The sequence below is a fragment of the Rhodococcus sp. NCIMB 12038 genome (assembly GCF_002165735.1).
In the GTDB taxonomy this organism is placed as follows: domain Bacteria; phylum Actinomycetota; class Actinomycetes; order Mycobacteriales; family Mycobacteriaceae; genus Rhodococcus_F.
The window spans coordinates 288,358-346,028 of sequence record NZ_NHML01000001.1; the positions used below are offsets into that span (position 1 = coordinate 288,358).

The following is a 57,671-nucleotide window of genomic DNA, read 5'->3' on the forward strand; positions in this document are numbered from 1 at the left end:
AGGTGCGGTTTGCCCCTCTCGGCCTGGCACTGCCGTCCGGCACGTCGCGGGCGGTGGGAGCCCTGGCGCTCGCCGAGCCATTCGGTCACGATCGACTGGTGGACCGTGCCGCCAGACTTGCCCTCGCCGTCGACCGGCAAGGTGGGCGATGCCTGTGGTGTGGTCGGCGTTTCGGGCCGTTGATTCCGCCCACCACCGAACATCTGGTGCCGCGGCTCAAGGGTGGGCCCAGCATCGTGGCCAATGAGGCCGCGGCGTGCCGGCGGTGCAACGCGGACCGTGGCCACATCGGTCCGGTCGACTGGCTCGCGCAGTGCCGGCGCCGCCATGGATGGGCACCACAGGCGACCCTGCTCGCGACGCTGCTGAATGCGTTGGACATCGAACTCGAGAACGTGGGTGGTCATCGGCGTGCCAGGCGGTACCTGTCCAGCCAACTACGACGCTGACTCGCCCAGTGTGGTCGGTCGGTCCGTTATCGTCTACGGATGAGCGATGACGTGACTCGGTCTGGTCCAACCCGCGCTCCGACGAGCACCCGGCGGGCGGTGCTCAACACGATGAAGGGTTCGGCAGGAAACCTCGTCGAGTGGTACGACGTGTACATCTACACGGTCTTCGCGACGTATTTCGAGGCGCAATTCTTCGACGAGAACGACTCCAACTCCACGGTGTACATCTATGCGATCTTCGCGGTCACCTTCGTCATGCGACCGGTGGGGTCCTGGTTCTTCGGCCGGTTCGCCGACCGTCGTGGCCGCAAGGCTGCCCTGATGCTCAGCATCACCATCATGTCGTCGTGTTCCTTCCTGGTGGCGGTCATGCCGACACGCGAAACCATCGGGTATTGGGCAGCAGTCATTTTGGTCCTCGCCCGGCTTGTGCAGGGATTCGCCACGGGTGGCGAGTACGGCACCTCGGCGACGTACATGTCCGAAGCAGCGACGGCGAATCGGCGTGGCTTCCTGTCGTCGTTCCAGTACGTGACCCTCGTGGGCGGTCACGTCCTCGCGCAGTTCACGCTCCTGATCGCGCTCAGCGTTCTCGACGTCGACGCGTTGCACGATTGGGGATGGCGGATCGGCTTCTTCATCGGCGGCGTCGCCGCCCTGGTCGTGCTGTGGATTCGGCGTTCGATGGACGAGTCGCTCAGCGAGTCGCATCTGAAGGCCATCCGTGCCGGTGAGGACCGGACGGCGGGTTCGTTGAAGGCGTTGTTCACCCGACACTGGCGTCCGCTGCTGCTGGTGTTCCTCATTACCGCGGGTGGCACGGTCGCGTTCTACACCTACAGTGTCAACGCGCCGGCGATCGTCAAGTCCACCTTCGGCGACGACCGGGCGCTGACGGCAACGTGGATCAACCTGATCGGACTGATCTTGCTGTTGCTGCTGCAGCCGGTCGGCGGCATCATCAGCGACCACGTCGGGCGCAAGCCGCTGCTGATCTTCTTCGGTGTGGGTGGCGTCCTCTACACCTATGTCCTGCTCACCTACCTTCCGAAGACCACCTCGCCGCTGTCGGCGTTCGCGCTGGTCGCGGTCGGCTACATCATCCTCACCGGGTACACCTCGATCAACGCGATCGTGAAGGCGGAGCTGTTCCCCGCCGACATCCGTGCCCTGGGTGTGGGGCTGGGTTACGCGCTCGCGAACTCCGTCTTCGGCGGTACGGCGCCGCTCCTGTATCAGGCGTCCAAGTCGGGCGGCCACGTCGCCTGGTTCATCGTCTACGTGACGGTCGTGATCGGGATCAGCCTGCTGGTCTACATCTTCGGGCTGAAGAACAAGGCGGTCACCGTGCTCGATCGCGAACAGGGGAGCGCGTGGGGCGTGCCCGTGTCTTCGGGTCCACGCTGATTTACGTGGTGTCGTCGTCGGCTACGGGTACGGCGACCCCGCGGCGAGCCCCTGTGCAGCCGCCGCGGCACGCACGGCGTCGATCACCAGTTGCAGCGGCTGTCGGTGCGCTTCCGTCCCGCGATGGGCGATGGAGATCGTCCGCATGACCGGTTCGGTGAGCGCGACGACATCCATGCCCGGCGGGCGCAGTGTCAGTCCGAGATCGGAGACGAGGGTGACCCCCAGACCCGCGGACACCATTGCGAGCGCCGTCGCCTGCTCGCCGACCTCGTGGTTGATCTTCGGTTCGAATCCGCAACGCTGACAGGCGGAGCGCACCGCGCGGCCGAAATGCGACGTGGGTCCCGCGAGGATCCAGGGATGCTCGGCGAGGTCCGCCAGCGCCATGGTTCTGGCGGACACCGTTCCCGGAGGCAGCGCTGCGTGCAGTCGCTCCACGGCGATCACCACTCGGGTCAACTCGGGGTCCCACGGCATCGGGTAGTCGGAGTAGTTGATCACGAACGAGAAGTCCAGCGAGCCGTCCCGGACTGCGACCGCGGTGTCCTCCGGCGCGAGTTCCTTCGTCCGCACCTCGATGCCGGGATGTTCGGCGGCCAGCAACGACAGCGCACTCGGCAGCAGGCCCGACGCGACGGACGCCCACACGCCGACGGTCAATCGGGCGGTGACGCCCTCCTGCGTTTGTTCGAGGGCGGAGGTCGCGCGGTCCACCGACCGCATGATCTCCTCGGCGTGCTCGGCGAGGAGCAGGCCGATCTCGGTGAGCTGTACCCGCCGACCGCGCCGCTCGAATAGCTTTGCGCCGACGTCGCGTTCGAGCTGGGTGAGCTGTTGGGATACCGCGGAGGTGGTGTAGTGCAGGGCCTGCGCGGCGGCTGTCACGGTGCCTCGGCGATGCAACTCCCGAAGCATCCGCAACCGGCGCAGAGACAGCTCCATGCCCCCACCCTATGCATCCGGTCCGAACCGTCAATCGGACCACGCGGTGCGCTGTGTAGAAAGCGTGAACGCAATCATTCAAGATTCTTAACTGGACGCCTGGTCACCGGGGCGCGCACTCTGACGTCATCGGCTGAATGGTCGAAAACGGCGAAGTTTTTCCGAGGACGATTGGGGTAACTCGAGGTGACGACGACGACGGAACCCGGGTTCGGGCGCATCCCCGAGCACCGTGAGTACGACCACCGTGAGAACACTGCGACGCAGCGTCGGGTCGACGTGGCGACCGTGCACAGCGGTGAGCCCCTGCTACGTATGACGTGGACTGATCCGGTCACCGGAGCTCGGGGCTACCTCGTCGTGCACTCGTTGGTGTCCGGCCTGGCCACCGGGGGCACCCGCATGCGGGCAGGCTGCACGATGTCGGAGGTGGAGGACCTGGCCACCGGCATGGCCGCCAAGACCGCGGTTTTCGACCTGCCTGTCGGCGGCGCGAAGGGCGGCATCGACTTCGACCCCAAGGACCCCCGCGCCGTCGGTGTGCTGGAGCGGTTCTGTCAGGCGATGCGCCCGTGGCTGGACGCGCACTGGGTGACCGCGGAGGATCTGGGGGTGCCGCAGCATCTGATCGACGACGTCTTCGCGCGGCTGGGCCTTCAGCAGTCGTACCATGCAGCGATCAGGCGTGCGGACGATCCGCAGAGGACTCTGCGCCGGGTGCACGCCGCGTTGAACGCCCCGGTGCCCGGCGGGTTTCTGCTGGGCGACGTGATCGGCGGCTACGGCGTCGCGCAGGCCTGCATCGGCACGGTGAATGCCTGTGGATGGGCTCCGGCCGACACCACGGTGGCAATCCAGGGGATCGGCACCATGGGGGGCGGCGCGGCCTGGTATCTGCACGAGGCCGGAATGCGCGTGGTTGCTGTCGCCGACGCCGTCGGCACGCTGTACTGTCCCGACGGCCTGGACGTTCCCGCGCTGCTCGACCTGCGGAACGGCTACGGCGAGATCGACCGCTCCCGCGTCCCCTCGCATGTTCAGCGGTTGCCGCGCGCGGCTGTAATCGCCACTGCGGCAGACATCCTCGTCCCGGCCGCGATCTCCTATGCGATCACGGCGGACAACGTCGACCTCGTCGCCGCGAAAGTCGTGATCGAAGCGGCGAATGCCGCGACGACCCCGCAGGCCGAGGCGGTGCTCACCGGCCGGGGGATTCCGGTGGTCCCGGATTTCGTCGCCAATGCCGGAGCAGTCGCCTGGGCCTGGTGGGTACTGCTCGGTCACGTCGGCGCCGACCCGGAGGACTCGTTCCTGCGGTTGCGGACCGAGATGCTGGCCAAGATCGCGTTGCTGCTCGGGCAGTGGATGCTGGACGGCGTGACGCCGCGGCACACCGCGTCGGATCTCGTCGCGGCCAACCGCCGCGCGCCGGCACCGGGCGATCCTCTGGCAGTGCCGCTCACCATCCCGTAAACGGTCCGGCGAACGGCTCCGTTCTCAGGACAGCAGACCGATCAGCAGGCTGCGCAAGGCATCCTCGAAGAGGTCCCGATCCGTGGGCGGAGGGGTGGCGTCCGCGGAGATCGCCCTGGCCACGTGCGGGTAGGCATGGCTGTCGATCGGGGGAAGTGCGGGCTGCGACGCGAGCTCGCTGCGAGCGAACAACGTCGTGACTCCCGTTGCCATCGCAATCGCTTCGAATTTTGCCCGACCGGAGGCCGTGACCGGTTCGAGTACCAGCAGGCAGTGGTCCAGCCACGCCAGGGCTTCGGGGCCGAAGGCGGGCGATTGCTGGGTGACGTCGACGAGCCAGGAGTGACGCCGATACAGCTGCAACTGTCGGCGGGACATCTCGACCATGGCGTCGAGCCACTGATCATGGCCGGCTGGGTACGGGCGGAGCTCGCGCATGACGTGATCGGTCATGAGCGCGAGAAGTTCGTCGCGTGATGCCACGTACCGGTACAGCGACGCTGCGCCCGTATCCAGCGCCGCGGCAACGGCCCGCATGGACAGGCCGGCCAGTCCTTCGTTGTCCGTGAGTGTTATTGCGGCTACGGCGATGTCGTCACGGCTGTGCGTGGGGACCGGACCTCGTCGACGCCGCGGCGTCTCCCCGGCGGAGGCTGTGCGTTTGCGGGGTCGGTGTGGATCGCTCACCTCACAATCCTAAACTGCGAACACTGTTTGCTATTGTTTGTGTACGCACTCAGGGAGGCAGCGATGCAAGAGCGGGTTGAACGAGCGGGCGACGTCGTCCTGCACACAGTTGGTGACGGCCCCGCTCTGGTGGTCGTTCATGGTGGCGGGGTGACGATCGATTCCTACCGCCGACTGGCGCGCAAACTGTCGGACAGGTTCACCGTGCACCTCTACAACCGACGCGGACGCGGAGATGCGCCGCCCCGTTCGGAACCCTACGACGTTCAGGAGGACGTCGACGACCTGCGGACGGTGCTCGAAAACACCGGCGCAACTGACGTTATCGGCCACAGCAGCGGTGGGTTCATCGCCCTGACGGCTGCCCTGCAACTGCCCATCGCGCGTCTCGCGCTCTACGACGCAGCAGTGTCCGTGAACGGTCTCTTCCCCGCGCAGTGGCTGGAAGGCGCCAGAGCAGCGGCCCGGGACGGCGACGTTGCCCGCGCGATGGCGATCACCGGGGCCGGCATCAACACCCAGTCGCGGGCGAGCACCCTGCCACTGGGGGTGCAGATCGCCATGAGCCGACTGTTGTTGCGCACTCCCGTCGGGCGCACCATGGGTGCCTTGTTGCCCATGACGTTGGACGAGTCGCAGGCAATCGCACGCGCCGACGGTCCGGCGAGTCGCTGGGCGGGGGTGACCGCGGAGGTTCTGTTGGTGAGGGGTGCGGACGGACCGCCCTACTACGAACAACTCAACGATGCCCTTGCTGCCGCACTGCCCCACGGCCGTGCAGCAGCGGTCCGCGGGGGCCATGACGGCATCAACCGCGCCTCGGCCCAGCTGATCCGGACGTTCGCGGAATTCTTCGGACCTACGGCGCACGGTCAACGCTGAACATGCGCGCGTCGTGTCGAGAGCGCTACCGCAGTTGGTCGCGGCGGCGTGTCAGGTAGGCGGTCTCGGCGGTGTTGCCCGCCAGGTCGATTGCTTTGTCGTAGGCGGCGCGCGACTCCTGACTGCGGCCGACCCGGCGGAGCAGGTCGGCGCGGGTGGCATGGTAGGCGTGGTAGCCGGCCAACGCGGGTTCGAGACGGTCGACGGTTGCCAGTGCCACCTCCGGGCCGTCGAGTTCGGCGACCGCGACGGCCCGGTTGAGGGCGATGATCGGCGAGGGGTCGATGCGGACGAGTTGGTCGTAGAGGGCGAGGATCTGCGACCAGTCGGTGTCGCGCATGTCGCGGGCGGAGGTGTGGACGGCGTTGATCGCGGCGAGGATCTGGTAGCGACCCGGCACGATCCCGGCGGCGGCAGCGGCGAGGCGCTCGCGGACCAGTCGATGGCCCTCGGTGATCAGCGTCGTGTCCCAGGCTGCGCGGTCCTGCTCGTCGAGGGCGACCAGTTCGCCGCCGGCCGAAACCCGGGCGTTGCGGCGGGATTCGGTGAGCAGCATCAGCGCCAGCAGCCCGGTCACCTCGCCATCGTCGGGGAGTAGGGCTCGGATCAGGCGGGTGAGCCGGATCGCCTCGGCGGTCAGGTCGTGACGGACCGGATCGGTATCGGAGCCGGTGGCCAGGTAGCCCTCGTTGAACACGAGGAACAGGACAGCGAGGACGCCGGACACCCGTGCGGGGAGATCGTCGGCGGACGGTACCAGATAGGGGATACGTGCCGCCTTGATCTTGTCCTTCGCGCGGGTGATCCGCCGCCCCATGGCACTCTCGGTGACCAGGAACGCGCGGGCGATTTCGGGGACGGTCAGACCGCCGACCATGCGTAACGTCAGTGCCGCGCGGGCTTCCATCGCCAGCGCCGGGTGACAGCAGGTGAAGATCAGCCGGAGTCGGTCGTCGTCGATGGCGCCGAGAGGCTCGGGCGGGTCGTCGTGCACCATCTGAGCCTCCTTGTGTTTGTCGTCGCGCTTGTTCTCGCGACGGATCCGGTCGATGGCCTTGTGGTTGGCGGTGGTGGTGAGCCAGGCGCCGGGGTTGGGGGGTACGCCGTCGGCCGGCCACCGCTCCACGGCGGTCGCGAACGCCTCCGCGGCCGCGTCCTCGGCGATGTCGAGGTCGCCGAAACGTCGGGTCAGGGCGGCGACTACCCGGGCCCACTCCTCGTGGTGGGCCCGGGTGATCGCCTCGCGGACCTCGCTCACTGGAATGGCCGCACCTCGATCTTGCGGTCGCAGATCTTCGACGCCTCGGCGGCGAGTTCGAGCGCGACATCCAGGTCGGGGGCCTCCCACACCCAGACGCCGGCAAGGTACTCCTTCGACTCCACGAACGGCCCGTCGCTGAACACCGCCTGCTCGCCCCGGTTGTCGATGACCGTGGCCGTGGTGGTGTCGGCGAGTCCGCCCGCGAAAACCCAGTAGCCGTCGGCGATCAGTCGCTCGTTGAACGCACTGATGTCGGGCTGCCGGTCCGTGCTGCCGGGATTGCTCTTGTCATCGATCACGGAAACCAGATACTGCATCTCAAAGACCCTCTCCTGTGGTGTCGGACTGTGTGGTGTATCGGTTGGGGATTTCACGCCGTTGCGTACTGCGGGCGCCCGGCCGGCCGGTAGACCTGGATCGTCACGCCCTTGGAGTCGACTCGCGACTCGACCAGGTCGAGCGCAAGGTCAGGTCCGGACTCGGGGAACAACCGCGCACCCTGGCCGAGGACCACGGGGACGACGATCAGGGTCATCTCGTCGATCAGATCGTTCTGCAGCAACCACCGGGTCAGGGTGCCGCTGCCGTGTACCTGCAGCTCACCTCCCGGTGTGGCCTTCAGGTCCGCGATGGCGGTGGCGAGGTCGTCGGACAGGACGGTGGTGCCGGACCATTCGGGATCGGCGAGCGTGGTCGATGCCACGTACTTGGGCTGTGTGTTCAATGCCTGCAGAACGGGCTCCCAGCCGGGGACATCCTGCTCCGTCAAGGACCCCCAGGAGCCCGCGAACAGCTCGTAGGTCCGGCGGCCGAGCAGGAACGCGTCGGCACGCTGGTAGGTCTGGTTGATGAACGCGTGGGTGTCGTTGTCACCCTTGCCCCGGGACCATCCGCCGCGGTCGAATCCGTTTCTGCGGTCCTCGTCCGACGCGCCGCCGTTTCCCTGCATCACTCCGTCGAGGGTTACCTGGGTCATGGTGGTGAGCTTCATGGTCGCGGTTCCTTTGCCTCGGCGCCGCCCCTTGTGGGCGGCCTCACCCCTTCTACGAACGCCACCGCCCCGATCGGACACCGCCTCCCGGATTTCTTCGAAGAACTTTTCCGTTCCTCTGCCACGCGGTGCGGCCGGGCCGCTCAGACCAAGGGCGAACCCGACGGCCCGCCAGTGAAGGCGGCAGATTGTCAGGTGGCGACGAAGCCCGATACGGCCATGTCGAACGCGGTGTCCAGAATGGCCAGCGGATCGGATGCGGAGTCCTCGGGGTTCCACTCCTCCAGAGCGGCCTGCATGACCGCGAGTGCGGTGCCGGCGAGGGTCTGTACGTAGAGACTGTCGGCGTCAAGACCGGTCCGCCGGGCGATTCCCTCGGTGACCGAGGCTTTCGTACGGCGGTTTCTGGCGGTGATCCTCGGGAGTAGCCGGGGATGCTGCCGCACCAGAAGTTGACGCTCGCGCCAGGTGTCGTGTCCCAGGAGTCGTTGGATACCCGCACGGAGAGTTTGATGCACCGCCCGCAGGGGTGCCTCCTCTGCCGGCCGGGCGGCGATGCGGTCCGCCAGCGACGCGCCGGGAAGGTCCTCGTCCCAGTCCAGGACGGCTTCGTCCTTGGACTCGAAGTAGTTGAAGAAGGTGCGTCGGGAGACTCCGGTTGCGTTGCAGATGTCGTTCACGGTGACCGAGTCCGGACCCCGCTTTACGTACAGGCGGACTGCCGCACGGTGCAGGGCCTCACGGGTCTGCTGCTTCTTGTGCTCCCTCAATCCGCCGCCGGCGCCGGCGTCCACACTGCTCACGCCCACCATGCTAGTGCCCATGCTCACCACCAATATGCACTAGTGCAAAATTGCACCAGCGCAGAAGAAAAGCTTAGACTCGCTAAGTACTGGCCTGACGAGCGAAGAGGACACGCTGTGACGAGAGCATCCGGCTGCCGTGTGGGCAAGTGCCCCACCTGCCGTCCGCCCTGGCCCCGACGTGTGTGTGACTATCTGAAGGCCACCGATCCGACCTTCGGCCGGCTGCGCGCCGGCTGGCGAATGCTGGTCTCGCTCCCGGCCGGCATGGCAGCGGGCCACGGAATGGCGGTGGCACTAGGACAGCCGGGCCTGCTCGGTCTGATGTTCGGCGGCACGCTGGGCATGCTGGTCGGATTGACTATCTCCGATCCCAAACCCCTGTGGTTGGCGGTCCGCTGCGTCTGGGGTCTGCCGGCCTTCCTGGCCGCAATGCTGCTCGCCTCCGCGCTCCACCCTTATCGCATACTCGCGCTCTGCGTTCTGGCCGTGATGTTGGGACTGCATGTGGCGGGACGCGGCCATCTCGGCGATTTCGGGCACGACATGGGGCTTTTCCTCTTCGCCGGATACCTCGGCGGACTTCTTGCGCCCCTTCCGGTATCAGCGTTCGAGTACCTGGGCCCGATATGCGTGGCGGCGGCCCTTGGTGTGGCCGCGGTACAGGTGCTGCTCTGCCGACCGCGCCCTCGGCACTTCCTGGCACATGTCGAACGCGGCTTCCTGGCCCGTACCCGGTACGTCGTACGGGGCGCCGAACGGCTGATCGTGGCGGGGCACCGAAACACTCGCGCGGCGAGCAGACTGAGCAACCAGATGCTCAGCCTCAATGAAGCGGCCATGCTGGTGGACGGCTACCTCTCCCAGCCGGCCTGCACGCTACCGGCGGGCCGCGCCGAAGACCTGCACCGACTGGTCTTCGACACGGAGCTGGCCGTGCAGGCGCTGGGACATGCGGTCCTGGAACTATGCCGTGGACCGCTGCCAGGCGAGGCGCGCACCCTGCTGGCGGCGGCCCTCGCCGACGTCCGACACGACGGTTGCCACCACGATGTCCCGGCCTCGGTCACGCCTCTGCTGGAGTGGCTCGCCCGGCACGAGAAGCGGTGCCGGATTCCGGCGGACGAGCCGCTCGTGTCCTTGCTCTACCAATTTGTCGCCGCACTCAGCGATCTTCACCGCGCCTGTGAGGCGTGGACCTCCGGCTCCGAGCCCGACGCCGCACCCGAAGCCGACGGCAGCGGCCCCCGCGACGGACGGTGCGCCTTCACCACGCCGATCTCCCTGGTGGCGGGTGATCTCTCCGGCACCACCCTGTTGTCGCACCGGACTCACGCCTCCGGTGGCAGGCACCGGACCCGGCGCGCCTGGCGGCCCAATGCCTCGCTGCGCAGCGCCATCCAGGTCACGGCTGCATTGGTGGTCGCCGTGCCGGTGGGTGACGCGGTCAGCGGTGACCGGTCCTACTGGGCCGCCATCGGCGCGCTGATCATTTTGACCGGTACAAACTCGGTACACGAGCGGATGCGCAAGCTGGCCAAACGCATCGTCGGAACGGTCATCGGCGGCCTCCTGGGAATCGGCTTCGTCGACCTTCTCGGGACAGCGCACCCCGAGGCCACGGTGATTCTGGTCTGCGTGGCTCTGTCGATCGGTGCCTACTCGATCAGCACCTACTACACGATCTGGGTCATCGGCCTGGTCGTCTCGCTTTTTCAGCTCTACGCCTACATTGGGGAATTCCACGATTCGCTGGCAGTCATCCGCTTGGCGGAGAACGTGATCGGTGCGGTCGCCGCCACCGCCGTCGCACTGGTAATCCTGCCCCTGGCTGCGGTCACCCTGCTGCGCCGCGCCCAGTCCGACCACCTGCGCTCACTGGCCACGCTGGTACGCGAGTGCGGTCGGGCGTGGACCGGTCCCGCCGGGGCCGCCGGCACCCGCGAGCATGCCCGAGCGGTGGATCAGGCGGCACATGAACTGCACCGGGTGTCCCAGTCGTTCGTCCGTCTGCCGGGCAGCGTCCATGGGGCGCGCGCCGAGGACGTTCGTATCACCCTGCGGCGTGCCGCCTATTACGCCCGGGAAATCGCGGGCAGTGGCGGGTGGTCGCTAACCTCTTGGCAGCGAGCGCATCTGCTCGACATCACCTCCAACCTGGCCAGATCGATCGACGTTCTCGCCGAGACGGTATCGGGCAATCTCACCGCGTCCACCGCGGTTCCCGACCGGCCCTGGATTCGCAGCGCCGACCGCATCTGGCGGATGGACCGGAAACTGACACCGTGCACGGCCAACGCCGAACTGCGCCGCACCCTTCACTACCTGGGCGACCTGGACGACCTTCTGGCCGGCCTCGCCGCGCGGCTGTCCGTGAACGTCCACGGCACCGACTTCCGCACCGGCACCGCCGCCCACCGCCACGAGCTGCTCATTCTCCGCGCGGAACAGTCGTTGGCCGTGGCGCCCACCTCGCCAAACGAAAACCGAGTCCGATTATGAGCACGCCAACACGAAACCTGATGACGGAGAACGGTGTGTAGCCCGTTTCGTCGGTGGGCGCCCGCGTAGAACGCGAAGTCGATGACAGGTGAGTGGCGCTCGACTGTCACCGCCTCAGGTGAACCAGGCAACTGCGACCGGCGCCGTAAACCCCAGGCGCCGTAGCTGGTCGACGGCATTCTCACCACTTCACCACAGCCGCCGTCGTCGCGGCCCGGCTGCAACCGGGCCGCGATCGAGGGCAGGTGAGCTCAGAAGCGAATCAGGCCTCTGATGTTCTTGTTGTCAAGCATGTCCTTGTAACCTTGTTCCACTTCGTCAAGCGTGTACTCCTGCGTGATCAGCTCGTCGAGCATGAGTTGGCCGCTCTTGTAGAGTTCGATCAACCTCGGGATCTCCTCGAACGGGTTGCAATTGCCGTACACCGCGCCCTGGATGCGCTTCGCATACATGGCGAGGACTGCACCGGAGGTGTGAATGTTCTTCTCGTCGAATGGGCCGACTCCGGTAACTACGACCGTCCCGGCCTTTCGGATCGAGTCGATCGCGTTCGACAGGATCTCTTCGGTGACAACCCCTGCTGTGACGATCGCGCTGTCCGCCCCGACACCGTGTGTGAGGTCCTGGACCGCTTGTTGCGCTTCTTCGGCGCTCGCGAACGTGTGGGTGGCCCCAAATTTCTTCGAGCTTTCCCGCTTGAAGTCGGAGGGGTCAACGACTACTACGTTGAGAGCGTTGCGGATACGAGCCCCCTGGACGGCATTCATGCCGACCCCGCCGGAGCCGAAAATCACGACTGTATCGCCGGGCTCGATGTTTGTGGCGTGCACTGCGGAGCCGTAGCCTGTCGGAACGCCGCAGCCTATGAGTGCCAACGGCCCGAGCGGAACACTCTTGTCCTCAATCTTCACGCACGAGAACTGCGATACGGTCGCAAACTCGGAGAATGTGCCGAGCATGCATACACCGCCGGCGTCCAGGCCGTCGTGGTGAAAACGGTACGTCCCGTCCAGGAGTTGGCCGTCCAGGATGTTGGCCCCGCGATCACACAGGTTGCTCTGCCCCCGGCTACACCAACGACAGTGACCGCACACAGGGAGGAAGGACAGGACGACGTGGTCGCCGGGCACCAAGTGCTGGACGCCCTCGCCCACCATCTCCACAATGCCTGCACCCTCGTGCCCCGTCACGCATGGGGTTCGGACCGGGAACGTGCCGTCCCGAAAGTGCTCGTCTGAGTGACAGAGGCCGGATGCGACCATCCGGATCATCACTTCACCGGCCTTGGGAGGGTCGACGTCGATTTCAGTCACTTGGAGTGATGCACCCGTCTCGAGCAGAAGAGCCGCGCGTGTCTTCATCTGAATTTCTCCGTTTCTGCAGTTGGGTCATGGTTCGGGTAGGTGGATAAGAGTCGGTCAGTTGACCGGAAGTGCAATCGATTTGATGTTGGTGAGCTCGAGAAGACCCTCGATTCCGCCTTCGCGACCGAACCCGGACTGCTTCATTCCGCCGAAGGGTGCTGTCAAGCAGGGGAATGTCCCGTTGATAGCGAAGGCTCCGGACCGGACCCTTCGTGCCACATCCAGTGCCAGGGCTTCGTCCTGAGTGAAGATCGAACCAGCGAGCCCATACTTGGAGGCGTTCGCGAGGTCGACTGCCTCGTCGATACTGTCGAAGGGAATCACACTGAAAACGGGACCGAAGACCTCTTCCTGTGCGACTTCCATGTCATTCTTGACGTTCGTCAACAGTGTGGGCGTCAGGAAATGCCCTTCCGGAAACTCGGGGGGCCGGGTCCCCCCACAGGCGACCTGCGCACCTTCATCGACAGCCCGACTGATATAGCCTTCGGCCCGTTCCCTTGCCCGTTTCGACGCGAGCGGACCCCACACTGTCTCAGGATCGAGCGGGTCACCGATTTTGACATCCGAGAAGAAGGACACCAACCTCTCCACCAGCTCATCGTGAAGAGCGCGAGCCACCAGGATCCTGCTCATTGCTATGCACATCTGGCCGCTCATCATGGTCAATCCACCGGCCAAGACGGGCACGACGTCCTCGAGGTTGGCGTCAGGCGCGATGATCGCGGCCGACTTACCCCCCAGTTCGAGCGTGACCCGAGCCATCCGATCCGAGCACACCTTCATGATCTCAGCGCCGATCTCGGTTCCGCCTGTGAAGTGCACAGCTGCAACGTCTGGGTGAGCGACCAGGTAGCGACTCACGTCGGCCTCACCGGCGAGAATACTCAGCAGGCCGGAAGGCAACTCAGCCTCGGCGGCGGCGTCAGCGAAAAGGTAACCGAGCATGCGGTTCTCCGGTGGCAGCTTCACAATGCAGGGGTTTCCCGCCAGGAGCGCCGGGATGACAACCATGCCCATCTCTACCAGGGGCCCGTTATACGTGAGAATCGCAACGGACGGTCCTATCCCTTCGTGCCGAACCTCCACTTTGCCGAGCGGTGTGTCGCGAACTTCGTTCAGTGACATCGACGCGGTCAACGCCAGGGTGTCCCCCCAACTGGCCTGAGCTGCCGCGGTGAATGCTGCGCCGGTTTGGACAGGGATGCCGGTCTCCATCGCCCAGACCCTCTCCATGTCCAATGACCGGGAGTCGAGGGCTTTGCACAGCCGACCGATGTGTTCGCGTCGCTCGGAAAGCGCCAGTCGATTCCATCCGTCGAACGCCCGATCCGCTGCCTCCACGGCGACTCGGGCATCCTCGATGCCCGGCAACGGAAGCGTACAAATGTGAGAGGCGTCGGTAGGGCTTACGACGTCAGCCATGCCGGTCCCCGCCGGCTCGACCCACTCGCTCCCGATGAACAGCTCGCCGGAGTGTGGAACATGATTTTTGGTAGTCGATTTGACGGTGTGCGTTTGACTCATTGATGCCCCTCTCGTGTGTATCTACGAAGGTCGACTGGGACCAACAACCGGCCTACAGTGCAAGCCAATGTGATGTGACCGACGTAGGGGTTTCCTCTATACGGAATGAACGGGCCTTCTTTGGCGGTGCGAATTGTCCGGTCGCTGGACCGCACGGTCGATATGGTGCAACAGGCCGGGCGTGACCAGAAGTCGTTGACAGTGGGCTGATCTCCGGGGCTGCGTCCGCATCGGAACTGACCAGTGAAATCATTCGCGGTTTCATCGGCAGTTCCTGAATAGGTTCCCGAAGCCGTCATACCTGGCTAGTCTGGAGCGGTTCGACGGTGACCAGGAGGTCTCATGCCCCGCCTGACCAGCGACATGCAAGCATTTGAAGCCCACGCAACTGACGCCGACCTCGACGATCTGCGCGCGCGATTAGCCGCGGCGCGACTACCGGAGGCCGAGACGGTCTATCGCGCCGCGCCGGACCCTCGCCGATGGGAGCAGGGCGTTCCTCTCGCCGACCTCGTCGAGGTCGTGGACTACTGGCGCACCGGATACAACTGGCGGTCGTTCGAGGAGCGCCTCAACCGGATCGGCCAGTTCCGCACGATCATTGACGATCTGGGGATCCACTTCCTGCACCGCCGATCCGCGCGCGCCGATGCCACTCCGCTGATCCTGACGCACGGCTGGCCCGGCAGCATTGCCGAGTTCGTGGATGTGGTGGACGAACTGGCAGATCCGACAGATGCGGACGCGCCGGCGTTCCACGTCGTGGTCCCGTCGCTACCGGGCTTCGGTTACAGCGACAAGCCGGCCACCACCGGATGGGGAACCGAAAAGATCGCGGCCGCATGGGTGGAACTGATGGGACGGCTCGGCTACGGCAAGTTCGTAGCCCACGGCGGCGATTGGGGAGGCAACATCACCACGGTCCTCGGCGGCAGGTTCCCGGCGCACGTCCTCGGCATCCACACACTGTTCGCGGAGGCACCACCCGGGTTGACGACGGACATTCTGACGGCGGTCGAGCGCAGGTGGACCGAGGAAACCCGCGATTTCTGGCGCCACCGCGCTGCGTACGCGAAGCAGCAGGCGACCCGGCCGCAGACCATCGGTTACTCGCTCGTCGACTCACCGGTCGGGCTGCTCGCCTGGATCCTGGACAAGTTCGCCGAGTGGTCGGACACCGAAGGCAGCCCGTTCGAGACCATCTCCAGAGACAGAATTCTCGACGACGTCACCCTGTACTGGCTGACGCGGACCGGCGCATCGTCGGCTCGCATCTACTACGAAAGCCACAACTCGCTGGATCCCGAACTTCGGGTCGACGTCCCGTCGGCAATCACCATGTATCCCCGCGACATCGAGAAGTGCCCGCGCCCCTGGGCGCAGGAGCGATACCGGCAGATCGTCCGATGGAGGTCGCCCGAAACCGGGGGACATTTCCCGTCGCTGGAGGTCCCCGAGTACTTCGTCAAGGACCTGCAGGACGGCCTCGCGGCAGTGCTTGCCGCTGGTCGGTGAGCAGCGGACCGACTTATCGCCGGTACCGGAGGATCTGCGCACTCCGGTACCGACGCATGTTCAAAGCCCTTGGGTCGCTGCCGATAAAATTCGGATCACCGGGCAACGCCGTCCGGCTCCACCAGTGAGACATCGCCGATCTCCTCGGAGGCGAAACCACCCGGGCGCTGCCCGGTGCGATGTCGTCGCAGACTGAGTCGGAAGACGCCGATCAACGCAACGATGATGAAAGCCATCACATAGATCATCGTGCTGCTGACGCCCGGCGCCGCGTTCCGGACACCGTCGACGAGGACCCAGGCCATCGTCACCGCACCGAAACCCGATGCGATCCACAGGATCGGACGGAACTCGCGCTTGCGTACAGTGCCCACTATCGCGGCGAGCATGATCACGATGTACGGCAGCACCCAGAGGAAGATGACCAGCGTCGCTGTCATCGAGTACATGTCGAAGACGTTGCGCCGGGCAATCGAGAACACGAGAATCCACGCCAGGCTGACACCCGCTACGGCGACGATCGCGATATGCGGTACGCCTCTGCGTAAGTCGACCTTCTGCACGGCCGCGGGCAGCAGACCGTCACCGGCGAGGTTCTGCGCCAGCCGCGACGCATAGTTCAAGAATGCGAGCGTCGAACCGAGGGATGCAATCGCCAGAAACAGGTCACTGAACTGCCCGATCCAGATCGGCAGGCGTGAGAACGGTGTGCGTCTGGCCGCGGTCGGTGCCGCTGCTGCCGCGACCATGGGCTTCGTCTCCGTCGGTGCGGCGAACGCGGACACGTTCGTGCCGTTGCCCGGTGGTTCAACCATGCAGACGTTGGCGGACCGCACCGTGGTGACGGTGAACCTGACGGACGACACAGCGAACATTTCGCCGTCGATGGGTTCGACGCCGTTGCACCGCAACGTCTGGGTCTCCGGCAGGGCCGCCGTCGACCTCGAGGGCGACGGGGTGCAGTCCGCCTACATCTACCCGGGGTACGTGCTGGCCTGCCAGATCGACCTCGGTGCCGGCGTCGACGCGTCGGGCGGGGCGTCGATGTCGTGGGCAGATATGGCGGCGGGAACGGTCGGGAACCCGCTGGCGGCGGGTGCCGGTGGTGGCGTCACTCTCGGTCCCGGGCAGGCGGTACCGGTGGACGTTCTCGATCAGGAGTACGCCGACCCGTACGGAGCCGAGTCCCACTGGGGTGGAAACTATTTCGAAGGCCGGTCCGGTTCGGTGAGCTGGGTGGATTCGACCCTCGGTGTCAGTGGTTGCGCCGGCTATGCCCAGGCCCGGGCCTTCGTCAACGTCAACGTCGAGGTCGAGACCGAGAACGTCACCAGTACAGCCACACTCTGGGGTCAGCCCTTCAGTATCGGCTGATCAGGTGAAGGGATCGCGGACCGCGAAGCCGTAGGTGGCCTACGCGGGGCGAGCCGAATCCAGACCGGTCTGTCGTCACCGAGAGAGCCGGCGGGTGGCCGGCGACTCGCCGGTGGCGTCACACCGAGCTTTGCGACCGCGATGGATCAGTCCGACGCTGACGAGCGCCACCAACGCGAGGAGTACGACGTACACGGCGAATCTCCACGCGTTGCCGCGTTCTCCGTCGATCAAGGCCACCATGACGATGGGTGTGAGGCCTCCGATGACCGTGGCGATCTGGTATCCCAACGATGCACCTGAGTACCGCACGTGCGGGGGAAACATTTCCGCGAAGAGCGCGGCCTGTGGGCCGTAGCAGACGCTGATCAAGGCCGAGGCGACGACGACGGACACCCAGATCGGCGCAGTGTTCTGCGGGGTCGCTTGGCTGAAGATCCACCACATCGGCACGGACCACAGTCCGATCGCCACGACCCCGATCGTGTAGACACGAAGTCTGCCGAAGATGTCCGAGGCGAGCGCAGCCACCGGCATGAGAACGACCTGCACACCGGCGCCGACGAGGATGGGTAGCAGGACCTGGGGTGTCGCAATCTCGAGCACCACGTTCGCGTACTGCAGAGACGAGATGATCGTGGCGTAGAAGACGGCGTTCACCACGATGAACGTGCCTGCCGCTTGCAGGATCGTGGCGAAGTTGTTCCTCACAACTTGGAGCACGGGTGAGGTGGACTTCGCTGCGGATGCGAGGGACGTCTCGGCGGCGCGGAATGCCGGAGTTTCCTCGAGGTATCGGTGAATGTAGAGCCCGACTCCGAGCATCACGATGCTGATCCAGAACGGGATCCGCCACGCCCACGTCAGGAAGGCGTCTTCGCCGACAGTCCCGTTCAACACCAGGAAGACCAGATTTCCGGTGAGCACGCCGATCGGCACCCCGATCTGCGCGAAGCTCCCGTAGAAGCCGCGGCGCTTCTCGGGGGCGTACTCGGTGGCGAGGAGCATCGCTCCTCCCCATTGGGCGCCGAGAGACAGTCCTTGCGCGACTCTGAGGACGATCAGGAACGTCGGTGCAAGCCAGAGCAGTTGGGTGTCCGGGGTGAATCCGATGAGAAACGTCGCGACGGCCATCAGGACTATCGCTGTGATCAACACCGGTTTCCGGCCGACCTTGTCGCCGAAGTGTCCGGCAATAACACCACCGAATGGCCGGGCAGCGAACGCGACGGCGAAAGTTGCGAAGGAATTGACTGCGGACATGACCGGGTCGCCGGTATCGAAGAACGTTTTGTTGAAGACGAGCGCGGCAGCGGTGCCGTAGATGAAGAAGTCGTACCACTCGAGCGACGAGGCGAGCGCGGCAGCGACCGAGGCCTTCCGGGCTTGTGCGCGGAGGTTGGGTGGGGCGGCAGTGGCGGTGAAAGTCATTGCCCTACTGTGACGGTCCTCTCACCTGGTGGCGAGATGCGGCGGCGAAGATTGTGAGCATCCACGGGACAATTTGGGGGTGCGTCACAGGTCGGATGGCGCCCTCATTCTCACTTGTGTGGACGCACAGACGAGTTTGTCACTAATCCACTGGTGACGCAGAAGGCCTGTTCCTACAGTTCGTTTCATGGTCAATTCATCGGGGCAACCGCAGAATCTGCCGGGTAGTGCCGCGGACGTCGACTGCGATCTGGGTTGGTCGGTCAGCACAGTTCAGCGCCACTTCAGCGGTCTCGTGGCACCGGCTGTTGCCGATCTACCCCATGGCACACGGGGCTACCCTCGCTCCACACCGTGCTGCGCAAGGAATTGCCTACCCAGGTCGGTCTTGCCGATTACCTCGGAATCGATCGCACCGTCATCACCTATGTGATCGATGCCCTGGTAGATGCCGGTCTCGTCGAGCGAGTACAGGATCCGGCGGACCGTCGTGCCCGCAAGATCGTCCCGGCGGACCTCGGAGCCGCTCACCATGCCGCCCTCGAACGCGATGTGCGCGTCGCCGAAGAGGCGGTTCTCCGCGTACTCGCCGTGGACGAGCGAGTTGTATTCCGTTCGCTACTCGGCAGAGTTGCCCGTGGTTCCCGCGACGACCTGACCTGACAACACTCAACTCACGACACGAATAGGACAGCACATGACAACTCGTTCGAAGGTTCTCGTCATCGTCACCAGCACCGGCGAGTACGAGAAGGTGGGTTACCGAACCGGTCTGTGGCTCGGGGAACTCACGCATTTCTGGGATGTGGCCGAGGAGGCCGGGCTGGAACTGACGATCGCCAGCATTGCGGGCGGACGCGTTCCCATCGACCCGGAGAGTCTGTCCCACGATTTCCTCGACGATCTCGGAACCGGAAACCGGTATGCGGATCGCGATTTCATGAATCTTCTCGACAAGACCGTGTCGGTGGCCGAGGTGGATGCGGCGGACTTCGACGCGATCTACCTGACCGGCGGACACGGTGTGATGTTCGACTTCCCGCAGAGCCGGACACTCGCCGAACTGATCGCACAGTTCTACGAGGCGGGGAAGATCGTGTCCGCGGTGTGCCACGGTCCGACCGGGTTGCTCAATGTCAAGATCGGCGACGACGAATACCTCGTGAAGGACCGCTCGGTGACGGGATTCACGTGGAAGGAGGAGGAACTTGCACAGCGGGGCGACGCGGTGCCGTTCAGTCTGGAAGACGAACTGCGCAGCCGCGGAGCTCGGTTCACCCTCGCACCGAACCCCTTCGACCCGTTCGTCGTCGAGGACGGCCGACTGATCACCGGGCAGAATCCGAGCAGTGCCCGCAAGGTGGGCGAGGCCGTCATCCGGCAACTCGGCTGAGTGAGGCTGCCGGCCGGGAGTCCGGCGCGGCTCCCGGCCGGCGGGCCGCTGATGCGTGGGCAGATGTCAGATTGGCTGCAGCGCCTTCACGACCGCTTCAGCGACTGCGCGGGCACTCCCGGGGTTCTGGCCTGTGATCAGGCGACCGTCTTCGACGACATAGGTTTCGAAGGGTTTGGCGGCCATGCTGTAGTGGGCACCCAACTTCTTCAGCTCGTCTTCCAATCGGAAGGGGACCGCGTCGGCTCGCTGCGCCGCCTCTTCTTCCGGCCATGAGAAGCCGGTGACGTTCTTCCCCTTGACGAGCGGGTCCCCGTTCCCGAGTGGCACATTGAGTAGACCGGCTGGGCCGTGGCAGACGGCGGACACGATGCGGCCGGTGTCGTAGAACGTGGCCGTCACGGCGCCCAATGCATCACCCCGGAAGTCGAACATGACACCGTGCCCACCGGTGAAGTAGATGGCGGCGTAGTCCTCGACATCGATGTCGGTGACCTTCTTCGTATCGTCGAGCAGATTCATGAATTCGCGGTCGCGGTACCGTTTGTCTGTTCCGAGTTCGTCAAGGACGTCGTGGGCGAGGCTTTCGGGGTCGATGGGGACGAATCCTCCTGCTGGGCTAACAATGTCCACCTGATAGCCGTGATCGGTGACGTAGTCGTAGAAATGCGTCAGTTCTCCCAGCCATAACCCGGTGCGGTAGCCGACCTTTTCGTATTGCCCTGCGTTGGTCACGATTACCAGGATTCGATTCGATTTTGACATGTTGTGCGCCTTCTCTCGCGGAGGTCAGAAATGATTGCGGTGGGTGTGGAGGGCCGTGCAACGCGGCTATCCGGAGTACTCGGCCAGAATGGTGTCGGATGCCTTCTCCGACACCATCCACACCGCCGCGGCGATGAAGAAGCCGGGGATTCGGGGAAATACCGATGCGTCGACAACGCGGAGTCCCTCGACACCGCGTACCGAAACCGTCCGTCCAGAACAGCCATGGGGTCGTCGTCGGCCCCGATCTTGCATGAGCAGGATGCGTGATGGCCCCACGCCTGTTGCCGAATGTAGTTGCCTATCTCCTCCCTTGTGCGGACGTTCGGACCGGGTAGAACCTCGTGTGTGACGAATCCGCGTAGTCGGGCGCTCAGGGTGCGTGCGAATTCGACACCGTCGACGACCGCGGCCAGGTCTTCGCCGCCGTCGTCGTCGGTTCCTTCGGCGAAATAGGTGAAACAGATGTCCGGCGGGTACAGAACGCCCGCGCGGTCGGGCGTATGTTTCGGATCTTCGGCCTGCGCGTGGTCGTCTCGATAGTGACGGACGAAGTAGTCCCAGCGCATGTCTTCGTCCTCCGATGCCTGGGCATGGAAGATCGGCGCCTCGTAGTAGACGCAGGAGTGGTCGTCACCAGCCTCGAGCAGGAGCACCCGATGTCCCGCGGCGGCGAGGTTGGCCGCGAGTGGGCCACCACCGGCACCCGACCCGACGATCACGAACTCGTATTCCGACTCGGTAGGACTCATGGATGCTCCCGTCGAATGATTCCACGGCGCGTGCCTCGTGCCACATTATTCGCCGCTCGGATCGCCCTGTCGCCGATTCTTGTCGCAGAGTTACCTCGACAGACCGGTGTAAACGGATGATTTGTGCGAGTTCGCGAACCATGACCCCCCGAGAATCGACAAGCATTCATGTGCAGTGGCACGAAGGACGCACCCCCGTCACGATAGGCAGACTGACCGGGCGGACACAGTGCCCGAATCACAGACTGCCCTGTGAACGATCGACAACGGCCGGGCATCGATGCGGGCCACTACCCGAGCCCAGCACCCTGAGCGCCGGCAGCGGTCCCGGCGCGGGTACGTTGACCGGCGCCAAGCCTCATGCGACCGGGTGCCGCCGTACCGGGCTAGCGTGTGAGGTATCCACAATTCCGAACGGCACACCGGTATGGCGGGTGGTGTCGTACCGGGACGCACATCGTTTTTTGCACTTCGTTAGGGGTGACGCCCGTGGTCGACCGACCGCACTCCGACGCACAGAACCTCACGCGCGAACTCGCACAGCACGTCCAGGACACCGTGCACGAGGTCGCCGCGCTCGCCGCGACCCGGATCTGCGAGCAGGTGCCGAGTTATCGGGACAATGCCGATCCCGGTTTGCGGGAGGACGTCGCCGCTCACTGCCGCGACGTCTTCGACACCTTCGCGCACAGCCTGGCGCAGGACCAATTCCCGTCGCGGGACGACTTCCGGATCACCGGAAACCACGCCCTGCGCCGGGTGACACAGTCGATTCCGCTCGCCGACTTCCTCCAGGCGTTCCGGATCAGCCAGTCGACTCTCTGGGAGAGCGTCCTCGACATCGCCCGGCAACACCCCGACCTTCAGGCCGCGGCGACCGACTCCGTCAAATTCATCATGGGCGTGATCGAAGCGGGCAGCACGATCGCCGCAGAAGGGTACCTGGAGGCGCAGCAGTTCCTGCTCGCGGACGCGGCCAGGGCGGCCCGGGACCTCGTCGACGACCTGCTTGCCGGCAAAACTCCCACCGTGGGTTCCCGGCAGGCGACGCTGCGGACCGCGGGCCTCGAACTCGGCTCGACGATCGTCGTCGCGTCCGGTCTCGCGGTCTCGGACGGAGGAAGCCGACAGGCAATCGTTCGTGCGTTGGGCGTTACGGGCGCAGACCGCACCCGCGGACTGATCGCTTTCCGGCACGGAGAATTCATCGGGATCTTTCCGACCGATGACGGCAGCAGCGACATGGTCACCCAGAGCCTGACTCATGCCTTCGACACCTTGCGCGCACAGCGCATCGAACTGACGATCGGCATCAGCACGGTGCACCGCGGTCTCGATGCCGTGCCTCGGGCCTACTGCGAAGCCGTCACCGCCCGCGAAGCGTTGGCCGATCGCCCGGGCGTCAAGCCGCTGAACGACCTGACGAGTTTCGAATACCTCATCACCAAACGCGACGACACCGCGCGCCGTCTCATCGATCCCGCGGTCCGGCGTTTCGTGGAAGACGACCTTGCTGCCGATCGCGTGTACATCGACACCCTGGAGGCCTACGCAAAGGCCAACCTTAACGCTAAGGCAGCAGCCGAGACACTGTATGTCCACGGCAACACCGCCTACTACCGACTGGACCGAATCGCGGAGCGGACCGGAAAGGATCTTCGACGCTTCGACGACGTCCTGGATCTCCTCGTCGCGGTCAAGTTACTCACCCCACGCGGTCCGTCCGGTCGCGAGTCCTGAACTCTCCGAGATAGTGCAGCTGCCGGTGCGTCGCCATCATGTGGGCGCGGTCTGTTGTCCGGGCACCAATTCGGTTGGTACTACACCACGAAATCGCCGACGGGACGTTCGCATCAGCCCGCTTCTGTGATCCGATCGAGTTCGGCGACGAGTGTTTCCGGAAATCCGGTGTCGCCGGTGTCGGGTTCGAAGGTGATGCGATAGATGATGGGGGCGACGAGGTGGTCCATGATCTGCCGCACGCTGGGAGTGACCTGTCCGCGCGCGTGCGCACGCTCGACGAGTCGCTCCGCTTCGTCTCGACGCGATGCCAGACAGTTGGTCTCGCCGTCGTCGGCGAGCACGGCGGAGGCCCGCAACAGTGACGCCTTCGTCGGGCGGGCGAGGTGCCCGTACAACTCCCGCGCCCACTCCCGCAAGTCGTCGCCGATGTTCCCGGTGTCGGGGAGCGGCCGGTCGGGGTCCAAGCGCAGTGTGGCGACCTCGGCCACGAGGCTTCCGACGTCCCCCCATCGTCGGTAGATGCTCGAGGGGCTCACGCCCGCGCGGGCAGCGACAGCCGGCACGGTGACCTTGTCCGCGCCGCTTTCCGCGATCAGATCCTCGACGGCGTCGCGTACCGCCGCGATGACCAGTGCGCTTCGGCCGCCGGTCCGGCGGGCGGGAACAGAATCGGACGACATGAAGTTACTTTAACGCACAGTAGTTTGCTTTAAGGGATGCGCGCGGTCTACCGTCACCCTTAATGCACATATCTTCGCTTTAAGGAGAGGGATGTCCACCTCCATCCACACGCGCAAGCGCACCGCACGAACAACCGGAATCCTCGCGCTGCCGCTGTTGAGCGTGGAACTACTCGCGTTCTTCTTCGCAGCGAGCGCTCCCTCGCCGCTGTTCGTCGTCTTCCAGAACCGCTGGTCCCTGGGCGCGTCCACCCTCACCATCATCTTCGCCGTGTACGCGATCGCGTTGCTGGTCGCATTGTTGACGGCCGGCGCCGTGTCCGACCACATCGGACGAAAACCAGTCGTCATCACCGGCATTCTCGTCCAGATCGGCGCCATGGCGATGTTCGTCGCGGCCGATGACGTCCACTGGATCGTCGCCGCGCGAATCGTGCAGGGACTCGCGACGGGCATCGTCACCGGCGCACTGACAGCGGCAATCGTCGAGGCGGCGCCGCCGGACAAGAAGCACATCGGAGTCATGCTGGGCAGCGTCTCGCCACTTGCCGGCCTCGCGCTCGGCGCTCTCAGTTCCGGGTTGATCCTTCAGTTCTCCGACACGCCGGTGCTGTCGACCTTCATCTCGCTCGCCGTGTTCTTCGCCGTCGCCGGCGTGCTGACCTTCTTCATCCCCGAATCGGCTACACCGCGCCCGGGCGCCCTCACCTCGCTCATCCCCAGAGTGTCGATTCCACCCGCCGCCCGCGCGGTCTTTCTCGCCAGCGTCCCGGCCATCATCAGCGTGTGGATGCTCGGAGGTCTCTACCTTTCCCTGGTCCCATCGACGATGACCGAGATTCTGCACATCCACACCGGGCTCGCCAGCGGGGTTGCCATCGCCGTCCTCAACGGAGTGGGCGCACTGACTCCCATCATTCTGCGCAAACGTGACAGCCGAACCACGACGCTCATCGGTGCCGGCGCGCTGACGGCGGGAGTGACAATCACAATGACCGCCATCGGCTTCGGCTCCGCCCCCGCGTTCTTCATCGGCACCGCAGTAGCAGGTGTCGGCTTCGGGTCCGCCTTCTCCGGCAGCATCCAACGCCTCAGCCCACTGGTGGCACCCCACCAGCGTGCCGAGTTGTTCGCGGCGTTGTATGTCGTCAGCTACCTGTCGTTCAGCATTCCGGCGATCATCGCCGGCCGCATGGTCGCGCCGTTCGGCCTGTTGCAGACCGAACTCGTCTACGGCGCCGTCCTTGTCGCCATGGCGCTTGTCGCTTTGATTACCGGTCTCATCGGCGGAAGAGACCGAGAAGAGTAGTTCATTCCATCCCCACGGCGAGGCGGCCGCCGCCGCAGGTCCCGGAGCCGAGTACATCACCCGGCCGGACCCAGGTGCCACGGGAACCTCCGAGCCAATGCGCCCATGACCTGCGAACGGGAAACGCAGCGACAGGCCAGCACAATCTTCGTGCGAACAACGTGGGCGGTGGACACCCTTACATCAGCTGAGGGCTGATGGACTGCTCCTGCCGTGCAACGTCGTCGTTCGCACCGGCTCCGCCGGCCGGTCTCGGTACTGATCGGATCCGTGGTGGCGGGGAGGGCCAGTTACCTGGTCTTTCAGTGTTCTTTCAGCTTGCGTGTGTGACGATCTGGCAAAGTGACCATCGACAACCGAACAGCAACTGCGGGATCGTCTCGCGCGCCATGCACTGCTCCCGTCCGACATGGCGATCAGAACTGTGACAGCAGAATTCGTCCGTGTGATCAGGGTTCGGTCGCCGCGCCGACAAGAGGCTGGGAAGAAGGGGGCGTTGATGATCATTCGTTTTCCGGGTGTCTATCGCCCCCAGCATGATTCGCAGATTCTCGTGGAATCGCTCGCCGTCGAGCGGGTGCATCCGGGTACGCGGGTTCTGGATCTGTGCGCGGGTTCCGGGGTCGTCAGTGTGTGGGCAACGCAGTCCGGTGTTCGCCATGTGACCGCGGTCGATATCTCGCGCCGAGCGTTGGTCAGTACCTGGCTCAACACGGCAGTTCGCGGGCACCGTGTGCGCGTTGTTCGGGGCGATCTGGTGTCCCGAGTACGTCATCGGCGATTCGACTTGATCGTAGCGAACCCACCGTATGTTCCTGCCGAGCACGACGAGCTGCCGGCAAGGGGTCGTGCGCGGTGCTGGGACGCCGGACATGAGGGGCGGGCGTTGTTGGACCGAATTTGTGCTGATGCCCCGGACCTACTCGAGAACGGGGGGCGGCTGGTGGTCGTGCAATCGACGCTGAGCGGGGTGGAGAAGACGCGAGCAATGCTGGGGGAACGCGGTTTACGCGTCGAGATAGCACGCCGCATGCGTGTCCCGTTCGGGCCGGTACTGCAGCAACGCCGAAGCCTTCTCGTTGCACGCGGTGTGATCTCGCCACAGCAGAGCACCGAGGAGCTCGTGGTCTTCCGGGCGGTCAAATGAGCACCCGGCAGATGTGGTCGGGCGTGCTCGCCGAGCGAGACCGAGGCGGCCGATGACACTCCCGGGTCCGCCCGACCGCGTGGTTCCCCTGACCGCGGCGCAGCGGGCGATCTGGTTCGCCCAGCAGCTGACTCCCGACGTGCCCTACGTCATCGCCCAATATGTGGACCTGAGTGGTCCCGTCCAGGTGGAGGCGCTGGTGCAGGCGCATGAGCGGGCGAGGGACGAACTCGCCGCGGAGGTCGTCCTGGTCGACGTCGACGGACTACCGCATCAATTCGCGGAACCTTCACCGGCTGGCCGGGTCCGGGTTCTGGACTTCAGCGCCGAGCACGACCCCGCCGAGTCCGCCCGCGCGTGGATGCGCCGGGACTGCACGGTCCCGCTCGAGATGGACGGGCAGTCGCTGATCTTCTCGTGCGTGCTGCGGGTCGATGACGACCGTGTGTTCTGGTATTCCCGTGCGCACCACATCGCATTGGACGGGTACGCGGCGATGCTGCTGATGCAGCGGACCGCCCAGTGGTACACCGCAGTACTCGACGGCGAGGAGCCGGGCCCGCACCGCGAGGTGGGGCCCGAGCAGGTCGAACGCGAGGATCGGGACTATCGATCGTCTCGTCGGTTCGATACCGATCGGGAACACTGGACCCGGGTCGCCCAAGATCTGCCACCCGCGGTCAGCCTCGCCGACCGGGCCGCCCTGCCAGGTCCGGGTGTCCGGGTCACCGGTCCGCCGCTGCGGGTTCCCTGCGCACCGGTACTCACGGGTCGGTCGGTGCTCGACCGCACCGCAGTCCTCGTGGCGGCGTTCGCCGCGTACCTGGCACGGATGCGAGACGTCGACGACGTCGTGGTGTCTCTTCCGGTGACGGCGCGGACCACCGGACTGTTGCGTGCTGCGGCGGGCTCGGTCTCGAATGTGGTGCCCCTGGCACTGCCGGGGATCGGGGCCACCACGGTGGAGGTGGCGATCGACGTCGCCCGGTCGGCGGTGATCGCGGCACTACGGCGTCAACGGTATCGGCGCGAGGACATCGGCCGCGACGGCGGCACGGTGACCGGCGAGCTCACCTCGTTCGGGCCGGTGCTGAATCTGATGCTGTTCGAACCGGACATCAGCCTCGGTTCGGTCACCGGTCGCGTACACGTTCTCACGACCGGTCCGACCGCGGATCTGGCGGTGAACATCTACCCGGGCAGCACGGAGTTGATGCCGCGGATCGACTTCGAAGGCAATCCCGCCCTCTACAGCGAGCGCGAACTGAGCACTCACCACCGCCGGTTCACCCAGTTTCTGCAGATGTTCGTGGCCGAGATCGGCCAGGGCTGCGCGGTGGCGGACCTCGAGATTTTCCTGCCCGGTGAACGCGAGGTCCTGACACCGGCGTGCGGCCCGGTCGACGTCGAACCGGCGACCCTCGCACAGTTGCTCACCACCTCTGTCGGTGACTGCGGTGACCATGTCGCGGTCCGTGACGGTGAGCGATCCTTTTCGTACCGGGACCTAGACCACCATGCGACCGCGTTGGCGGGCAGGCTGTTCGGCGCCGGCATCGGTCCGGAAGATCTCGTCGCGGTCGCCGTCCCGCGCTCGTACGAGTCGGTGGTCGCCGTGTGGGCGGTCGCGGCCACCGGCGCGGCTTCTGTGCCCATCGATCCGACGCATCCACGCGCACGCATTCAGTACATGCTCGACGACTGCGCGCCGGCAATCGGGCTGACCGCCGCCGGTACCGGCGACCTCCCGGACACCCTGCGATGGCTCACCGTGGACCTGGACATCCCCGCCTTCGCGCGTCCACGTATGGAGCGCCCGATGTACACGGGAAACCCCGCGTACGTGATCTACACGTCCGGGTCGACCGGTGCGCCCAAGGGCGTCGCCGTCACCCACCAGGGACTGGCCAATCTCGCGCAGGAGATCCGCGACAGCTACGCCCTGTCCGCCGCCTCCCGGATCCTGCATTTCGCCTCGCCGAGTTTCGACACAGCGGTGGTCGAAGTCCTCGCCGCGGCCCTGGCCGGCGCCACCCTGGTGGTGACCCCACCGGATGTCGTCGGCGGCCACGAACTGGCCGATCTCCTGCGCACCGAACGCGTCACCCATGTGCTGTCGACGCCGTCGGCCTTGGCGACGCTGGACCCCGCAGGTCTCGACGACGTCGAAGTGGTCCTGGTCGGCGGCGAGGCGTGCCCTCCGGAGTTGGTGACGCGCTGGGCGAGCGGGCGGACGATGCGCAACGCCTACGGGCCGACCGAAACCACGTGCAGTGTCACCCTCAGCTCCCCGATGGCACCGGATCGGCCGGTGACGATCGGGGCGCTGATGCGCGGCGTCGACGCGGTGGTGCTGGACCGGCGCCTGCGGCCGGTCCCGCCCGGGACGGTCGGCGAGCTGTACCTCGACACCCCCGGATTGGCCCGCGGGTACGTGCGCCGAGCCGGGATGACCGCCGGCCGGTTCGTCGCGAATCCGTTCGGGAAACCCGGCTCGCGCCTGTTCCGCACCGGCGATCTGGTCCGATGGACACCGGACATGACTCTCGAGTATCTCGGCCGCAGCGACGACCAGGTGAAGGTCCGCGGGTTCCGGATCGAACTCGGCGAGATCGACACCGCATTACGCGAGCATCCCGATGTGGAGTTCGCGACGACCGTGGTCCACGACAGGTCGGGGGATGCCCTGCTGGCCTCGTATGTGCTGTTGCGAGCGTCGTCGACGGTGACCCCGGCGAGTCTGCGGACGGCGGTGGCCCAGCTCCTGCCGGACTACATGGTGCCCGCCGTGATCACCGTCCTTGACGATGTGCCGCTGACACCGACGAAGAAACTCGACCGGGCGGCTCTGCCGACCCCGGATTTCGGCTCCGCCACCGCCTCGACGAGACCCGCACGCACACCGGAAGAACGGGCGGTGGCCAGGGTGCTCGCCCGGGTCCTGTCCACCGACGTGGTGGACGCGGAAGCGTCCTTCTTCGACCTCGGCGGCGATTCACTGTCCGCCACCCGGGCGGTCGCGGCGCTCAACACCGATTTCGGCGCCCGGCTCGGTGTGCGCGATCTGTTCGAGGTCCCCACCGTCGCCGCCCTCGCCCAGCGTCTCGCCGACGGACCCCCGGAGTCGAGTGCTCTCCCAACGCTGGAGGAGTTCGCAACACAGGCGCTGCCCGCGCGGATCCCGCTGGCCCCGGCCCAGCAGTTCCTCGACCGCACCGCCACCCGTCCCGCCCTGTACAACCTGCCCTTCACCGTCACGATCCGCGGCACCCTCGACATCGAGGCGCTGCGCCGCGCCACCACCGACGTCCTCGACCGGCACCACCCGCTGCGCACGATCTACCCCGATTCGGCCGACGGCCCCTCCCAGCAGCTCCTGGGCGTCGCCGACGCCGTCCCGGACCTCACGCCGACACACGTGAGCGCACCCGCCGCCTCGGCCCACATCCGCCCTCTGCTGCACCGTGGCTTCGACGTCCGCACCGAACCACCGCTGCGGGCCGCACTGCTGACCACCGGGCCCGAGGAGCACCTGCTCGCCTGCGTCATCCACCACATTGCCGCCGACGGATGGTCGCTGGCGGTCCTGGCCCGGGACCTGCTGACGGCGTACGCGGCCCGCGCGGCCGGCACGGCACCGAACTGGGCGCCGCTGCCGGTGCAGTACGCGCACTACAGCCTCTGGCGGCACGACCTGCTCGGCGACGACACCGACCCCGACAGCCTCGCGGCCCGTCAAATCGACTTCTGGACAGCAGAACTGGCAGGGCTATCCGGGGAACTGAAGCTGCCGGTGGACCGACCCCGCCCGGGGTGCTGGACGTACGCTGCCGGCCGCATCGGCTTCGAGGTCGACGAACACACGCACCGAGCACTGCTGACCATCGCCCACGCCCGGCACGCGACCCTGTTCACGGTGCTGCATTCCGCGCTGGCCCTGCTCCTCGCGCGCCTGTCCTCCCAAACCACGATCGTGATCGGCACACCGACGGCCGGCCGCAGCCACCCCGACCTCGACGACGTCGTCGGCATGTTCGTCAACACTCTCGTTCTGCGTTCGACGATCGACCCAACCACCACCCTTGCCGAGCTTCTCGACCAGTCGCGTACGACCGAGCTCAACGCGTTTGCGCACGCCGATGTCCAATTCGAGCGTCTCGTCGACGTGCTCGACCCGCCCCGGTCGGAGTCGCTGCACCCGTTCTTCCAGGTGGCGTTGTCCCTGAACAACTTCACCGCCGCCACACTCGACTGCGACGGCCTCGAATTCGCGATCGCACCGCAACCGCTCGACATCGCCAAATGCGATCTGCATTTCCATTTCACCGACCATCACAACGCAACTGGCGACCCGGCCGGCATCAGCGGCGAACTGGTGTACGCGGCCGATCTTTTCGACCACGACACCGTCGCCGGATTCCTCCCCGTGCTGCGCGCCATCCTCGCCGAAGGCATCGCATGACCTGCGGCACCGCACCGACGCCAGGGCAGCGGTGGCGGTGTCGGTCACACTGAACATCATGGACCGCCGCAGCCTGCACCCCGGAAACTGGAACGTGCGGGTGCGGTCCACCGCGGCCGCGGTCCTCGTCGTCACCCTGTGCCTGGCCCTCGCCGGCGGGGCACTCCTGCTCGTGCTCTACCGCACGCTCGAACACTCCGCCCGCGACGCCGCCGACTCACGAGCCCGCCAGATCATCGAGCAACTCCACACCCAGACACCCCAGGAACTCGACTCATCGCTGCTGGCCACCGACGGCCAAGTCGGGGCCATCCAAATCCTCGACCACCGGGGAAACGTAGTCGCAGCCTCGGCCGGCATTCCGACGTCACCCGTCCTCGCCTCCCCACTCCCACCCGGCGACACCGCCTATCTCGGAAACCTCCACTTCGGGCACGACCGCGACTACTGGGTGGCCGCCCATGGCACCACCGCCCCGAACGGTCCCGTCACCGTCGTCACCGGCGCCGACCGCGAACCGGTCGAAGGTGTCCTGGCCACCGTCGCGGTGCTCCTCGCGATCGGTGCCCCCATCGTCATCGGTTTCGTCGCGGTCGCCACCTACAGGCTGATCGGCGCGGCCCTGCGCCCCGTCGAGCGGATCCGGGCCCGGGTGTCGGCGATCTCGCCCGACCAACTCGACGAACGGGTGCCCGTGCCCGCGGCCCGGGACGAGATCGCCGATCTCGCCGTCACCATGAACAGCATGCTCGCGCGGCTCGAGACCGGGCACCTCGCCCAGCGGCGCTTCGTCAGCGACGCCTCCCACGAACTGCGCAGTCCGCTGGCCACCATCACCGCCGCGCTCGAACTCGCCCACACCCGCCCCGACCTGATCGACACCGCGCTGGTCGACGAGTCGTTGCTGCCCGAAGCCCGCCGGATGCACGCCTTGCTCGAAGATCTCCTCCTGCTCGCGCGCGCCGACGAACACTCCCTGTTCCAGAACCGTGTCGACGTCGATATCGACGATCTGATTCTCGCCGAACGCGCCCGACTCCGGGGTGTTCCTGGCGTCGTGGTCACTGCCACCGTCGAACCGGTGCGGGTGGCAGGCGATCCGCAGCAGCTGGCGCGACTGGTCCGCAACCTCGTCGACAACGCCGTCCGCCACGCCCATACCCGCATCACCCTCGGATGTCGACGGTGCGAGGGGAACGCCGTCGTGGAGGTCACCGACGACGGCCCGGGCATCGCCCCGGCGGACCGGGCCCGGATCTTCGAACGGTTCGTCCGGCTCGACACTCCCCGCACCCGCGCATCCGGTGGCTCGGGACTCGGCCTCGCTATTGCCGCGGAAATCGCCGCTGCCCATCACGGATCGATCGACATCGACGACCGGAAGGGTAGGGGTGCACACTTCGTGGTCACACTGCCGATCGTCGACGACCCCTATGCTTCCGACCGCATCGAATAACCGACACCCCGGACCGTGTCGATGCTCGTCGTGCCGAACGGCGCATCGATCTTCCGCCGAAGATAGCCGATGTAGACCTCCACGATGTTGTCGTCACCCTCGTAGTTGGAGTCCCAAACAGATTGCAGAATATCGTGTTTGGTGACGACCGCCCCGGAGTGGCGCATCAGGAACTCCAGCACGCTGTACTCGCGCGGAGTGAGCTGAAGGCGGGTGTCACCGCGGGTGACCCGCCGCATGGCCGGGTCCAACTCGAGCCCGGCGACACTCAAGACCGGCGGCCGCGGCGGCGCACCGCGCCGCACCAGCGCCCGCAACCGCGCCACCAGCACCACGAACGAGAACGGTTTGACCAGATAGTCGTCAGCACCGAGGTCGAAGGCGTCGGCGAGGTCGTATTCGCCGTCCTTGGCCGACAGCATCAGCACCGGCGTCCACACCTGCTGCCGGCGCATTTCCCGGACCACGTCGTACCCGTGTTTGCCGGGCAACATGATGTCGAGGACAACCACATCGAAACCGCCACCTGCCGCGGCCGCCAATCCAGCGACGCCATCGTGTTCGACCTGCACGGTAAATCCGTCGGCCGTCAGACCGCGGCGCACCGTCTCGGCCAGTCGTGTTTCGTCCTCGACCAGCAACACCCGCACCGCAACCTCCTCCACCACATCCTCGCAACCAGTGGACCAACGGTACGACTGACGGCGCGGCCGCCGCCCGTGACGCTCGTCAGTCGACCGCAGCCACTGTCACCTGATGTCTTCGTCTACCGCCGTGAACGTCGCGACGTTGCCCCGGGCTGCGGAGGGTGTCATTCCGGCAGTCGCCAAACCCAGCAGCACCCCCGCCAGCGCGAGCACCAGCGGAGCGGTCGCGGGGGTACCACCGACCGCCCCGGTCGACGCCAGCCAGAGATGTTCCCAGCCGGACAGCTGCGCCCAGTCGTATCGGTGGTTGAGGATCCCGGTCTCGAGATTCGCGCTCACATGCTCATACACGCCGAACAGAGCCGCGGGGATGGCGCAGAGCGCAACCAGTCGGGCCTGCGCGATGGCGATCCGTGAGCGGGTGAACACGACGATCAACACCGAGCAGACGAGCACACCCAGCACAATCCACGGCACGATCTGCTCGGTGCTCTTCCAGTGCCTCAACGAGGCCAGTTCGACCGCGACGAATACGCAGGACAGCGCGGACAGCGCGAGTAGTGCCGCCTGGAATCGCGCGACGAGCCGCGCATGACGCGCATCGCCGCGGTCCGGGGCAACCTCATCCTGCGTGGCCACCTCTCCGCTCCTATTGGGGGGCCAAAACGCTGAGAATGGTGTTCAGCGTCTGTTCGTCGATGCCGTATTTGCCCAATTCCTTCGTCAGGGTGTCGGAGATCGTGTCGGGACTGTAGGGGCCGTACTCTGTGACCTCTTTCGCCCACTTTCCCGCGTTGCTGACGCCGGCCGCCTCGAACGCCGCCTGGATCTGACTCTGGCTTGCCGTGTTCGGATCGACCTGAGCGACCTCCGCGGCACTGCCGCCCGGGGCCACGGTGGAGGATACGACCACCGACGTTGTCGGGCTCGCCGACTGCGCGGTGTCAGCGTCGTTGGAGCCGCACCCCGCGAGCAGGCCGGCGGCGAACAAGACCGGAATGCCGAACTGGACGATCCTTTTCGTCATGGTGATCAACCTACTTTCGCTGTCCGGCAGCAACCTGGCTGCCGGCTGGGAACAAGCTGGCAGGACGCACCGCAATCCGCGAGCACCACTCTCGAGAGTTGGGTGCTCGGTACTCGGTCGACATGATCGCCATCATGCGCGGTGGCAGCTGAAAGAGCGCTGAAAGTCGGCGGTGGCGTCCATACCCTCCACCGACTCGAAGAAGTCGGTACGCCAGCGCGGTGGCTTGTTACTGACGCTGAGGTGCACGCTTGTGTCGTCGCCAGCCGTGGCATGCACTGGGGGACTGTCGGCCAGATCCAGTTCAACCGTTATCCCGACAGTCCCGCACACTCTTCCGTAACCAACTCACTGGGCTGGGAGCGTCCGGGCAAGGAAGGTCTCCGGTATGGACGGCCATTCGGGCTGCCAGCGGCCGCGGCGTTGATCGTCGGCGATGTCGGTGAGGAGTCCGGTGACGGGTTCGCCGCCGTCGGCCACCAGGCGGGGCAGTCCGTATTCGGCGCAGTCGGCGGCAACGGGAACGAGGACCTGTTTCGCGTCCGTGACCCGTCCCGCGGCAGCGAGGCACCGGGCGAGCAGCATGCTGGCCTCGAGGAGGGCCCGCGGTCGCCGCGTTGTTTCAAGTGCCCGGACCACCGCTTCCGCACGCGCACAGGCTTGGTCGTCGGCGTGTGCGGTCAGGAGCAGCCGGATCTGGGAGTCTTCGTCGAGTTCGGTTGTCCGTGTGCCGAGGTCGGCGGGTCGGTGTTGTGCCGTCGATCGCTCGGTGCGAGTGCGGAATTCGGTGCCCGGTTCCAATCCGCAGCGAATCCGCTCGTTGTCGATCCGCGCGGCGAGTCGCGGCAGTGACAACTTCCGGGCGGTGTCGGCGCCCTCGTCCAACCGCTGCACAGCCGCGGGCATGTCCCCGTGCAAGGCCTTGATCCGGGCTCCGGTGCCGTAACTGGCGAGCATGAAATCGACGACTCCGCCCTCGGCGCCGAGTCGGTAACTGGCATCCAGCAGTTGCTCGGCCTCTTCGATCCTGCCCTGCTGATACAGCAGGTCACCGAGCAACGCACCGGACAGCTGTGCCGCATACGAGTGGACTCCGACCGAGGCAACGGCGAGGTCCCAGGCGGCCCGGAAGTGGCCCTCGGCGGCGGTGACGTCGAGAAGTTCGTTGTCGGCGATGCCGGCGAAACAGTACCCGATCATCCCGAAATGCGGGCCGCGGGTCTGCTCGTGATAGCGCCGCGCCCAGGCCTGCCGGCGACGGGCGGCGGCGAACTCGAAGCTGCAGATCTCTGCAAACGAGGTGACGTCGGCCGCGGCGGCGACGACGAAGGGCGGCAGGGTGTCCGGTCGTTCGAGGCATTCACGGACCTGGTCGACGGTCTCCTCGATGACGTCGGCGTGACACCGACCGACGTCCGCGATGACCGCTGCCTCCACCCGCAGATCGATCGCCTGCGCCTCGGTCACGGTGTGCTCGTCGAGGGCGGCCTCGACCCGCGCCAGGGCTACCTGCATCGGCTCGAGGCGATGCAGCAGGACGTTGGCCCATGCCACGATCAACTGGAGCCGGGCCCGGTTCTGTGCGAGCGAGGCGGGCAGTTTCGCGACCAGTGCGAGGACCGTGCCCATCTTCGAGCTTTCGATCAAGGGCATCGCGCGCGATTCGATCAGGTCCACGGCACGGTCGTCGTCGCCGGCGGCCAGTGCATGATCGACCGACTCACCGAGCGCGTTGTGGCCGGCGAACCAGTCCGACGCTTTCCGGTGCAACCGGACGAGCCGCTCGGGTGCGTCGCGCTCGAGCCGGCGTCGGAGAAACTCGGCGAACAGGTGGTGATAGCGGAACCAGTCCCCGTCGTCGTCGAGGCTGCGCAGGAACAGATCCCGCTCTACGACCTCCTCGAGCAGCGCCTGCCCGCGAGTCGTGTCGGCAAGGATCCCCGCGAGCTCGCCGCAGATTCGTTCCGGAACCGAAGTGGCCATCAGGAAGTCGAGCAGTTCGGGTTCGAGTGCATTCAGCACATTCTCGGCCAGGAACTCACCGATGGCATGATGTCGACCGGACAGGTGCGCGATCAATTCTCCTGCTCCGGATCTGCCGCGGAGCGACAGGGACGCGAGTTGAAGAGCGGCAACCCATCCGTCGGTGGATCGGGTCAGCGCCGCGAGCTCGGTGGCTTCCAGTGCTAGACCGTTCACGTCCACGAGAAATCGGGTGGATTCGTCGAGGTCGAACCGCAGGTCCGCGGCAGTGACCTCGACGAGTTCGTCGCGAACCTTCATTCGACCGAGCGGCAGTCCGGATCGCGTCCGGCTGGTGACGATGAGCTGGAGGTGGTGGCAGCCGTTGTCGAGCAGGTAGCCCAGGGCGGCGAGGGTCGCGGAATCGGTGACCCGGTGCCAGTCGTCGATCACCACCGCCACCGGCAGTCCCCGGTCGTGCACCTCGTCGACCAGTGAGGTCAGTACGTAGCGGTCCGCGTCGTCGCCGCGGTCCTCGAGCACCTGACCGAGATCGTGACCCAGAGTGGGCTGCACACGCCGGATCGCCTCGATCAGATGCGCGAGAAACCACACGAGGTTGTTGTCGTCGTTGTCGACGGAGAGCCACGCCACTACCGTGCCTCCCTCGACGAGCACCTCGCGCCACTGGGCCGCGAGGGTGGACTTGCCGTATCCGGCGGGTGCATGGATGAGCACCAGCCGACGCCGCCTCGCGGCCCGCAAGGCCTCGAGCAGCCGTGCCCGCGGCACCAGGGCCTTCGGTGCTGTGGGTGGCCGGAACTTCGTCGCCGGAGTCGGCGGCGCAAGCCGCGTCCGTTGCGTGCCGGCGAGAGGCTCGGCCGGCACGGACACCGATTTCGGCGAGCCCGCGTACACCTCTGCGGGACCGCGGAGCGTCGTGTCCTCGTCCGCACGCGCTCCCGCCCGGGTCCGAGCGTCGCGCAGCTCGTCCCCGAACTCCGCCGCCGTGCGTGGCCGCGCCGTGGGTTCTGCGGCCATGGCGTGTCCGATCACCGCCGTCACCGCATCGGGAACGGCCGAATCCCGCAAGTCCGGCACCGGCTCGCTGGTGATCCGCACGAAGTGGGCGACGAGCTGTTCGCCGCTGCGGCGTTCGAACGCCGCGTGCCCGGTCAACGCGCAGAACAAACTCGCGCCCAGGCTGTAGACGTCCGACGCGGGGGTGGGGCTCTGCCCGGCGAGGACCTCGGGGGCGGTGAACGCGGGCGAACCGGTGATCACACCGGTACCGGTCTCGAAGCCCCCCGGAATTCGGGCGATCCCGAAATCGGCCAACTGCGCGTCGCCGTATTCGGTCAGCAGGACGTTCGCCGGTTTCACGTCGCGGTGCACGACCCCGGCCCGGTGGGCCGCTTCGAGCGCCCCGGCCAACGCGATCCCCATATTCAACGTATCGGCCCAGTTCAGGGGGCCGGTGCGGCGGATCGTGGCATCGAGCGAGCCGTACCGGTGATACGGCATCACGAGGTACGGTCGGCCCGTCGGCGTGGTGCCCGCTTCCAGAACAGTGACGATGTGGGGGTGCCCGGACAGCCGGCCCATCGCCCGCTGCTCGCGCAGGAACCGCTCCAGATCCTCCGGGTCCGGGTCCGCGGCAAGTACCTTGACCGCGACCGTGCGGTCCAAATGCGGCTGACGGCATCGGTAGACGACGCCGAACCCACCGCGGCCGATCTCTTCGAGGTCGGTGAATCCGGCGGCCTCCAGCTCTGCCGTTACGTCCCCGGCGTCGTCACGCTGGGTGGCAAGCGGATCGAATTCGGCCATCGCACGCCCCATCCCGGTCGGCGCGACACCGGTGGCCGGCTCGAGTCATCCCGTCGCAGGCGGACAGTGATCCCAGACTATCCCCACACCGACACCAGGGGTACCGATCGCGGGTGGCGCTCCCGCCCGCCAGGAGGCGCGGAACCCGCCTACGCGTTTGCGCAGCCGGGGCGACAGCTCGATTTGCACCGAGGGGAATGACCCGATCGTCGCGCCCGTGCACGATCGCGGATTCAGATACACCGGTGCCGGCCGACAGCGAGTTGGTCTGCGCCCGCGGGTGGGTGTCGCTCGGCGAGTGTTACCCCACCAGATACACATCGCAGGCGACTCCGTGCGGATGGCGGACTGCGGAGCCGATTCCCAACCGGTGTTCGATTCCGCGAAGAGAGTCACTGTCTGCCTCGAATCGGAAGCCGAGTCGAAAGTAGTACTCGGCCGGGTCGACTACTTCGCCGGCACGCAACCTCGCAGAGGTGCTCGGGTCCGCGCAGCGCAATCCGAGCCCGTGGACAAGAAGGTGGGAGTCGTCCTCGGCTCGGACGGTGCACAGCCGGCAAAGCTGCCGTTCTTCCCACCGCCGGGACAGTTGGGCCAGCTGCCGTTCGTGCCGCCGCCCGGACTCTGGGACAAGCCGTGGAAATGCATTCGTTGACGAGCCACAACATCAACGGATGGTCGAGCCTCTACCCGCAAGCCGTCCGGTTTGACGTTGACCAAGACGGACCCCGGTGCCCGCTGAACGGCGCTTCGGCCCGTTCAGCCCCTCGACAGGGCTCGCGTGAGAGCTGATGGAGTCAATTGTTCGTGACCGTCAGCTACTCGTACCCGAGAGAGCGCGCGGATCTCCACGCGCAAATCGGGCGGACGTTGCTCCACAAGCTTGCAACCGGCAGTGACTTCAGTTACACCTGGAGAAAGCGTGGATTCTTCGGTCGGGTGTCACGGTCACATGATCGACTTCTCGCGTCGTGACCTGCGTTCCATCAGAGTATTGCGCGGTCGTAGTCCCGACGAAGGCCTGGGCTGCTGCACCCTGTGGCGACGTGGTGAAAATGCCGTGGCCTTCGGAAGTCGCAGTGACTCCGGGCAGCGAGGGGTCGAGCGGAATCCCGGTGATCGACTGCGTCAAGGTCGTTCGGACATGAAGACGGCCACCCGAGTTGGTGACGAGGTCATCGGTCACGGTGAGGGTATCGGTGAGGGTGTAGACCGGGCCCCCGTCGCATGTCACCGGTCCATCGAAAGTGAAGGTTTCGGTGAAAGTTTCGGTGCTGTGTTGTGCGGGATCAGCATGCGCGGTGCCCGTGACAGCAATAACCCCACAGAGCACGAAGGCGGTTGCTGCCGCCATACCCTGAACAGGGTGACGCGCGCGGTTGCCCAGTCGCGGAAGATGCCTGAATGCAGTGTTCATGTGGTCCACTCCTCTCGATGGTGCGCACCACGGACGACGTGAACACAGTTGATTTTCAACGGGTGTGGTGCGTCATGCTGAACATCGGCCGGCGTGTAGTGGCCGTTACCGAACTCGGCTTCCACGGTTCGTGGTCCACGGAAGTCTCACCCACCGGAACCGATCTCTTGGAACAGTCTCACCTAAGATCTCGGCAGTGTTGCGGGGACTTAGCCGCAGGGCGGGACTAATGGACGCGTTCTCGACGCTTTGTCGTGTCCGCGGTGACTCACAGCAGCGCAGGCGCGGTCACACTGGTCGAATGGGCATTACATGGTGTGACGATTTGTCGACTGCTCGCTGACTCGAGCAGCGAGACGAGGACTGGCGACGGCTGGCGGCTTGAGGGCCAGTCGCCTTCGGCAAGTACGCACGCATACGTTCGTATCCCAGACCCGGCCTATCCGGCACAAACGGAATGTGATGCCCAACGCGACCCGAAGGGGCTGTCAGACAACGAACAACTCGGGGTCGTTCTGACCGAACTCCCGAAGCCCTGAGTCACCCTCCAATCCAACGTTCCTCGACCGCCCGAGCCAGGGACGCATCCAACGCGTGTCCGATCTCCATCGCTTCTGGCTGCGGATCGAGACGGCGGCGACCGAGGAAGTGGAAACGGGCCCGAATTCCCGAATGGTTGGAGGGGTGTTCACCTCTAGCGAGTATTCGCAGGGAGGTGCCCATGGCGTTTCACGGAAACCAGAGAACCGACATCTATGCAACTGAACGAAAAACCAATTCTGTTGGACGAGTGATCAAAATGGAAAATGGACGACTGATCAAAATGTGTGCAAATTCCCGGGCGCCCGAACGGTCTGTGTTGGGGTATTGATGACGAATACCTGCCACGAGTAGCGTAATAATCAGCGGCCGGGCGGCCGTCGGGACTATCGGATGCGTGGTCGTCCGCTTCGCGTTTCACCTCAGGCGCGAATCAAAGGAGTGCGGCCATGATCACCTTCGCAAGTCCAACTGCCGGTCCGGGATCGGTAGGCCAGGGCATGCATGTTCGGCGTCGGCAGACGCGACGGCTCAGGACGCCAATGTTCGCACTCGGCGCCGCGGCCAGCGCGATGGTCCTGATGGCCACACCGGCCGAAGCGGTTGCTGTCGATACCGCGACGGCGGTGTCCGTGCAGGGTACCGTCGCGACCACCTGTCCGGTCACGCTGACCGCGAAGATTACGCCCGTAAACGCCGCTGGCACGGTGGAGTTCAAGGACGGTAATACGGTAATTGTTCCCGCAGCCGTCGTGACGAACGGCACCGCCACAGCCAACCACACCTTCAATGCGACAGGCGTGCACGTCATCGGCGCCAAATTCAAAGGAACAGGAGACTTCAAAGAGTCGACGGGCAGCACGAACGTCACCGTCGCGACGGGACTCAATCTGGGCTCGATCTGTCTTCCAATTGGTTGACCGACTCTGTTGCGAATCGTCGAATTTGTTGCCCGCGTGTCCAATTTCGCACCGTCTCGCCGGTGGTCGCCGTCTACCGAATCGGACGAACCTTTCGTCGACCGGACCGTCGAAAGCCCTTCCGGTGCAGTCGGATCCGGTGAGTGAGACGAACGAGTCGCTCGCTGCCGAGGCGGAGTGGCTCGGCTCCCACCTGGCGAGTCGAGCCGCCGCCGTCCAGGCCGTATTGCTGGTCAGCCAATTCCAATACCGCCTCCGAACGTGATACTCAACCACTTCAGGAACGCACCGAAGGCGACGGCGATGTCAACACCTGCAGAACCCATGAACCCTTCACTCCTCTTGCATTTTGTTATCGACGGGCACCGAACCCGCATACTCCTATATCGGCTGTGCGCGCCCCAAGCGTTTCATGGAATGCCATACAATTTTTCCCGCAAACTGAACGAAGCCCATTTCAATTGGACGTGTGATCAAAATAGAAAATTGGACGACTGATCAGAATGTTGAAAGATTTCGGTGATCGACTGGCGCAACAAAGTGAGCCCTGCCGGCAATGCACGACAGGGCGAGGGCCGGCGGTGACCGCGATCGGATTGGCGCAGGGTTGCGATACGGGCGCGGGTGATCGGTGCATCGCCTCTTCAGTCGTGGTCGCCGCTGATCATTGTGGGATAAGCCCCCGGCCCGAGCGTCCGAACATTTACGCTCGGCACATGGCGAAGAAGCTCCCCGCCGATGAGCGTCGCGCCCAACTTCTCGAGGCGGCGCTGGCAATCGCGGCCGAGCAGGGCGTCGACGCGCTGACCATGCGTCCACTCGCCGCCGCAGCGGGGACTTCCCTCGGGATCGTGCATTATCACTTCCACGACAAGGACACTCTCCTCACTCAGCTTGCCGAAACCCAGATCCTGCAGGTCAACGATGCGATGCAGCTGGCATTCGGGCACTACACCGAATCCGCCGGGCTGACAGGGACCCCTGCCCTCGAGGACCTGCTGCGCGCCGGAATGCGAGGACTGTGGCCGATCATCGAATCCACACCCAACCATCAGCTGCTGACCTATGAGATCACCGCCCACGCGCTCCGCCAACGCAGCGCCGGCAACGTGTTGGCCGGGGCGATTGCCGAGCGGCAGTACCGCACCATGGACGCAGAGGCCGTCGCGTTCCTGACGCTGTGCGCAAGGCGAGCGAACGTCACCTGGACCACTCCGGTCGATCAGGTTGCCCGGTTCGCGCTGACGTGCATGAACGGGGTGGTGCTGCGCTGGCTCGTCGACCGCGATAGCGACGCCGCTCTCAGCGATCTCGACGACATCGTGCAGATCCTCATCACCAAAGCCAGCTGACCCTCAGGCCGACGCGTACGACCCGGCCAGCCGCCGTCCCGGTCGTCGGACCCTGCGGCAATAGCTGCGCACAGAGACTAACGCACAGAGACTAATCGGTGTTTCCGGCGTGCCGGTGGTGCCGCTCGCGGAACCGAGCGCGGTGCCGCTCGAGGGTGACGGCCTCGGTATCTCGGGCGATCTGCCGTTGCCCGGGGGCGATAGCGTATCGCAGGGCGGCACTGCGCTGTCGCAACTTCTGTGCGTGGGCGGCCGCCACGTCATCGTCGAACAGAATCGCTGCGGCCGTGTCGCACTCGATCAGCGCCCACTCGTATGCCAGTCGGGCGGGGGCGCCGTCGTCGAAGAGCGCCGGCATCACTACGTCGTCGAACAGGTGAAAGTGCGCACACGTGGGCCGATATTGGAGGCGGCCGAACGCTCGTGCTGCGCCTGCGACTCCCATGACGATGGATGATACACCGTAGGACGAGCCGACGGTATCAATTCCACTGCCTCACAGTCGAATCTGAGGTCGTGTGAGCGGTTCACCGATGAGTCCGTCGCCGGGGCGGGTCCGGTGGCGAGTCTGTGCTATCTGCGGGCGGTTCGTTCGGCACCGAGGGTGATGTCTCCGCGGTTGTCACGGTAGCGGTGGCAGGTGCGCCAGATCTTGACGAGCCGGGGTAGGACGGTGGGGTGCGTGAGGGTGCGGCCGAGGATGGCTGCGGTGCCGGGCAAGTCCTTCGTCGGCGAGGACGGTTCGGGGATCGAGGAGCTGGTGGAGTCCGGTCGACGTCCGATCACGGCAGCCTCGGGAACATCGCCTTCGGCGACGACATGGTGTGAGCAGCGGACACCTCGAGTTTCATATGATGCGCGGGCCTGAGCCAAGGCCGCCTGTGCTCCTTCGCGGAGCGCTTCGTAGTCCGCGGCGAGGGCGACGGTGTGGATTCCGTTTTCGTTGCACGTCAATGTCATTTCCTGGCTTCCCCCGTAAACGGCGACGTCCAGTCCGTGGCGAGTGCATGCGTCCACGATTCGGCGAACGGCATCGGAAGTAGCTCCCCCCAGTGCATCCGAGGCTGAACCGGCCAGGGACAGCGTGAGGTCTGCGGTATCGATCAGGATCCCGTCGAGTCCGGGTGTTGCGCAGATGGCGTCGGCGTCGGCCAAGCCGTTGGTGTCCTCGATCATCAGGTAGACCCCTTGAGGGGGCGCCGAGGTGGAACGCGATCACGCGAAACGGGAAAACCTGTCGTCTCAATTCGGCCGTGGGTGGGCGGCGTCAGGGCTGTGTGTCGGGCGGGGCCGCGAACGAGCCTGATGCCCCGAGGATGGCGTGGACCGCGGCACGGACCCGGTCCGAAACGGAGTCGGCGGAGATGGCGTCGAACTTGCCGTCGAGGTGCAAAAACGCCAAGCCGTGCACCAGCGCCCACACCGCATCTGCCATCGAATCTGGGTCCGCAGTAGGAAATGCCTGCTGCACAATAGATTTGACGTATTCATGGATCGCCGTTGTCGCGGCCACCCGTTCGGGATTTGTTGGGTCGCAGGGTTCGGCGAACATCACCCGGAACAGTCCGGGTCGTGCGAGCGCGAACTGGACATAGGCAACGGCGATCGCCGCAAGGTCATCGGCGGTGGTCGGAGCCGGATGCGCGGCGGCCAACCGGTCGGCCAGGTCGCGGTAGCCGACCGCGGCGACGGCGGACAGCAGGGCATCGCGGTCGGAGAAATGCCGATAGGGCGCGGCAGTGGACACGCCGGCGCGTCGAGCGGCGGCGCGGAGCGAGAGTTCGGCGGCTCCGTCCTCCTCGAGGAGTTCCACGGCCGCGCGCACCAGCGCGTTGTGTAGATCGCCGTGGTGATACGGCTGGGTCGTCGTGGCCATAATCTCAATCTAGCAAGAGTTGACAACGCTTACATATCCGCCTGGGTCGGCGGCGTGCCCAGCGGGATCCGGAGCCGAACAGTCAGACTCGCGCGAGACCGATCTCGGCGCAGGCTGCGGGAAACTCGTCAGCTCCCAATCCGTCGATCGGGCCGACGACACCGGGGGTATGTCCCAGACCCAGAGCCAGGCGATGTGCTGCCATGGCCATGAGTTCGGCCGTGACCACGGACGGCGATGGGCCTTCCACCTCCACCTCGGCCAGGACCTTCCCGGACCACGCACGGGCGATTGCGACCGCGAGACCGCGGGTCTTGGCGCGCTCTGCGGCATCCGGGCCGCCGGGCGGGCCGGCCATCCGTGTGAGAGCGCCGTCGAGCACTCGGCGTCTGAGGGGGCTACGGGACAAGGTGGTCGCCAGGAGTGAGGCGGCCTGCATGGGTCGCGCGAGTTCGGGGAACCATCCGTTGAACACCCGCACCTGGCACAGCCGCGGGTATCGAGCCGGAAGCTGCAGAACCTCGGTGCCGGATGCGAGGATCGCGTTGCGCGCGACGCCGCGCACCGTGAAACGTTCGATCTCCTGCGCGGCGCGCCGGTTCGCCAGTGCCCCGTTTCGGTACACGGTGACCGGCAGGGTCATCCCTTCGGCGACCGTTTTCCGGGTTCCCTGGCTCAGCCCCTTCCACAGAAGTCCGGTAGCGAAGTAGCCGATATCGATCGACCACGTTGCCGCGCCGCCTTGTTCGGCGGCCAACGCCCCGGCGAGCACTCCGGGAACGTAGTCGTAGCCGAACGCGGGAAGCATTACCGATCCGGTCTCGCGAGCACGTACGTCGTGGCGACTGTGGAGTTCGCGCACGAATCCGATCTCGCCGGTGGAGTCGACGTAGTGCGCACCGGAACGGGCGGCGGCCTCGGCGGCTACCCACCCCACGCGTTCGAAGGGCCCGACGCCGGTGACGAGTACGTCGCCCGGCCCGATCAGAGCCTGCATGCCGGTGGGGTCGGAGACGTCGGCGACCCGGTACTCCAGGCCACAGTGCTCGGCCGCCAAAAGGTGCGAGCTTGTGCTCCGATCGGGCGGCGAGCACTGGTCGCAAGCCTCGACGGACGAGCGCGTCGACGGCGAGGCCACCGGCGTATCCGGTTGCGCCGAAGACGATGATCTGGTTGGGCGTGCTGCCTGTCATGGTGGGGGACTCCGTCGAGTGGTGTCGGATGTCGAAGCGGATGCGATGCCGATTACCGGTGGCGGACCGAGAACGGGATCGGCATGTGCAGCGCGGCCTGCGTCTCGGTGCTGACGTCGAACCGGATGGTGCGGATCGGCTGGAGTGCGCGCAGGTCGTCGGCCATGCGTCCGTCGCCGACGGTCAGGTCGAGGCCGCGCGGGAACATCGACGTTCCGGTAGCCAGTACGTTGGTCTGGTTCAGGGTGGCGTGCCAGGCGCCATCGACCTTCGTGTACGAGGTCAGGGCTGATACCTTCTCGCCGCTCCGGGTGTGCTTCTGGGTCGGTGTCGGTGCGGAGAAAGCGAGGTCGACGCCGCCGTCGGCGTTGGCGATGCGGGCGGCGGTCCGGCTGTCGTCGATGTTCACGTCCAGCTCGGTGACCCATTTCGGAAAGCCGTAGCCGTGGTGGCCGCGCACTTGGGCGATGTCGGTGTTCACCGGCAGCGAGAGCACGTACGAGTGGAGGTGATCGTTCGCCAGCGCGGAGGCCACGTCTGCAACCGGGAGTTTGCCGTGACGGGCGGGGCGCACCGCGACCCCCACTGCAGCCTCGGTGTAGAAGTCGATGTCGCAGACGTCGTAGCTGAAGAACATCACCGACACCAGACCCATACCAGGAACGATCTCCAGTGGGGCGAGCTCGCGCGGGATCCGGTTCCGGATCGCCCTGCTGGGAGCGATCATGGTCAGACGCGCCGACGACATCGCGTAATAGAAGTTCGGAGTCGAGGTGGGCCCGATAGGGGACTCGACCCGGGTCTTGGGAAGTGTCCGGAAGAAGTCGACTCCGCTGACCCGCGGATCGCGCGCCACCTCGTCCAGGTCGGTGTCCATCCGGAAGCGCTCGAACAGGCCGCCGGCGGGGACTGTGACGGCGTGCCCACCCAGGTCGACCTCGATGGTGTTCTGCTCGGTTGAAGTCATGTGTGGTCCTTCACCAATCGGTATGTGTGCACTGCTTACATGAGGCTAGAACGGCAATGTAAGCAATGTCAATACCTGGTCACGGGCTCAATTTTCCGGGTTGTTGACGCCGCTTACATTCGAGCATAGTGTAAGCGGTGCTTACTTGCTTCTGGGCCAACCGGAAGTTTCTGGCCGAAAGGGTTCGAGGTGTCCGAGAAAATATCCGCAACCGACTTGTTCCAGCCGATCACGTTGAGGTCCGGGCACATGCTGCCCAACCGAATCGCGAAGGCTGCGATGGAGGAGGGAATGGCTGCCATGGGTCAGCTGCCCACCGATGGACTGATCGAGCTGTACCGCCGCTGGGGTTCCGGTGGTGCGGGGGTGCTGATCACCGGGAACGTGATGGTGCACGCGGAGGCGCTCACTGGACCCGGGGGTGTTGTGCTCGATGAGAATTCGCCGCTGGGGCCGTTTGCCGCCTGGGCGAAGGCGGGTAAGGCCGGCGGTGCCGCCATGTGGATGCAGATCAGCCATCCCGGTCGGCAGATTCAGGCGAACATGCCCGGCGTGATCTGGGGGCCGTCCGACAAGACCGTGGACGTCGGCAAGCACTCGAAGAACTTCGGTCGCCCGACCGCCATGACTGCCCAGCAGATCCACGCCACCGTGGACCGGTTCGCAACCACCGCGCAGCGCGCGGAAGCGGCCGGATTCGACGGGGTCGAAATCCACGCCGCGCACGGCTACCTGCTCTCGCAATTTCTCTCGCCGCTGGTCAACACCCGCACCGACGGGTGGGGTGGCTCGCTGGAGAACCGCGCGCGAATCCTCCTGGACATCGTGCGAGAGGTGCGCGCACGGGTATCGCCGACCTTCGTGGTCGCGGTCAAACTCAATTCCGCTGATTTCCAACGGGGCGGGTTCGACGCCGATGACGCCCGCAGCGTGATCGCCATGCTGGCGCCACTCGGCGTCGACCTGGTCGAGGTGTCCGGCGGCAGCTACGAAAGCCCGGCGATGTCCGGACGCCCGGTGGACGGGCGCACCGCGGCCAGGGAAGCCTACTTCCTGGAATTAGCCTCCGAACTTGCCCAGAACACCCCCGTGCCACTCATGTTGACGGGGGGAATCACCCGCCGTGAAACCGCGGAACAAGTGCTCGCCAACAACGTCGCACTCGTCGGAATCGGCACCGCCCTTGCAGTGACACCCGATCTCCCGGCCCGCTGGCGCGCGGGAACCGACGCCACTACCTCGCTCAAACCGGTCACATGGAAGGACAAGCCGCTGGCGTCCCTCGCCGGGATGGGCATGGTGCGCTATCAACTGCGCCGGTTGGCCCGCGGAAAGCAGCCCGCCGTCAACATCGGCCCGGCCCGCGCACTGGTTGCCGACCAACTGGTCAAACGGCGCGCGCTTCGGCAGTACTCGAAATGGCTTGCTGCCCGGCCGCACAGCGAGATCGGTGCGTCTCGCGTGTGAACCCGCCTATACGGCGGAGGGGAACGAGCACTCGCAACTACCCGGGCAAAGACCAGGTGGAGTCGCCACGTAAGCGGTTGACGCGCACGCACGCCCCACATAATGAATGCAGTGTGCACATTTGAGCGTGCGCCTGGAACTGAAAAACCCATCACTGTGGGCCCGTAGGCGTCCTTTTGGAGGAACACATCATGACGAAGGTCTTGTTCGCAGTAACCGCAGCCGACCGTTGGACTCTCAACGACGGCACCGTTCATCCCTCGGGCTATTGGGCTGAGGAACTCGCGGTGCCGCACCGCATCTTCTCGGAAGCTGGGTGGGAGATCACCGTGGCCACCCCCGGCGGCACAACGCCGACCCTCGATCAGCTCAGCCTCGGTATCTCCGGAGGGATGCCGGGAAAGCGCCGCGAGGTGAAGAGCTACCTCGACAGCATCGCCGATGTGCTCTCCCACCCGGCATCGCTGGATTCGGTGGACCCAGACGAATTCGACCTGGTGTTCTATCCAGGCGGTCACGGTCCGATGGAAGATCTCGCCTACGACAAGACTTCAGGGGATCTGCTGACCCACCGTCTGGCATCGGGCAAACCGCTGGCGCTGCTGTGCCACGCGCCGGCGGCGGTCCTGGCCGCGACCAACCCGGATGGCACCTCAGCCTTCGCCGGTTACCGGATGACCGGACTGTCCAACCGCGAAGAACTGCTGAACCGGTTCGCCAAGAAAGCGCCGTGGTTGTTGGAGGACAGGTTGAAAGAAGCCGGCATCGAGTACTCCAAGGGACTGATCCCGCTGCGCCCGCACGTCGTCGTCGACCGCAACCTGTACACCGGGCAGAACCCTCAGTCCTCGGAGAAACTGGCGACCCAGCTCGTCGAGGTCGTCGGCTCCGCGAAAGGCTCCACGGCCGGATAGGCTTGGCCGTGCTCGCATGTCGGTGTTGTGGTCGGCGATCACGCGTTGCTCGGCGCAATCAGGCAGGCCGTGCTGAGAACGGCAACGGCAGAGTGTGGTCCCGAGGCGTTCAGCTTCCTCTTTTCCTGCGATCAGAGCTCGAGAACCCTCGGGAAGGTCGGTTACCGCGACGAGCACTGTCATGACCAGATCCTTCTGGACGAAGCGTTGTCATGAGTACTTCGCGCGGAAATGGTCTTCGAGTTCTTCGAGGGAACGTCCGCGGGTTTCGGGAACCTGGGTGGTGAAGATCAGTGCGAGAAGGCCGAGTCCGGCGAAGATGAAGAAGGTCATCGCGATGCCGATCGCGGCGACGACCGGCGGGAAGAGCAGCGCCACGAGGGCGTTGGCGATCCAGAGGACGAAGATGCAGACACCGATGGCAAAGCTGCGGATCTTCAGTGGGAAGATCTCCGCGAGCATGAGCCAGGCCAGTGGTCCGATCGTGCCCTGCATGGAGAACACGAACAGGACGACGAATACTAGGATGCAGTAGGCCTTGACGGTGCCATCCGGCAGCAGGACCGCCGAGAGACCGATCAGCAGGTGAAAGACGGTGATGAGTGCGAAACCGACGAACAGCATGGTGCGACGGTTGACCTCGTTCATCACCTTCAGCGCGATGGTGATACCGAGAACGCTGACCAGACCGTTGAGGGTGTTGGCGATGATGGCGGCGCTGGAGGAGAAACCGGCGTCCGCGAGTAGCTGGGTCCCGTAGTACATCACCGAGTTGATGCCATTCCGCTACCGGTCGATTCGGGTTTCCCGCCGGAGCTCGAACAACCCGCGAGCAGCACGGCCGCGGCGACGCCCAGTGTCAGGGTCATTGTTCGGCGGGTGGTCGTCGGCGGCAGTGAGGCGTTCGGGCCGGTGTGTGTGTCCATGTCGTGGACCTTTCGGGAAGCGGCAACCATGCAGGCATGGCGACGCAGCGGGGGAGGGGGTAACACGATGAGGCAAGGGTGTGGAGGCCCCGCCGGGCCGGACGTCCGAAGACGGTTTTCACGGCCCGGCGGGGTGAATGGGACTACCGCAGAGGTAGATCCGCTGCGCGGTACGCGGAGTCGATGAGCTCCATGGTGGCGACCGCGTCGTCGGCGTCGATCGGGAACGTGGTCCCGTCGGCAAGGTGTCGAGCGAAGGTGTCGAGCTGATAGGTGTACGTCGAACGGGTGCCGAGGTGCTCGACCGCGGTCCCGGCGTCGGTGGTGACGGTGATCCGGTCGTCGCCGGACTGGAGCATGTAGTCGTGCGCGAGGGCTTCACCGCGGTCCCCGACGAGGCGCAACGTCATCTCGAACCGATCCCAGGTCATCGAGTTCGTGTTCGATCCCGTTGCGCCGCTGGGGAACACGAGCTCGATGTCGCAGGCCTCGTCGACTCCCCGGGTGCGTTCGACGGCGCGGGCCGCGACCACGGTGGGTTCGCCGCCGGCGAAACGGCCCAACTGGCGGTGCACGTGCAGGCCGTAGCAGCCGAGGTCCATCACCGACCCGCCGGCGAGTTCGAGGTTCCACCGCAGGTCGTCGGGTTTGGGTTCGGGCATCCGCATGACCACTTCGACCCGCTGCAGGGTGCCGAGGGTGCCGTCCTCGAGCAGCTCGAACATCCGCCCGACGATCGGGTGGAAGAGGTAGTGGAACCCTTCCATGATCGGCACACCCCGTTCGCGGGCCGCGCGGCGGACCTGATCTGCTTCGGCGGCGTTGCGGGCGAACGGCTTCTCGGTCAGCACCGCCTTGCCGGCCTCGATCGCCTTCAGATTCCATTCGGCGTGGAAGGCGTTGGCGAGGGGGTTGTAGATCACGTCGACTTCGGGGTCGGCGATCAGCTCGGCGTACGAGTCGACGACCCGCTCGACGCCGTGCGTCTGCGCGAACGTCTCGGCGCGGCCACGGTCGCGGGCGGCGACCGCGACCAGCCGGTGCCCGAGGATTTGGGCCGGCTTCACGATCGCTTGCTCCGCGATCCGGGAGGCGCCGAGGATGCCGATCCGCAGTTCGGTCACAGCTCGAGGCTCCGCAGGAATGCGGCGCTGGTCTTGACGTCCGCGACCGGTCCCTCACCGTCGGGTTCGCCGGCGAGGATGGTGTCCTGCTCGAGGGTGAACCAGCCGTCGAAGCCGGAGCCGACGAGGTGCCGGACCACGCCTGCGACGTCGACGTCACCGGTGCCGAGCGGGGTGTACATGCCTTGGGCGACGGCCTGGGTGTAGCTCAGCTCGCCGGCCTGCACGCGGGCGGCGAATTCGGCGTCGACGTCCTTGAGGTGCGTGTGGGTGATCCGGTCGGCGGCGGCGCGGGCCAGCTCGAGCGGGTCGGTGCCGCCGATCAGCAGGTGCCCGGTGTCCAGGCACAGCGGAATCGAGGAGCCGTCGAGGACCCGCTGGACCTCGATGTTCTGCTCGATCATGGTGCCCACGTGCGGGTGCAGGACCGCGCGGATGCCCTGCTCGGCGGCGACGTCGTGCAGCCGGTCCAGGTTCGACAGCAAGGTTTTCCAGCCGGCGTCGTCGAGGTCGGGCCGCGAATCGTAGCCGTCGGTGCCGGTGATCGCGGCCAGCACCAGCACCTCGGCGCCGGCGGCGGTGAACGCGGCCAGGGTGCCGGTGATGTCGGGGACCGGGTCGTGGCCGGCGTCGTGCAGCAGGACCGGGGTGAAACCGCCGACGGCCTTCAGGTCGTAGGAGGCGAGGGTGGCAGCCAGTTCCTGCGGGTCGGCGGGCAGGAATCCGTCGGGGCCGATCTCGGCGGCTTCGAGGCCGGCGTCGCGCATCTCCGAGAGCACCCGTTCGGGGCCGAGCTGGTGACCCCAACCGGGAACTTCACAGACACCCCACGAAATAGGTGCTCCTGCAATACGAATCATCGTCGAACCTCACTCATCTGGACGGGTCGGTGGTGGGAGAGGGACAGCGTGGCCGCCTCGGCGATCCACGCCACCTCGAGGGCGTCGGCCGCGGTGCACGGTGAGGGTGCGGTGCCGGCGATCACGTCGAGGAACGCGCCGAGTTCGGCGCGGTAGGCGGAGGTGAAGCGGTCCATGAAGAACTGATGCGGTGGGCCGTCGGGGAAGGTGAGGCCGGGTTCGAGGTTGCGCACCGGGGCGTTCGCGTCCCAGCCGGCGACGACGCTGTCCTCGGAGCCGTGGACCTCGAGGCGGCAGTCGTAGCCGCGGGCGTTGTAGCGGGTGTTGGAGACGACGCCCAGCGTGCCGTTCTCGAAGGTCAGGGTGGTGGTGGCGGTGTCGACGTCGCCGTGGTCGGCGAAGATCGAGTCGCCCTGGTTGGTGCCGGCGGCATACACCTCGGTCACCTCGTGTCCGACGACCCAGCGGACGATGTCGAAGTCGTGGACGCTGCAGTCGCGGAAGATCCCGCCGGACGCGGCCACGTATTCCGCCGGCGGCGGCGCCGGGTCGAGGGTGGTCGAGCGCACCGTGTGCAGCCAGCCGAGTTCCCCGCCGACGACGGCGTTGCGGGCCGCGACGAACGCGGGATCGAACCGGCGGTTGTACCCGATCTGCACCGGCACCGTCGAGGTCTTCAGCCGCTCGACGACCTGATAGCTCTCGTCGGCGGTGAACGCGACCGGCTTCTCGCAGAACACCGGAATCCCGGCATCGACGGCGGCCAGGATCAGCGGCGCATGCGCCGGGGTGGCGGCCGCGATCACCACCCCGTCCACGCCCGAGGTGAAGACCGCGGCGGCGTCCTCGACCGCGCGCGCCCCGAACTTGGCGGCCACGGACGCGGTGACGTCCGGACGCTCGTCGGTGACGACGAGGCCGTCCACCCCCGGCAACTGAGCCAGGGTGTCGGTGTGGAATGCGCCGATCCGGCCGAGGCCGATCACGCCGAGTGTCGATCCCATCAGTCCTGCCCTCCGATAATGGTCTGGTCCCAGTCGATGACGGAGCCGGTGACGACGCCGCTGCGATCCGAGAGCAGGAACACCACCATGTCGGCGATCTCGTCGACTTGCCCGAGTTTGCCCATCGGCACCTGCGCCGCGGCCTCGGCGGCCCAGTTGTCGGCGGCGCCGTGGAAGCGTTGCTGGATCGCGGTCTCGCCCTCGGTCTCGGTCCAGCCGATGTTGAGGCCGTTGATCCGGATCCGGTCGAAGCGGTGCGCGTAGGCGGCGTTGCGGGTCAGCCCTGCGAGCCCGGCCTTCGCCGACACGTACGGCGCCAGGTAGGACTGCCCGCCGTGCTGCGCGATGGAGATGATGTTGACGATCGTTCCCGGCGCCCTCCGCGCCACCATGTCCGCGACGGCGGCTTGCATGGTGAAGAACGGCGCCCGCAGGTTGACGGCCATGTGCTGGTCGAACAACTCCGGCGTGGTGTCGAGCAGGGTGCCGCGGGAGGTCAGGCCGGCCGCGTTGCACAGTGCGTCGATGCGGCCGAACTCCTCGATGGTCCGGGTCACCGAGTTCGTCGCCTCGGCCGGATCGGCGAGGTCCGCTTGCACGAACCGGACCTGCGCGCCCTCGGATTCGAGTTCGGCGGCGAGGGTCTTACCGGCCTCGGCCCGGCGGCCGGTGAACACGACCTTCGCGCCTTCGCGGGCCGCGGCTCGCACGACGCCTGCGCCGACACCTTGCGTCCCTCCGCTGATCAGAACGACTTTCCCCTCCAACAGGGTGGCCACTGGATTCCTTTCGATCTGTCCCTACCGACATCAGTGCCGGTGGGTCGGTCATGCACACGTCCGGTCCGCGTATCGACAGCGTCGGCGGTTGCTGTCTGTGTGCCCTTGTAAGTCTTGTTGTGACACAGGCCTCAATCAAGACGGTATTTCCATCATTTTCGCCTCATCGCCGCGGGCGGGATGGCGACGGGAGATCCGATGAGATCAGGTGTTGTCCCGATTCGCGGCCAACCCGTCGGCGCGCGCGAAGCATTGCAGAACACCGTCCCGTGCCCGGGTGAGGGCGTCGACGACGGGCAGCTGCCGGAACTCCTGCGACATGTGCTCGACTCCCCACGGTCCGTCGAAGCCGATCCGGCGGACCGCGTGGATGAATTTCGGGACGTCGAATTCGCCTTCACCGCAGGGAACTCGGTTGTCGAAGGTGTCCTCGAGGTCGGTTCCCCGGACAGTGGACCAGCCGTCGTCGAGTTCGACTCCGAACACGAACCGCGATGGAACGAGCTGCGGCAGAGAGTCGTAGTCGGTGCCGCCGCGGAAGGCGTGCCAGATGTCGAGGATGAGTCCGCCGTTGGGGTTGTCGACGTCCTGGACGAACTGCGCCGCCTGCTCGGTCGTCTTGACGTGGTGCGAGAAAGGGGTGTTCTCGAACGCGACCTTGACGCCCGCAGCCGCACCGTCGGACGCGAGGGCGTCGAACTGCTCACAGAGTAGGTCGCGGGAGACCGGGACACCGTCGTCGTCCGCGCCGACCTTGATGTTGTCGACACCGAAGACGGGGGCGGCGTCGAACAGATCCCGGCGGACCTCGTCGGAGGCTGCGCGGGCGCCGCCGGTGGTCCACCAGTTGGTGATCCACTCGAGCTGCACGTGGGTGATGCCGTTGTCGGCGAGCATAGTCGCGACCTCGCCGAGCCCCACTGTTTCTCTCGCGGCGACCAGGTCGGGGCGGGTCAATCCGAACCCGGTGTAGCCGGTTCGGGCGACGGCCTCGATGCGCTCGCGGATCGGGACCGGGCTCAGGTCCGAGCCTCGCGCCGGCATCATATCGCCGGCGGAAGTCCAACAGGCGGCCAATAGTTCCGGACGTGGTGAGTCGATCATGCCCCGTACCCTTCGGTGGTCGTCTCGATCGTAGAACGCGGATGGCGAGGAAGTCGCAGAGCGACGGTCATGAATTCCTCACCGGGGTGACGGCGCCCGCGTTGTTCATCGACACAGTCGCATCTCGACGCAGAACTCGGCACAGGCCAAGATGTAATGACCTCGTGGGAGGAGGACACATGCCGAAGATGCGAAGTCCGCGGCGTCGTCGGCGTGCCCGACCCCCGCGGTGGCGCCCGTACCCGGCCCGAGCCGGGCCACAAACCCCGGCAGGGATGCAGTAAGTCTCCGACACCACAGGTCGACACTGGTCATCGAATGCGTAAGAGGAACCCGTAGGAGGAGTTGTGTTTGTTCCGTTCAGTGTCAACGATTTTCTCGACCGCGCGGCGACCGTGTACGGGGATCGGATCGGTGTGGTCGACGAACCTGACCAACCCGCCCCGTCTCAGGGGGCGCTGACCTACGCCGAGATCGCCGACCTGGCCCGCCGCCAGGCCGCCAAGCTCGACGAACTCGGCATCGGCGCCGGTGAGCGGGTCGCGATCGTCAGCCACAACTCGAGCCGGCTGATGACCTCGTTCTTCGGGGTCAGCGGATCGGGGAGGGTGTTGGTCCCGGTCAACTTCCGGCTGCGCCCCGACGAGGTCCGCTACATCGTCGAGAACTCCGGTGCCCGCGTCCTCTACGTCGACCCCGAACTCGAGGATTCGTTCGAGGACGTCGACTGTGAGCACAAGTTCGTCCTCGGCTCGGACACGGACCTCTACGCCGCCCCCGGAGCGGTCCCGCATCCGTGGGAGCCCGACGAATCCGCCACCGCCACCATCAACTACACCTCCGGGACCACCGCCCGCCCGAAAGGTGTGCAGATCACCCACCGCAACATCTGGGTCAACGCGGTCACCTTCGGGCTGCACGCCGGGATCGGTGACCAGGACGTGTACCTGCACACGCTGCCGATGTTCCATTGCAACGGCTGGGGTCAACCGTTCGCGCTGACCGGCGTCGGCGCCCGGCACATCATCCTGCGCAAGGTCGACGGCGCCGAGATCCTGCGCCGGGTCCGCGACCACGGGGTCACGGTGCTCTGTGCGGCGCCGGCGGTCGCGTCCGCGGTCCTCGAGGCCGCGCAGACCTGGGAAGGGGAAATCCCCGGCCGGGACCGGGTGCGGATCATCATGGCCGGTGCGCCGCCGCCGACGAAGACCGTCGTCCGGGTCGAGGAAGAGCTTGGCTGGGAATTCATCCAGATCTACGGCCTCACCGAAACCTCCCCGCTGCTGACCGTCAACCGCACCCGCGCCGAATGGGACGACCTCGACCCCGAAGCCCGCGCGGCGAAACTGATCCGGGCCGGCGCCCCGGCACTCGGTGTCCGGCTGCAGATCGAGGAGCCCGAGGAAGGCGCGGGGGAGGTGCTGGCCCGCTCCAACGTGGTGATGGACGGCTACTGGAACAAGCCCGAGGAAACCGAGACCGCGCTGGACGGTGGCTGGTTCCACACCGGCGACGGCGGCGCGATCGGCGACGACGGGTATCTGACCATCGCCGACCGGAAGAAGGACGTGATCATCACCGGCGGTGAGAACGTGTCCTCGATCGAGGTCGAGGACTGCCTGTTCTCCCACCCGGCGGTGTCCGAGGTGGCCGTGATCGCCGTGCCGAGCGAGAAGTGGGGAGAGACGATCAAGGCGCTGGTGGTACTACACCCGGATGTAGAACCTGGCGACAGTACCGAGGCCGAGCTGATCGGCTGGTGCAAACAGCATCTCGCCGGGTACAAGGCACCGACCTCGGTCGAGTTCCGGGATGAGTTGGCCCGCACCGCGACCGGGAAACTGCAGAAATTCAAGCTGCGGAGCCCGTACTGGGACGGGCACGGACGTCAGGTCAACTGACATCGAGTTTTCAGTGTGGGACGTACGACCCGTTCCACGCGCACGGCATCGTTGAGGAAAGGTCGGTGCAGCCGTGGACCTTGTCGATCGGCGAGGACCGACTCGATCTCCGCCCCGCAACTGCCCCGTGAAACGTGGCAGTACAACTGAATCGTTTGTGCCACAGTCGTGAAAGTTCGACGGGTAGGGCTGGATCATCGAAATATCGACTCGGGCCGCGGTGTGCGGGTTGCGCTGCGGTGTCATTCATGGACCGCTGTGCCTCAGACGTTCCGACGAATCGGGGCAGTGGCCAAGAATCAGTAGATCTGGTCATCAGCGCGGCCCTCGGGGCAGTCACGGGTTTCGTCTGTGCGCGCCACGGATACCGATTGATCCGAGCAGCGTCTGACCCCGCGGACGTTCACAGGGCGCGTCCGAGGTTACGGAGCCACGGTCGGGTACACCGTCGACGGTATGATGGTCAGGGATTGGCCGAGGGAGCCTCGGTACTCGTCTCTCCGTGCTTGACCTTGGAGTCGACTCGAAGGTTTACCGTCGTGTCATGAGCGCCTATCGGATCTCGCAGCTGGCGGAGATCTCGCGGATCCCGGCCACGACTCTGCGGTTTTACGAGACCGCCGGGCTGCTGTCTGCCGAGCGGACCGCGTCGGGGTACCGGGTGTACGGCGACGAGGCGGTGGAACGGTTGTCGTTCATCTCCTCGGCCAAACATCTCGGGTTGCCGTTGGAGGAGATCCGGGATCTGCTCGAGGTCTGGGAGCAGGGTGTCTGTGCGCAGGTTCGGCAGCGGATGCTTCCGATGGTCACCGACCGGATTGCCGACGCCGACAACAGGATCGCGGAACTTTCGGCATTCGCGGCGCGGCTGGCGGGTGTCCGGGATGAGCTGACCGGATCGGCCCCGGCCGGGGCCTGCGGCCCGGACTGTGGCTGTTTCACCGCCACCACGGCGACACCGGTGCCGGTGCCTCTCGAACGCAGCCGGCCGACCCGGCCGCCGGAGCAGGCTTGGCGCGACGCGCCGGTGGTCTGCACCCTGGGCAGTGGCGAGTACGACGAACGCGCCCGGCAGTGGCGGCAGGTTTTGTCCGCGGCGACAGGTCGTGAGGAGATCGACGGCGGCCTGCGGGTGTGGTTCCCGTCCGACCCCGATTTGGTCGCCGAGGTGGCGCGCCTGGCCGCCGCGGAGCAGAGCTGTTGCGCCTTCTTCGACTTCACGATGCAGCTGGCCCCCGATCGGCTCACCGTGACTGTCCGCGCTCCCGCGGCCGCGGGAGACCTGCTCAGCGAGTTGTTCGGGTGACGGCATGACCCCGCGAGAACCGGTGATCGGCTCCGTCCCTGTGGTGAATGCGGCCAGAATGGGTCGCACCCGTACCGAGGAGGACATGATGGCCAAGTACCTGCTGCTCAAGCACTACCGCGGCGCACCGGCGGCGGTCAACGACGTGCCGATGACGGAGTGGACGCCGGAGGAGATCTCGGCCCACGTGCAGTACATGCAGGATTTCGCGACCAAGCTGGAGGGGACCGGGGA

At 66.0% G+C, this 57,671-nt stretch carries 51 protein-coding genes and 2 pseudogenes (1 of these 53 running past the window's edge); 22 read left to right on the forward strand and 31 right to left on the reverse strand.

Annotated elements, in window-relative coordinates; translation table 11 throughout:
• Positions 1–98: 98 nt before the first annotated feature.
• Together CA951_RS01240 and CA951_RS01245 are read left to right on the forward strand one after the other, a co-directional pair.
• Positions 99–449 (forward strand): HNH endonuclease, encoded by a 351-nt coding sequence (locus tag CA951_RS01240; protein WP_087555326.1) that lies wholly within the window; start codon positions 99–101, stop codon positions 447–449.
• Between the two features lie 39 nt (positions 450–488).
• The gene (locus CA951_RS01245; protein WP_087555105.1) at positions 489–1,859 is read left to right on the forward strand and encodes an MFS transporter; all 1,371 of its coding nucleotides are present in this window, start codon (positions 489–491) and stop codon (positions 1,857–1,859) included.
• Positions 1,860–1,880: 21 nt separating this feature from the next.
• Here the strand turns inward: CA951_RS01245 and CA951_RS01250 are convergent, their stop codons facing one another.
• On the reverse strand, positions 1,881–2,804 hold the full coding sequence (locus CA951_RS01250) for a LysR family transcriptional regulator (RefSeq protein WP_087555106.1): 924 nt from the start codon (positions 2,802–2,804) through the stop codon (positions 1,881–1,883).
• Between the two features lie 186 nt (positions 2,805–2,990).
• Between CA951_RS01250 and CA951_RS01255 the strand changes: the two genes are divergently transcribed.
• Complete coding sequence (locus CA951_RS01255; RefSeq protein ID WP_179220072.1) at positions 2,991–4,277, forward strand: glutamate dehydrogenase; 1,287 nt, start codon at positions 2,991–2,993, stop codon at positions 4,275–4,277.
• A 24-nt stretch (positions 4,278–4,301) separates the two neighbouring features.
• Here the strand turns inward: CA951_RS01255 and CA951_RS01260 are convergent, their stop codons facing one another.
• Complete coding sequence (locus CA951_RS01260) at positions 4,302–4,964, reverse strand: TetR/AcrR family transcriptional regulator (protein WP_087555107.1); 663 nt, start codon at positions 4,962–4,964, stop codon at positions 4,302–4,304.
• 63 nt (positions 4,965–5,027) lie between these two features.
• Here CA951_RS01260 and CA951_RS01265 point away from each other — a divergent pair, with 63 nt between their 5' ends.
• A complete protein-coding gene (locus CA951_RS01265) occupies positions 5,028–5,846 on the forward strand; it encodes an alpha/beta fold hydrolase (RefSeq protein ID WP_087555108.1) in 819 nt (272 codons plus the stop codon).
• A 25-nt stretch (positions 5,847–5,871) separates the two neighbouring features.
• Here the strand turns inward: CA951_RS01265 and CA951_RS01270 are convergent, their stop codons facing one another.
• The 4 genes from CA951_RS01270 to CA951_RS01285 form a co-directional block, all read right to left on the reverse strand.
• Entirely contained in the window at positions 5,872–7,104 is a 1,233-nt protein-coding gene (locus tag CA951_RS01270) for an RNA polymerase sigma factor (RefSeq protein WP_087555109.1), read from the reverse strand.
• Positions 7,101–7,424, reverse strand: coding sequence for a YciI family protein (locus CA951_RS01275; protein ID WP_087555110.1), 324 nt, complete (start codon positions 7,422–7,424; stop codon positions 7,101–7,103). Before CA951_RS01275 ends, CA951_RS01270 begins: the two co-directional genes overlap by 4 nt.
• Before the next feature lie 53 nt (positions 7,425–7,477).
• On the reverse strand, positions 7,478–8,098 hold the full coding sequence (locus CA951_RS01280; RefSeq protein ID WP_087555111.1) for a dihydrofolate reductase family protein: 621 nt from the start codon (positions 8,096–8,098) through the stop codon (positions 7,478–7,480).
• 191 nt (positions 8,099–8,289) lie between these two features.
• Positions 8,290–8,901, reverse strand: coding sequence for a TetR family transcriptional regulator (locus tag CA951_RS01285; RefSeq protein WP_179220073.1), 612 nt, complete (start codon positions 8,899–8,901; stop codon positions 8,290–8,292).
• Between the two features lie 324 nt (positions 8,902–9,225).
• Between CA951_RS01285 and CA951_RS01290 the strand changes: the two genes are divergently transcribed.
• A complete protein-coding gene (locus tag CA951_RS01290; RefSeq protein ID WP_143542957.1) occupies positions 9,226–11,403 on the forward strand; it encodes an FUSC family protein in 2,178 nt (725 codons plus the stop codon).
• Positions 11,404–11,654: 251 nt separating this feature from the next.
• On the opposite strand, the gene CA951_RS01295 is transcribed toward CA951_RS01290, so the two are convergent.
• Both CA951_RS01295 and CA951_RS01300 read right to left on the reverse strand, forming a co-directional pair.
• Positions 11,655–12,764, reverse strand: coding sequence for an NDMA-dependent alcohol dehydrogenase (locus CA951_RS01295; RefSeq protein WP_087555114.1), 1,110 nt, complete (start codon positions 12,762–12,764; stop codon positions 11,655–11,657).
• Positions 12,765–12,821: 57 nt separating this feature from the next.
• Entirely contained in the window at positions 12,822–14,294 is a 1,473-nt protein-coding gene (locus tag CA951_RS01300) for an aldehyde dehydrogenase family protein (protein ID WP_087555115.1), read from the reverse strand.
• Between the two features lie 342 nt (positions 14,295–14,636).
• On the opposite strand from CA951_RS01300, the gene CA951_RS01305 reads away from it, so the two are divergent.
• A complete protein-coding gene (locus CA951_RS01305) occupies positions 14,637–15,809 on the forward strand; it encodes an epoxide hydrolase family protein (RefSeq protein ID WP_087555116.1) in 1,173 nt (390 codons plus the stop codon).
• Positions 15,810–15,904: 95 nt separating this feature from the next.
• Here the strand turns inward: CA951_RS01305 and CA951_RS43945 are convergent, their stop codons facing one another.
• Positions 15,905–16,624, reverse strand: a complete 720-nt coding sequence (locus tag CA951_RS43945; protein WP_143542958.1) for an amino acid permease — start codon at positions 16,622–16,624, stop codon at positions 15,905–15,907.
• Here CA951_RS43945 and CA951_RS01315 point away from each other — a divergent pair.
• Positions 16,557–17,183, forward strand: a complete 627-nt coding sequence (locus tag CA951_RS01315; RefSeq protein WP_256973179.1) for an MspA family porin — start codon at positions 16,557–16,559, stop codon at positions 17,181–17,183. The genes CA951_RS43945 and CA951_RS01315 overlap by 68 nt on opposite strands.
• Before the next feature lie 75 nt (positions 17,184–17,258).
• On the opposite strand, the gene CA951_RS01320 is transcribed toward CA951_RS01315, so the two are convergent.
• A complete protein-coding gene (locus CA951_RS01320; RefSeq protein WP_087555119.1) occupies positions 17,259–18,614 on the reverse strand; it encodes an MFS transporter in 1,356 nt (451 codons plus the stop codon).
• Between the two features lie 369 nt (positions 18,615–18,983).
• On the opposite strand from CA951_RS01320, the gene CA951_RS43950 reads away from it, so the two are divergent.
• On the forward strand, positions 18,984–19,277 hold the full coding sequence (locus CA951_RS43950; RefSeq protein ID WP_256973180.1) for a MarR family winged helix-turn-helix transcriptional regulator: 294 nt from the start codon (positions 18,984–18,986) through the stop codon (positions 19,275–19,277).
• 34 nt (positions 19,278–19,311) lie between these two features.
• Positions 19,312–20,007, forward strand: coding sequence for a type 1 glutamine amidotransferase domain-containing protein (locus tag CA951_RS01330; RefSeq protein ID WP_087555120.1), 696 nt, complete (start codon positions 19,312–19,314; stop codon positions 20,005–20,007).
• A 66-nt stretch (positions 20,008–20,073) separates the two neighbouring features.
• On the opposite strand, the gene CA951_RS01335 is transcribed toward CA951_RS01330, so the two are convergent.
• Both CA951_RS01335 and CA951_RS01340 read right to left on the reverse strand, forming a co-directional pair.
• Positions 20,074–20,742 carry a type 1 glutamine amidotransferase domain-containing protein gene (locus tag CA951_RS01335; protein WP_256973181.1) on the reverse strand — a complete coding sequence of 223 codons (669 nt, stop codon included), beginning with the start codon at positions 20,740–20,742 and terminating at the stop codon, positions 20,074–20,076.
• A gap of 96 nt (positions 20,743–20,838) precedes the next feature.
• A pseudogene (locus CA951_RS01340) lies at positions 20,839–21,524 on the reverse strand (GMC oxidoreductase).
• A 489-nt stretch (positions 21,525–22,013) separates the two neighbouring features.
• Here CA951_RS01340 and CA951_RS01345 point away from each other — a divergent pair.
• Complete coding sequence (locus CA951_RS01345; RefSeq protein ID WP_087555122.1) at positions 22,014–23,264, forward strand: CdaR family transcriptional regulator; 1,251 nt, start codon at positions 22,014–22,016, stop codon at positions 23,262–23,264.
• A 113-nt stretch (positions 23,265–23,377) separates the two neighbouring features.
• Here CA951_RS01345 and CA951_RS01350 read toward each other — a convergent pair whose 3' ends face one another.
• The gene (locus CA951_RS01350) at positions 23,378–23,947 is read right to left on the reverse strand and encodes a TetR/AcrR family transcriptional regulator (protein WP_087555123.1); all 570 of its coding nucleotides are present in this window, start codon (positions 23,945–23,947) and stop codon (positions 23,378–23,380) included.
• A 91-nt stretch (positions 23,948–24,038) separates the two neighbouring features.
• Here CA951_RS01350 and CA951_RS01355 point away from each other — a divergent pair, with 91 nt between their 5' ends.
• The 4 genes from CA951_RS01355 to CA951_RS01370 all read left to right on the forward strand — a co-directional run bounded on the left by CA951_RS01355 (position 24,039) and on the right by CA951_RS01370 (position 32,321).
• Positions 24,039–25,256 carry an MFS transporter gene (locus tag CA951_RS01355; RefSeq protein ID WP_087555124.1) on the forward strand — a complete coding sequence of 406 codons (1,218 nt, stop codon included), beginning with the start codon at positions 24,039–24,041 and terminating at the stop codon, positions 25,254–25,256.
• Between the two features lie 499 nt (positions 25,257–25,755).
• Positions 25,756–26,403 (forward strand): HemK2/MTQ2 family protein methyltransferase, encoded by a 648-nt coding sequence (locus CA951_RS01360; RefSeq protein ID WP_087555125.1) that lies wholly within the window; start codon positions 25,756–25,758, stop codon positions 26,401–26,403.
• Between the two features lie 52 nt (positions 26,404–26,455).
• Positions 26,456–30,865 carry a non-ribosomal peptide synthetase gene (locus tag CA951_RS01365; RefSeq protein WP_087555126.1) on the forward strand — a complete coding sequence of 1,470 codons (4,410 nt, stop codon included), beginning with the start codon at positions 26,456–26,458 and terminating at the stop codon, positions 30,863–30,865.
• A gap of 37 nt (positions 30,866–30,902) precedes the next feature.
• Complete coding sequence (locus CA951_RS01370; protein WP_087555329.1) at positions 30,903–32,321, forward strand: ATP-binding protein; 1,419 nt, start codon at positions 30,903–30,905, stop codon at positions 32,319–32,321.
• Here CA951_RS01370 and CA951_RS01375 read toward each other — a convergent pair.
• The 5 genes from CA951_RS01375 to CA951_RS45005 form a co-directional block, all read right to left on the reverse strand.
• Positions 32,297–32,971, reverse strand: coding sequence for a response regulator transcription factor (locus CA951_RS01375; RefSeq protein WP_087555328.1), 675 nt, complete (start codon positions 32,969–32,971; stop codon positions 32,297–32,299). The two genes, CA951_RS01370 and CA951_RS01375, sit on opposite strands and share 25 nt — an antisense overlap.
• Before the next feature lie 99 nt (positions 32,972–33,070).
• Positions 33,071–33,607 (reverse strand): hypothetical protein, encoded by a 537-nt coding sequence (locus CA951_RS01380; RefSeq protein WP_087555127.1) that lies wholly within the window; start codon positions 33,605–33,607, stop codon positions 33,071–33,073.
• A gap of 10 nt (positions 33,608–33,617) precedes the next feature.
• Positions 33,618–33,995, reverse strand: coding sequence for a hypothetical protein (locus tag CA951_RS01385; RefSeq protein ID WP_087555330.1), 378 nt, complete (start codon positions 33,993–33,995; stop codon positions 33,618–33,620).
• A gap of 348 nt (positions 33,996–34,343) precedes the next feature.
• A complete protein-coding gene (locus CA951_RS01395) occupies positions 34,344–37,787 on the reverse strand; it encodes a serine/threonine-protein kinase (protein WP_087555331.1) in 3,444 nt (1,147 codons plus the stop codon).
• Between the two features lie 301 nt (positions 37,788–38,088).
• Complete coding sequence (locus CA951_RS45005) at positions 38,089–38,286, reverse strand: DUF3237 family protein (protein WP_373413368.1); 198 nt, start codon at positions 38,284–38,286, stop codon at positions 38,089–38,091.
• A 9-nt stretch (positions 38,287–38,295) separates the two neighbouring features.
• Here CA951_RS45005 and CA951_RS43955 point away from each other — a divergent pair, with 9 nt between their 5' ends.
• Positions 38,296–38,442, forward strand: coding sequence for a hypothetical protein (locus tag CA951_RS43955; protein WP_256973182.1), 147 nt, complete (start codon positions 38,296–38,298; stop codon positions 38,440–38,442).
• 246 nt (positions 38,443–38,688) lie between these two features.
• On the opposite strand, the gene CA951_RS42600 is transcribed toward CA951_RS43955, so the two are convergent.
• Complete coding sequence (locus CA951_RS42600; protein WP_143542959.1) at positions 38,689–39,204, reverse strand: hypothetical protein; 516 nt, start codon at positions 39,202–39,204, stop codon at positions 38,689–38,691.
• A 989-nt stretch (positions 39,205–40,193) separates the two neighbouring features.
• Here CA951_RS42600 and CA951_RS01415 point away from each other — a divergent pair.
• Both CA951_RS01415 and CA951_RS01420 read left to right on the forward strand, forming a co-directional pair.
• Positions 40,194–40,664, forward strand: a complete 471-nt coding sequence (locus CA951_RS01415) for an Ig-like domain-containing protein (RefSeq protein WP_087555131.1) — start codon at positions 40,194–40,196, stop codon at positions 40,662–40,664.
• A 716-nt stretch (positions 40,665–41,380) separates the two neighbouring features.
• Positions 41,381–42,016, forward strand: a complete 636-nt coding sequence (locus tag CA951_RS01420) for a TetR/AcrR family transcriptional regulator (RefSeq protein WP_087555132.1) — start codon at positions 41,381–41,383, stop codon at positions 42,014–42,016.
• A 91-nt stretch (positions 42,017–42,107) separates the two neighbouring features.
• On the opposite strand, the gene CA951_RS01425 is transcribed toward CA951_RS01420, so the two are convergent.
• The 5 genes from CA951_RS01425 to CA951_RS01445 form a co-directional block, all read right to left on the reverse strand.
• Positions 42,108–42,461 (reverse strand): hypothetical protein, encoded by a 354-nt coding sequence (locus tag CA951_RS01425; protein WP_087555133.1) that lies wholly within the window; start codon positions 42,459–42,461, stop codon positions 42,108–42,110.
• Positions 42,462–42,589: 128 nt separating this feature from the next.
• Positions 42,590–43,192: an aldolase/citrate lyase family protein gene (locus CA951_RS43960; protein WP_256973183.1), complete on the reverse strand. Its 603-nt coding sequence runs from the start codon at positions 43,190–43,192 to the stop codon at positions 42,590–42,592.
• Positions 43,193–43,283: 91 nt separating this feature from the next.
• Positions 43,284–43,892 carry a TetR/AcrR family transcriptional regulator gene (locus tag CA951_RS01435; protein WP_087555134.1) on the reverse strand — a complete coding sequence of 203 codons (609 nt, stop codon included), beginning with the start codon at positions 43,890–43,892 and terminating at the stop codon, positions 43,284–43,286.
• Positions 43,893–43,974: 82 nt separating this feature from the next.
• Positions 43,975–44,949 carry a saccharopine dehydrogenase gene (locus CA951_RS01440; protein WP_256973184.1) on the reverse strand — a complete coding sequence of 325 codons (975 nt, stop codon included), beginning with the start codon at positions 44,947–44,949 and terminating at the stop codon, positions 43,975–43,977.
• Positions 44,950–45,137: 188 nt separating this feature from the next.
• Positions 45,138–46,052, reverse strand: coding sequence for an acetoacetate decarboxylase family protein (locus CA951_RS01445; protein WP_087555135.1), 915 nt, complete (start codon positions 46,050–46,052; stop codon positions 45,138–45,140).
• Positions 46,053–46,241: 189 nt separating this feature from the next.
• Here CA951_RS01445 and CA951_RS01450 point away from each other — a divergent pair, with 189 nt between their 5' ends.
• On the forward strand, positions 46,242–47,519 hold the full coding sequence (locus tag CA951_RS01450; RefSeq protein WP_087555136.1) for an NADH:flavin oxidoreductase/NADH oxidase family protein: 1,278 nt from the start codon (positions 46,242–46,244) through the stop codon (positions 47,517–47,519).
• A gap of 191 nt (positions 47,520–47,710) precedes the next feature.
• Positions 47,711–48,433: a type 1 glutamine amidotransferase domain-containing protein gene (locus tag CA951_RS01455; RefSeq protein ID WP_087555137.1), complete on the forward strand. Its 723-nt coding sequence runs from the start codon at positions 47,711–47,713 to the stop codon at positions 48,431–48,433.
• A 210-nt stretch (positions 48,434–48,643) separates the two neighbouring features.
• Here CA951_RS01455 and CA951_RS01465 read toward each other — a convergent pair.
• From CA951_RS01465 to CA951_RS01490, 7 genes and pseudogenes are all read right to left on the reverse strand, one after another.
• Positions 48,644–49,213 (reverse strand): annotated as a pseudogene (locus CA951_RS01465) (MFS transporter); the annotation flags it as partial.
• The gene (locus CA951_RS42610; protein ID WP_256973185.1) at positions 49,198–49,359 is read right to left on the reverse strand and encodes a hypothetical protein; all 162 of its coding nucleotides are present in this window, start codon (positions 49,357–49,359) and stop codon (positions 49,198–49,200) included. The pseudogene CA951_RS01465 and the gene CA951_RS42610, both read right to left, overlap by 16 nt.
• A gap of 143 nt (positions 49,360–49,502) precedes the next feature.
• On the reverse strand, positions 49,503–50,483 hold the full coding sequence (locus tag CA951_RS01470; protein WP_087555139.1) for a Gfo/Idh/MocA family protein: 981 nt from the start codon (positions 50,481–50,483) through the stop codon (positions 49,503–49,505).
• Positions 50,480–51,343, reverse strand: a complete 864-nt coding sequence (locus CA951_RS01475) for a sugar phosphate isomerase/epimerase (protein ID WP_087555140.1) — start codon at positions 51,341–51,343, stop codon at positions 50,480–50,482. Before CA951_RS01475 ends, CA951_RS01470 begins: the two co-directional genes overlap by 4 nt.
• Positions 51,340–52,347, reverse strand: a complete 1,008-nt coding sequence (locus CA951_RS01480) for a Gfo/Idh/MocA family oxidoreductase (RefSeq protein ID WP_087555141.1) — start codon at positions 52,345–52,347, stop codon at positions 51,340–51,342. The genes CA951_RS01475 and CA951_RS01480 overlap by 4 nt, the downstream gene beginning before the upstream one ends.
• Complete coding sequence (locus CA951_RS01485) at positions 52,347–53,126, reverse strand: SDR family oxidoreductase (RefSeq protein WP_087555142.1); 780 nt, start codon at positions 53,124–53,126, stop codon at positions 52,347–52,349. The genes CA951_RS01480 and CA951_RS01485 overlap by 1 nt, the downstream gene beginning before the upstream one ends.
• A 204-nt stretch (positions 53,127–53,330) precedes the next feature.
• Entirely contained in the window at positions 53,331–54,170 is an 840-nt protein-coding gene (locus tag CA951_RS01490) for a sugar phosphate isomerase/epimerase (RefSeq protein ID WP_256973186.1), read from the reverse strand.
• A gap of 407 nt (positions 54,171–54,577) precedes the next feature.
• Between CA951_RS01490 and CA951_RS01495 the strand changes: the two genes are divergently transcribed.
• The 3 genes from CA951_RS01495 to CA951_RS01505 all read left to right on the forward strand — a co-directional run.
• A complete protein-coding gene (locus tag CA951_RS01495) occupies positions 54,578–56,131 on the forward strand; it encodes an AMP-binding protein (protein ID WP_087555144.1) in 1,554 nt (517 codons plus the stop codon).
• A 544-nt stretch (positions 56,132–56,675) separates the two neighbouring features.
• A complete protein-coding gene (locus tag CA951_RS01500; protein ID WP_087555145.1) occupies positions 56,676–57,437 on the forward strand; it encodes a MerR family transcriptional regulator in 762 nt (253 codons plus the stop codon).
• A gap of 88 nt (positions 57,438–57,525) precedes the next feature.
• Positions 57,526–57,671, forward strand: the 5' portion of a protein-coding gene (locus tag CA951_RS01505; RefSeq protein ID WP_087555332.1) for a YciI family protein. 262 nt of this gene lie beyond the right edge of the window; 146 of the gene's 408 nt are visible here — the first part of the coding sequence; it begins with the start codon at positions 57,526–57,528; its stop codon lies off the right edge, out of view.

What these genes read in the sequence shown, in the direction of transcription:
- CA951_RS01300 (WP_087555115.1), bottom strand. Translation starts at nt 14,294, where the DNA reads ATGAGTCAAACGCACACCGTCAAATCGACTACCAAAAATCATGTTCCA.
- CA951_RS01435 (WP_087555134.1), bottom strand. Translation starts at nt 43,892, where the DNA reads ATGGCCACGACGACCCAGCCGTATCACCACGGCGATCTACACAACGCG.
- CA951_RS01420 (WP_087555132.1), top strand. Translation starts at nt 41,381, where the DNA reads ATGGCGAAGAAGCTCCCCGCCGATGAGCGTCGCGCCCAACTTCTCGAG.
- CA951_RS01245 (WP_087555105.1), top strand. Translation starts at nt 489, where the DNA reads ATGAGCGATGACGTGACTCGGTCTGGTCCAACCCGCGCTCCGACGAGC.
- CA951_RS01500 (WP_087555145.1), top strand. Translation starts at nt 56,676, where the DNA reads ATGAGCGCCTATCGGATCTCGCAGCTGGCGGAGATCTCGCGGATCCCG.
- CA951_RS01330 (WP_087555120.1), top strand. Translation starts at nt 19,312, where the DNA reads ATGACAACTCGTTCGAAGGTTCTCGTCATCGTCACCAGCACCGGCGAG.
- CA951_RS01365 (WP_087555126.1), top strand. Translation starts at nt 26,456, where the DNA reads ATGACACTCCCGGGTCCGCCCGACCGCGTGGTTCCCCTGACCGCGGCG.
- CA951_RS01295 (WP_087555114.1), bottom strand. Translation starts at nt 12,764, where the DNA reads ATGAAGACACGCGCGGCTCTTCTGCTCGAGACGGGTGCATCACTCCAA.
- CA951_RS01415 (WP_087555131.1), top strand. Translation starts at nt 40,194, where the DNA reads ATGATCACCTTCGCAAGTCCAACTGCCGGTCCGGGATCGGTAGGCCAG.
- CA951_RS01490 (WP_256973186.1), bottom strand. Translation starts at nt 54,170, where the DNA reads ATGCCGGCGCGAGGCTCGGACCTGAGCCCGGTCCCGATCCGCGAGCGC.
- CA951_RS43960 (WP_256973183.1), bottom strand. Translation starts at nt 43,192, where the DNA reads ATGATCGAGGACACCAACGGCTTGGCCGACGCCGACGCCATCTGCGCA.
- CA951_RS01455 (WP_087555137.1), top strand. Translation starts at nt 47,711, where the DNA reads ATGACGAAGGTCTTGTTCGCAGTAACCGCAGCCGACCGTTGGACTCTC.
- CA951_RS01395 (WP_087555331.1), bottom strand. Translation starts at nt 37,787, where the DNA reads ATGGCCGAATTCGATCCGCTTGCCACCCAGCGTGACGACGCCGGGGAC.
- CA951_RS01275 (WP_087555110.1), bottom strand. Translation starts at nt 7,424, where the DNA reads ATGCAGTATCTGGTTTCCGTGATCGATGACAAGAGCAATCCCGGCAGC.
- CA951_RS43945 (WP_143542958.1), bottom strand. Translation starts at nt 16,624, where the DNA reads ATGGTTGAACCACCGGGCAACGGCACGAACGTGTCCGCGTTCGCCGCA.
- CA951_RS01475 (WP_087555140.1), bottom strand. Translation starts at nt 51,343, where the DNA reads ATGATTCGTATTGCAGGAGCACCTATTTCGTGGGGTGTCTGTGAAGTT.
- CA951_RS42600 (WP_143542959.1), bottom strand. Translation starts at nt 39,204, where the DNA reads ATGAACACTGCATTCAGGCATCTTCCGCGACTGGGCAACCGCGCGCGT.
- CA951_RS01360 (WP_087555125.1), top strand. Translation starts at nt 25,756, where the DNA reads ATGATCATTCGTTTTCCGGGTGTCTATCGCCCCCAGCATGATTCGCAG.
- CA951_RS01290 (WP_143542957.1), top strand. Translation starts at nt 9,226, where the DNA reads ATGTTCGGCGGCACGCTGGGCATGCTGGTCGGATTGACTATCTCCGAT.
- CA951_RS01320 (WP_087555119.1), bottom strand. Translation starts at nt 18,614, where the DNA reads ATGACTTTCACCGCCACTGCCGCCCCACCCAACCTCCGCGCACAAGCC.
- CA951_RS01350 (WP_087555123.1), bottom strand. Translation starts at nt 23,947, where the DNA reads ATGTCGTCCGATTCTGTTCCCGCCCGCCGGACCGGCGGCCGAAGCGCA.
- CA951_RS01480 (WP_087555141.1), bottom strand. Translation starts at nt 52,347, where the DNA reads ATGGGATCGACACTCGGCGTGATCGGCCTCGGCCGGATCGGCGCATTC.
- CA951_RS01265 (WP_087555108.1), top strand. Translation starts at nt 5,028, where the DNA reads ATGCAAGAGCGGGTTGAACGAGCGGGCGACGTCGTCCTGCACACAGTT.
- CA951_RS01445 (WP_087555135.1), bottom strand. Translation starts at nt 46,052, where the DNA reads ATGACTTCAACCGAGCAGAACACCATCGAGGTCGACCTGGGTGGGCAC.
- CA951_RS01280 (WP_087555111.1), bottom strand. Translation starts at nt 8,098, where the DNA reads ATGAAGCTCACCACCATGACCCAGGTAACCCTCGACGGAGTGATGCAG.
- CA951_RS01425 (WP_087555133.1), bottom strand. Translation starts at nt 42,461, where the DNA reads ATGGGAGTCGCAGGCGCAGCACGAGCGTTCGGCCGCCTCCAATATCGG.
- CA951_RS01315 (WP_256973179.1), top strand. Translation starts at nt 16,557, where the DNA reads ATGGGCTTCGTCTCCGTCGGTGCGGCGAACGCGGACACGTTCGTGCCG.
- CA951_RS01355 (WP_087555124.1), top strand. Translation starts at nt 24,039, where the DNA reads ATGTCCACCTCCATCCACACGCGCAAGCGCACCGCACGAACAACCGGA.
- CA951_RS01305 (WP_087555116.1), top strand. Translation starts at nt 14,637, where the DNA reads ATGCCCCGCCTGACCAGCGACATGCAAGCATTTGAAGCCCACGCAACT.
- CA951_RS01385 (WP_087555330.1), bottom strand. Translation starts at nt 33,995, where the DNA reads ATGACGAAAAGGATCGTCCAGTTCGGCATTCCGGTCTTGTTCGCCGCC.
- CA951_RS42610 (WP_256973185.1), bottom strand. Translation starts at nt 49,359, where the DNA reads ATGGACACACACACCGGCCCGAACGCCTCACTGCCGCCGACGACCACC.
- CA951_RS01250 (WP_087555106.1), bottom strand. Translation starts at nt 2,804, where the DNA reads ATGGAGCTGTCTCTGCGCCGGTTGCGGATGCTTCGGGAGTTGCATCGC.